Below are 57,671 nucleotides of genomic sequence, written 5' to 3' on the forward strand. Positions count from 1 at the left end.
CTATCCGCTCCCACGCCGCGTCTGTCACCTCGCCTCGAGCTGCCACAAGATTGATTATCGGACCGGCTATAAGGTCCTCCCTGTGGTGAATCATCAGGACGAGACCAGGGCGGCCTACGACGGAGTCGTTGAGCTGTACGCATCGCTGTTCGCAGACCGGCTGGAGACGCAGCCGTTCGCCCGGGCCATGATCAGCACTTTCGCCGAACTGGTGCGCGCGACGGGCAACCTGCGGGCAGCGGACGTTGGATGCGGGCCCGGACATCTGACGGCCATGCTGCACGAATTGGGCCTGGACGCCTTCGGACTCGACCTGTCCCACGGCATGGTCGACCACGCTCGACGGGCCAACCCGGCGCTGCGCTTCCAGGAGGCGCGGATGGAGTCCTTGCCGATCGAGGACGGCGTGCTCGGCGGCGTACTGGCCCACTACTCAATGATCCACACCCCACCGGACGAACTGCCAGAGCTGCTCGCCGAGCAGGTCCGCGTCCTGGCGCCGGGTGGCGTGCTCCTGGTCTCCTTCTTCGGGACCGACGGACCGGAACCGGTCCAGTTCGACCACAAGGTCGCACCTGCCTACAGCTGGCCGGCGGACCACCTCGCCGAACTGCTGACGGATGCCGGGCTCGTTCCTTTCGCTCGGCTGCTCCACGACCCGGCCTCCGAACGGGGCTTTCTCGACGCACACCTGCTGGCCCGCCGCCCATAGCTTCTGCCCGGCAAAAGGTGCGAGCTGGTCGGCGTGCCTCCGGACCGCCTACTCAATGGGCGCTCGCTGATTCGACAAGAATTGTCAGACAGGTCCTAGTGACCTGAGTCAGAGATTCGCTGGCAGTAGCTGGCGACCTTGTCGAGGATTTCGTCGGCGGTCTTGGTCCAGATGAAGGGCCGTGGGTGGTCGTTCCAGTCCGCGACCCAGGCCCGGATGTCGCGTTCCAGTGCTTGGACGGAACGATGGACGCCGCGTTTAAGCTTCTTCTGCGTGAGCTCGGCGAACCATCGTTCCACCAGGTTCAGCCAGGACGAACTGGTGGGTGTGAAGTGCAGGTGGAATCGAGGGTGGGACAGCAGCCACTTCTTGACCGCCGGTGTCTTGTGGGTCGCGTAGTTGTCGAGGATCAGGTGCACCTCGAGGCCGGCTGGCACTTCCTTGTCGACCTTGGCCAGGAACTTCTTGAACTCAGCTGCCCGATGGCGCCGGTGCAATGAGCCGATGACTTTGCCGGTCGCCACCTCCAGAGCCGCGAACAGGGTGGTGGTGCCGGCACGGATGTAGTCGTGGCTTCGGCGTTCCGGGACGCCCGGCATCATCGGGAGCACGGGCTGGGACCGGTCCAGGGCCTGGATCTGCGACTTCTCGTCCACGCAGAGGACCAGCGCTCTTTCCGGTGGATCCAGGTAGAGGCCCACCACGTCGCGGACCTTGTCGATGAAGAACGGGTCCGTGGACAGCTTGAAGGTCTCAGACCGGTGCGGCGCGAGTGCGAACGCCCGCCAGATTCGGGAGATCGCCGACTGCGACATGCCCGTGGCGGCAGCCATCGATCTGGTCGACCAATGGGTGGCGTTCTTCGGCCTCTCCTCGAGTGTCCTGACGATGACCCGCTCGACGTCGGCGTCACTGATCTTCCTCGGGGCACCGGGCCGCGGTTCGTCGGACAGGCCGTCCAGGCCACGTTCGATGAACCGCCGCCGCCAGGTGCGGACCGTGTCCGCGGCAACATTTAACCGGCGGGACACCTCCAGGATCGAATGCCCCTCGGCGCACTCTAGCACGATCCGCGAACGCTGAGCCAGAGCCTGGGCCGTCGAACGACGACGCACCCAACCCTCCAGCACAGCCCGCTGGGCATCAGTCACCGACAACGGCGGAATCTTCGGACCGGGACGACTCATGAACAACCAACGACGAACCTGCGACTCAGGTCACTAGGGCGGATGCGGCAAATGCCTGCTCGGAGTGCGGCGGCTGTCGCGCGGGAAGCCGGCGACGTCTTCCCCTGGACGCCGGCGCGAGAACGTGCTCACGGCGCATTCTGGTGAGCCCTCGCAGGACGTCGGCACGACGGGATTCCGAGTCTGAAACCGGCCGTGCCCAAGCCGACTGCCCTTCTACGGGTCTGGCCAGAATTCCCGGGTCACGCCTTGACGGCGCGCGCCCGGGGACTCCGGTGTGCCGGTTCCGGGTTACGGGCGGGGCCGGGTGGCGGTGTCGAGGTAGAACGCGTCGATGCTCTGGACGGCCTGCTCGAAGTCGTCCAGGTTGACGGGCTTGGTGACATAGGCGTTGGCGTGGCTGGTGTATGCGCCGGTGACATCGTCCGGGGCGTTGGACGTGGTGAGGACGACGACCGGGATGGCCTGCAGGTCCTCGTCGGTCTTCAGGATCTTCAGTAGGTCGTGGCCGTTCATTCGGGGCATGTTCAGGTCGAGGACGATGAGGTCGGGGCAGGCCTTTTCGGGGTCACGGAGGTGCTCCAGAGCGGCGACCCCGTCGGTGACCTGGACCAGGTTGCGGGTCCCGCGCTCGGAGAGAGCCTCTTCGATCAGCATGGCGTCGGCGATGTCGTCCTCGACGAGCAGGACGTCGAAGGGGCGTGCGGGGGTGGTCATCGTCGGTTGCTCCGTGGGTTTTTCGTTCGAGTGGTGGAAGAGGCCCGGCCAGCGGCGGCGGGCGCCTTGGCGGGTCATGGCGCAGGCGGCGCCGATCTGCGGGTAACCGGCCCCCGCGCGCGCGGCGTCCGTGGCCGCTTGTCGCTGAAGCCGCTCAGTGGCCTGCTGCAGCTGGTCCAGTACGTGGAGCAGGGTCAGCGGGTACGCCGGGTCGCCGGCTGTGAGCGGTGTCGAAGCTTCCTGCAGTTGGTGGGCAAGGTGCCGCGCGAGATCGCCGATTCTCGCGTCCGCGATGGCGGCTGTCTCCTCGGGGGTGGTCCGCATGGCGAAGTTCTTGCCTGGCATATCCGGCACTGTATGCCTCCGAACAGTCCTGCGACAACATGTGTTGTCGAGTGGGTCTAGAGTGTGCTGGTCGCATCCCACCGCAGGCGACTTGCACAGCGAGGAGTTCTCAGGATGACCGGCGATGAACAGCAGTCGCGTGCGCGGAGACTGTCCACATGGACGACCCGGCGCTGGCTTCGCGTGGGAGTGGCCGCGTCCCTGGTGATCCTGACCGTGCTCGGGGTGGCGGGAGCCTGGGTCCTGGGGCGGACCCAGTCGATCAGCAACAGCCTCACGGATGTGCGGTCTCCCTCACTGTCCACGGCGTTCCGTCTGGAAACGGCCCTGGTCAACCAGGAGACCGGCATCCGCGGATACGGCCTCACCGGCATACCCGAGTTCCTGGCTCCCTACCGGCAGGGGCTCGTAGAGCAGAAGGCGCACGGCAAGTCCCTGGAGGAGCTGCTCCGCGACGACGACGCCCGGCTGAATGACCTGAAGGCGGTGCAGGACGCTGCGGCCGGGTGGCAGGAAAGTGTCGCCGGCCCTGTCGCTGCCACGACGCCCGGCACGCCCTCCTCGGCGGCCACGGAACGGGTGGCGAACGGCAAAGCGGCCTTCGACGAAGTCCGCGTCGCCCTGGAGAGTCAGCAGGAGAGGCTGCGCGCGGACCGTGTTCAGGCCCGAGCGGACCTGCAGTCCACCGTGACCTTGCGGAACTGGGTGTTCAGCGCCATCGCGCTGGTCATGATCGCGCTGGCGGCTCTCGTCTTCGAGGGGCTGCGCCGTGGCATCAACACTCCCCTGGAACGCCTGGGAGCCGACGCCCGCATCATCGCCGCAGGTGACTTCGACCATCCCATCACGCCGACCGGCCCGGCCGACCTGCGGCGTCTGAGCGCTGAGATCGATTTCATGCGCCGGCGCCTCGTACGGGAACTGGCCTTCACCGAGGAGGCGCGGCTGCGTCTGGACGCGCAGGCCGCGGACCTCCAGCGCTCCAACGCCGAACTGGAACAGTTCGCGTACGTCGCCTCCCACGACCTCCAGGAACCGCTGCGCAAGGTATCCAGCTTCACCCAGCTCCTGCAGCGGCGCTACGGTGGCCGGCTCGACGAACGGGCAGACCAGTACATCGACTTCGCCGTCGACGGGGCAAACCGCATGCAGACCCTCATCAGTGATCTGCTCAACTTCTCCCGAGTGGGCAGGGTGCACAACGCCCACCAGAGCATCGATCTGGACACGGTGCTGCAAGAGACCCTGTCGGCGCTGAGTGTGGTCGTCGAAGAAGCCGGTGCGACGATCACTCATGATCGCCTGCCCAACCTGGTCGCCGACCCGAGCCAGATGGTCATGCTCTGGCAGAACCTGATCGGCAACGCCGTCAAGTTCCGCCGTCCGGGCGAGGCTCCGAGGATTCACATCACAGCGGCCCAGGAGGCGGGGCTGTGGCGGTTCACCGTCACCGACGACGGCATCGGTATCCCACCCGAGTACGCAGAGAAGATCTTCGTCATCTTCCAGCGGCTGCACACCAAGGACGTCTACAGCGGCAGCGGCATCGGCCTGGCGATGTGCAAGAAGATCGTCGAATTTCACGGCGGCACCATCGCCATCGACCCGGACTACCGCGACGGCACCCGCATCACCTTCACTCTGGCCCCCGAACCGCCGCAGATCCCCCGTCCCTCCGTCCTGCCGGAAGCCACGCGGAGGAACGTGGAACAGAGACGATGACAGCAGCCGTGGGACAAGCTCCACGCGCCCTCGGGCGGGCGGTGCCCGGGGGCAGGCTGTGAGCGGCCGGTCGAGGCTCGGGCAGACGCGGAGAAGCGTGTCCGCTCCGATGACGTTCAGTAGCCGTTCCGCTGCGCCGGAGGGGGCGACGTCACGCAGGTCGGCGTTGTGGTGTGCAGCCACGAGGAGTCGCCGGAAGGAGGCGGCGAAGACGCGGCCCGGCGTCCGGGCTCACGCTCTCGAGGACACCCACTGTTGTTTTCGGCCGCAGCAGTGGCGGATAATCGATGTGATCTTCGTGTGAGTGGAACGTGCGTGACCGGTGAAGGAGTGGGCGGCGTGGGTGGTGGAGTGGACTTCGTCGGCGGGCTGCGGGCCGACGGTCTGCCGGCGGCCCTGTCGGACCCCGTGCGGCTGGCGGCGGTGGCCGCGACGGGCCTGCTGGACACCGGTCCGGAGGAGGTCTTCGAGGACCTCGCGTCCCTGGCGGCGAGGGTGACCGGTGCGGGGCGGGCGTTCGTGACCCTGGTCGATGAGGAGCGTTCGTTCTGGAAGTCGTGTGTGGGTGTGGAGGCTCCGGCCCTCGAACAGCGGCAGAACCCGGTACGGGAAAGCTTCTGCTACTTCCTGGTGGGGCTGGCCGGGGATCCCTTCATCGTGGACGACGCCGCCGCTGACCCGCGTACGCGTGAGCATCCCTCGGTCGGGCCGATGAACATCGGAGCGTGGGCCGGCTACCCACTGATGAGCCCGGACGGGCAGGTGCTGGGGAGCTTCTGCGTCATCGACGACGCCCCGCGTACGTGGTCGCACAATGACCTGACCACGCTGGCCACGCTCGCCCGGTCGGTCGCGGCGGAAGTGCATCTGCGCCAGAGCCTGGCCGCCGCGCAGAAAGCCCAGCAAGTCTCCTTTGACCTGTCCCACTCTCTTCAGCAGGGGCTGCTGCCTCCGGCGCTCAGGCGGGTACCCGGCCTGGACGCGGCCGCCTCCTACCTGCCGGCTTCGGCCAGCGGCCACAGTGGTGTGGAAGTCGGCGGCGACTTCTACGACCTGTTCCACACCATCGGCGACACCTACGGGGCTGTGCTGGGTGACGTGTGCGGCAAGGGCGTGGAGGCGGCGAAGGTCACCGCGATGGCCCGGTACACGGTGCGCGCCGACGCCTGGCAGAGCGGCAACCCCGCTCTCCTGCTGGACCGGCTGAACAGCGCGATGCTCGCCCAGAGCTCCCCTCGCTTCCTCACCGCCGTCTACACCACCTTCCACACCACCCCGGGCGGCCTGTCCGGACAGATCGCCCTGGCCGGGCATCCACCGGCCCTCATCCGCAGAGCCGACGGGGCGGTGCGACAACTCGGCCGGCCCGGGACGCTCCTGGGGGTCCTGGAGCACATTCACCTCACTGACGTGGCCTACCAGTTGTTCCCCGGGGATCTGCTGTTGCTCTACAGCGACGGCGCATGCGAGGCACGGCCCCATCCCGGAACCGTCGGCGGGGACGCTCCCGGCGTGTTCGGGGAGGACGAACTGGTCGCCGCGCTGGCCGCCACCCACACGCTGGACGCCACGAGCACGATCAGGCGGCTCACCGACACCCTGGCGGCTCATCACGGTGGCTGGGCCAGCGACGACACCGCCCTGCTCGCCCTGCGTGTTCCCCCAGCCGTCTGACGGCACCCAGGACCTGTCCGGAATCGTCACGGCGATCGAACGGTTCGGGGTCTTCGTGGGTCTGGACGGGTACGTGAGGTGCGGTGCGCGTCAGCCGGGGTAGTCGCAGGCATAGGGCGCGCGGGTCTCCGTCGCGTCCCGGTGCAGTGGAAGGATCTTTATGTCGACAGTCCTCAAGGCCCCCGGCACAAGAAATGACATGACGGAAGCGCTTCCGCAGATCGCCGACCCGGGGAAGGTCTCTCCGAAGGACGCCCGTGCCCTGGGCAAGCTGTTCTTCGACCAGTTGCAGGTTCTCGAAGAGGGCACCCGTGAGTACCAGTACGCCCGTAACACGCTCATCGAGATGAACCTGTCGCTGGTCCAGTTCGCGGCGAAGCGGTTCCGTAACCGCGGCGACGGCCAGATGGAAGACATGATCCAGGTCGGCACCATTGGCCTGATCAAGGCGATCGACCGCTTCGAGCTGTCGCGCGAGGTCGAGTTCACGTCCTTCGCGATCCCCTACATCGTCGGCGAGATCAAAAGGTTCTTCCGCGACACCACATGGTCCGTCCACGTCCCCCGGCGCCTCCAGGAACTGCGGGTCACCCTCGCCAAGACCAAGGAAGAGCTCTCGACCAAACTCAGCCGGGACCCCACCGTCGCCGAACTCGCCGCGCACCTCGACATCACCGAGGAAGAGGTCATCGACGGCCTCATCGCCTCCAACGGCTACACCGCGGGCTCCATCGACCTCCCGCTCGGCGGAACCGAGCAGGGCCCCTCCGACAGCGGCACCAGCTACGCCGATATCACGGGCGACTGCGACCCGAGCATAGAACTGTTCGAGAACCTCCACGCCCTGGCCCCGCTCCTGGACTCTCTGGACGAGCGTGAACGCGGCATCGTCGAGATGCGCTTCGGCCAGGAAATGACCCAGGCCCAGATCGGCGAGCACCTCGGGGTTTCCCAAATGCACGTCTCACGGCTCCTCACCCGCCTCCTCACCAAGCTCCGCGAAGGCATGCTCACCCAGAACTGAGCCTCCGGCCCAGCCGAGCGGCCCCGCACACGCGGTCGAGACCTGCCCAAACACACCGCACTTCCTGCTCCGCCCGTCGGCATGGTCCGGCCGGGCGGGGTAGGCGGGGGACATGAGCCCTCAGGAACCAGATCCGACCGACCCCCACTCCGCCGACACATCCGATGACGGGCCGGGAGGGCAGACCTGTCGGCCGAACTCGGCGGCACACGCCCGCAGCGAAGTGGAATTCGCCCTCCACCCCTTGCTGTGCGCCCCCAACGCCCACTTCCGCGCGGCCCACCAAGGCGGAGTGGACGACGCCCTACTGGTCGCCTCGGAACTGATCACCGACGCCCTGACACACAGCGCACCCGAGGCGCCCTGCGAACTCACCTGCACCCTCGGCCAGTACGAGGTAACGATCAGCGTCACCGGGCCCTACGACACGGCCGCACGGCCCCACCTGCCATCGTCCCCTCTCGGACTGCCCACCGGAGCCGGGAGGCTGTATGGGCTGAGGCAGCGCATCGTGCACAAGATCGCTGACCATGTCCAGATCGCCCGGCGGCCAGGCGGAGGAAGGACCACCACCGCGATCATCCCGCTCACCGGGCCCTGAGAGACCTTGGTGCGTCAGCCAACTCTCCGGGAAGGAGAACGAGCTGATGGCGCGAAGGAGTGCCACGGTCGACCTACGCGCGCACTACCCCCGCTTGAGCCGCCGTGCGCCCCCGCAAGGCGATCCGCAAGGCGATGACGGTGGCAGGGGCTCGGTGCGCAGTGCGCAGTGCTATCCGGTCGGTCTGAGGTTGTCCTGACGGAGGTTGGCGGACCGCGAAGGCCGACCCGGACCGGCCTCGGGCGAAACGTTCGCGGATGCGGCGTGTCAGTTGGCGAGCGAGGCCCGCACGGCGTCATGAGCGGCCTGAAGCAGTTCCTGCTGCTCACTGTCCAGTCCGTGCGGCGACTTCTGGTGGCGGGTGACCGCGAAGAACGCGATCGGCCCCAAGACCACGTCCTGAGGTTCACCAAGCAGGTACATCATCTCGGCCCCGGTCCTGTTCCTGTTCTCCATGGTGGCCGGGATGAGCTCTCCGACGTACGCGTTGATGGCCGGCGTGCCTTCGATCATGATCCGGTCGACCAGCCCGCTGCCTGCTCGGGTGACGCTGTTCCGCATTTCGGAGGGCACGTCGTATGCGAAGGTGAGGGTGCCATCGGTCGAGAGGATGGCGTACCAGATCGGGCTCTCCGTCTCGGGCGGCAGATCGGCCCCGAGCCTGCTGACGGACTGCCCGAAGTCCCTCTGTTCCACAGCCCGATATGAAGCGAAGTCGGCTTCCATCTCGTCTGCCTGCCGACTGTTCACTCGCTGCTGCAGGGAGAAGAACTTTCGCATGGCTTCTGCCGAGACATTGCACCGCGCCTGCATACGAAGCGCAGTGGCGTACATGGCAGGGCGCGGAACCCAGTTCGGCAGCTCGTATTCCGGGGTGGGGCGGTCGCTGGCGTAGCCGATCCGGCGGACCAGGTTGGTGACTGCGGCAGCGGCGACCGAACCGGGCTTGAGGCCAGGGGTGCGCTGTCCCCATGCCACAGATCCTGCGGTGGCGCTCCAGGCGACGGCGACGAGTTGCTCCAGCGTGAACCCTGCGGCCAAGGCGTTCTTCACCGTCTCGTACGCGTCCGGCAGGCGGTGTTCCGGAATGGAGTCCTCGCGGTACTTCCGCTCGAGCAGGCCGTTGAGGTAGTCAACCACCATGTTGGCTTTGACGTCGACGAGTACCTTTTCGATGTCTTCCGGATGACGCTCGAGGTGCACTTCCATGGCAGCCTTGGCGTACTCGTTGTGCCCCTCCGCACTGCCCATCCATCGAGGCAGCGTCCAGGGAATCGACTTGATGTAGACCGCGCGCACAGAGTCGTCATCGTTGAACGACACAGCGTCGAGCGTGGCGGGCGGCGTGGGGACCAGCCAGTGTCCACGGTGCAATTCGAGGAGGGCTTCGGTGTCGCCGTCCGCTGTTCCGGTCAGCGTGTAGTCGAGCTTGTCGAACGGTCCGATCGCCTTCGTTTCGGCCTTCGCCATGATCTCCGTGATCGCGAGGAGGGCGAGTGCGGCGGGCGTGGAGGGAGGACCGGAAGCCGATGCGACTTCCTGTTCCTGCTCGAGCCATTCAATGGCGTTGGCTACCCGCCGGGCCTTACGTGCCTCCTCGTGCTCCTTCGCGGCTGCGGCTTCCTGCCGGCGGGCAGCGGTGGCCGCCGCGGAACAGTCAGAGCACACATAGCGCGCCGGAACAGGGTCGGTCGGCATGTCTGGCGTCCAGTGACCGGTCGCCGCCATCTCCGACCTGGAGTTCACCGTGGTCGGGGCGGTGCACTCCGGGCACAGCACGGTCAAGAGAGAGGCGTACGCAGCTCTTTGTACGGTCTTGTAGACCATGCTGGTCGACCCGAGCGAGGCGACAGGTCGGCTCCAGCTACCGGGCTGGAGAAACTCCCAGTAGCCCACGCAGAGAGCCCGCGTCTCCTCGTCCGCGTCCTCGGCGATGTGGATTTCGACGAGGGGGGTACCTGCGTCGGGGTACAAGAGCCGGGCCGGCTCCGTCCGCGCCGGCATGAGCTTGGCTGCGGCCGAGCCTTTCGCCTTCGCCCGTTCGCGCTTCCGACGTCTATCCCGCTTGCCCATGGTGTCCCCTCCACGATGAATCGTCAGCATATCGACGCCGTATGACGTGAAAGCCGCACTTGACACCAACACCTGTCCCACTCAAGTCCGTAACGGCGACGTGGAGATGGCATCGATGCCGCCCAGCCGGCACGGCTGCCACGGCCAGGGGGTGACAGGCCGGTGGAAGATCGGTGACCTGCCCGCCCTGGTCGTCGTCGATGCCGGCCATGACGTGACCCGTCTGGCTTTCCTGCTCGCGGACCTGCCCGTGGAGCTGCCGCACCGGATGCGTTCGGACCGCGTCCTGTACTTCCCGCCCGCACGGACGTGGCGGTCGCCCCCAGAGTTTGTCGCAGTAGGACGGGTGCCCCCACTCCGCGACCGTGAGGACGCTGCAAGAGCTTTTTTGCTGGTGTCTATGTATCGGTCCACCCAGCAGTGTTGGAATGCGACGCGTAGTTGTATCGGGTGTCGCGGTCCCATTCCTCACCGGTGAGGTGCCTGTAAGCGTTGTCGGGCACGTAGAGGAGGGCCTCGGCCCAGATGAGGTCGTTGGCGTACGGTGCGAACCTCTGTGGGTCGCGGAGCACGCTCTCGTACTCTTCACGGCCGGCTGCGACGACCGCCGCTCGGGTGTAGAGGAACTGGTCGCTCGACAGGTCATCGCCGTATTCCCTGCGGTCCAATCTGTACAGGGCCCAGGAGAGCTGCTCAGCGAAACCGATCACGTCGGATACCGGGCCGTTCGTCAGGTGGGCTGTCAAGGCGGCGGCGAGCTCATCCCCCTCGGGGTCGAGGTGCGAGTAGCTACACGCTGCGATGAGCTGCCAGAAGGCGTTCTCGTTCATGCCGGAGAGCATGGCGGATGGGTGTGACACACCAAGCCGTCAAACGCCCGCACCCGTTACTGGCACGTCCACCCGCTCACCGAGCGGGAACTGCGCGACCACGTCGCCCGGGGCGGGCTCTTCCCCGACGAGCGCGCCCGGGCCCTGCTCGACGCGATGACCGGGCCGACGGCCCGCGTTGGTGCCCGTGCCCGCTACCGCACCCGGCTGAGGCGGAAGAAGAGACCCCTGTGCGCCCAGCCCGTCCGGCGTAGTCCTGTCCAGACGCAGCCGGCGGCGATCCCGACCGCGAGGGCCGTCGCACCGACCGCGGACGGGAGCGCGGCCATCAGGGCGACGCCCATCGACACGACGACGAACCCGTCGAACTGCCAGGCAACGACACGCAGCCCGGAGAGGTCGCCGAACGGCGTGATGACGGGAAGGAGGAGTTCGAGTGGAAGATCCAGTTTCATCTCGCGCAGGAACCTGGCGCCCAGCGCCATGACCACGGACCCGGCGACAAGGAGGGCCGTGTCACCCAGATGCCCGCTGTGGTGGTCCCACCGGGCGACGACGGCGAAGCCACCTCCCAGGAGAGCACCGATCGTCCCCGCGACGACGGGCCAGGCCAGTGTGCGGGCAAGGGTTCCACCCCACCGTTCGCCGAACAGCGGAGCCAGGGTCAGCTCATCTCGCAGTCCGCGCCACGTCTCGCCCACCCACCCCGATCCCAGGTACACACACAGCGCCCCCAGCGCCCACAGCCACGGTGCCGGTCCGGTCCCCCGCCCGCCTGCCCCGTGCGTCAGCACGGAGGAGCCGAGCAGAAGGAGTGCCGCGCCCGCGCTCGCGCGCCCGGGTGTCCGCAGTGCTCGGATCGCACCCTGCGCGAGATATCCGCGCAGACGCCCGTCCGGACGGATCAGGGCCGAGGTGAGACCGGACGGCTCCGGCCGGTACAGATCCAGCGCGTGATGGAGCGTCCCGGTCCAGGCGTATGTTCGGGCCTGGGAGGCGCGGGCCGACTCGCGGGCGAGCCGGGCCAGGTCGACGGTGTGGATCGCCCGGAGGGCCGCCCGCCCCAAGGCCGCCGCGGTGGCCGCCAGCACTCCGGTGAGGAGCCACAGCCCCGTTCCGCTGTCCGGTGCCGTTCGGCTCACTCCGGCGACCACAACTGCCGCGCCCCCGACGGCGGAAGCCAGCAGGAGATTGTCGCGCATCGGCCGAACCTGGCCCCAGAGCCACGCGAACGCGGCGAGGGCGCTGAGCCCCACCCCGGACGCGAGGCCCTGCACCGCGGAATCGAGGTGATCGAAGAGGTCGGTCGCGAGGTACGACGCCGCGCAGGCCGACAGCAGCCCGATCGTACCGACGTACGTCAGTCTGCGCCGGGCGATCGTGCCGAGGTAGTGCGTCGGAGAGAGGTCCGTGGACATGAACACGTGCAGCAGGAACGGCTGGACCACCACCGGCCCCCAGAACCGCCCGGCGATCTGGGCCCCCCAGCACACCGCCACCGCGAGCGCGCAGACCCAGGGCGCCGCCTCCGTGAGAGAGCCCACGGAGACCGGTGCGGGCGAGGTGCTCCGGGCGTGGACCACCGGCACCAGGTAGAACGCGGCGAACAGGGCGACGAGGTAGAGGGTGTACGCGTGCCCCCGCACCGTGCCGCGGTCACCGCGGCGGGCGTAACGCTGCCGTACGGCACGGACGCGGTCCGCGGCACCGGGCTCGGTTGCCGCGGACGTGTCCACCGTCATCCCAGCTCCACGCGGCCGTCACGCGCCTCTACCAGGGCGGGCTCATGGGTGGCGACCAGGAAGGCCGTGCCCTCCTCCGCCCGCTCCGTGAGCAGGGTCGCCAGGAGTTCGACGCGGTCGCCGTCGAGGTGCCGCTCGGGCTCGTCGAGCAGTACCACGTCAGCGGGGCGCACCAACGTCAGCGCAAGGCTGAAGAGTTGAAGCTGGCCGGAGGAGACCTGATGGGGAAAGCGCTCGCCCAGCTGGGACAGTCCCCATCGCTCGATGACCTCTTCGGCGGCTTCGGCGGTCGTCGCGCTGTTGCCGTACCAGGAGGCTGCGACCAGGGTCACCTGCTCGCGCAGTGTCATGTCACGGGCGAACGGGATCGCGTCGACCAGGGAAGCCACGAGACGTCGGTGCCGCGGATTGGCCATGTCGGCGGGTTCGCCCCGCACCGAACACGAACCGGCCGTGAGACTCCGACTGCCCAGGAAGGCCCGCAGAAGCGTCGTCTTCCCCGACCCGTTACCACCGGTGAGGCACCAGACCTCGCCGGGCATCACGGCGAACGAGGTCGGCTCCAGCAGGGTGACGTCGCCCAGGGCGACCGTGGCGTCCTCGGCCGCGATGATGGGAACAGCGGTCACTTCGCCTCCTGAACCACAAGCACCTCTCGCGGACGTGCAGTTTATGCGTCGCCCGCGTACGACCCGTCGACGCCCGTCCCCACGATGGACTGGGCTGGATGGCGGCGTTCAGGGCCGATGTCGTTCGCGAACTGCTGGTGGTGCCCCGGGTGTTTGCCGGCCGTCACCCGAACCGGACACCGGCCGACTTTCCTCCTGGTGGCGTTCTGGTCCGCGATCCGGCCCTGTTCGCGTCGCCGCCCTGTCTGCCGTGCGCCCTCCGGCCGGCCGGCCGGCGTACGGTCTCGACGCCCCCCGTCACTACCGCCAGCGGGTTCCAGGCGCGCTGCCGTCCGAGAGGGCGGGAATCCACCGCTTCTCGTCGGACGTCGGCCGTAGGCTGTCGCGGGAAACAAGGGGAGACGATGATTGACTACCGCAAGGCAACCGTTCCGGTATGGACGCTCGCGACCGGTGAGACGAAGGCGCCCGCTTGGGCCGGGGACGGGCCGATGACGGCTGAGCGCCTGGGCGAACTGCGCGGCGTGCTGGCCGTTCTGGCCGACGAGCCGATCGCCACACTTGAGGTACATCCCCTGCCCGACAAGCTCGACCGCGGCCGAGGCATCCCGCTCGATGCCGTGAGTCCCCTGGCACAGCATCTGTCACAACTTGTCACGCAGACAGCGCGGAACTCCTCCGCGGCGGCCTCCGCGACCGCTGCGGGCGAGAACCTGTATCGCATGGTGGTTCCGGCGAAGGTCGCCGCCCAGTTCGGCCAGGGCCTCGTTTACTCGATGCGGGCGAAGGGAGTGGCCGGTGGCATCCACGGTCCCATCGTGAACTCGACGGGCATCGTGGCCAACGCGACGTTCGTTCCGGTCGGTGGAGCGGCGGCAGCGGGAGCCGTCGGTGGGGCCGGTGCGACAGCCGGTGTCGCGGCCACCGGCAGCGCGGCGCTCACCCTGGCCGCGCCACTGGTGCTCATGGCCGTAGCGGTGGGGGTGAGCGCGCATGCCGACCGCCAGCGCCGACAGGCCATCGAGCACATAACAGAGCTGCTGGAGCAACTGCACGAGGAGAAGCTCGACGACGAGCACAGCGAGCTCGACGGCTGTCGCGACGCCATCGATAAAGCCACCGCCATCCTCCTCGACCAGGGCAAGCTCGGGGCCTCACTGGGGCTGGACTCGGCTGTGCACGCCATCAACACCGCGTTGGGCGCCGCTGACCGCCGCCTCGACCGGTGGCGTAACGCACTCGACAAGCTGCCCGTCGGCGAGGCCGTCGAGATCGGCACGCTGACCAAGTCGTTCCCCGGCGTCGACGACCGGGGCGGGCGGTTCCGCGCGCACCTCGAACTCGCCGCCCTGGCCCTCGCGCTGAAGCGGCGGGTCATCGTCCTGCAAGCCGTCGAGCACGCCCAGGGCGACCCCGGAAACCTCTTCAAGAGCTTCACCCGCGCACTCAAGCGCGACCAACAGCGCCTCGACGAACTGGAGTCGGGTATCGCCGGTGTCCTCGTACGCCTGTCGGCGCTGGAGCTGGCCCGCCCGAACGGTTTGCGACCCGTGTTCACGCCCGGTGAAGTCGATCGCCTGATGCGCGCGACACACCGCATCCACCAGTTGGGCGACGGCGTCACGGTCGACCCCCGAACCACGGACGTCGCGATCGAGATCGCCCGCGACAGGGACGGCTCGGTGGTCGTGTTCCCGGCGCTGCCGACCTAAGCCCTGTCGTCCCGGGCTCTGCCGGTACGGTGATCGCCTGCCGCGTGGAAGGTCCATGCGTCCGGCCGCCCCGTGCGAGGGATGCCGGTGGCGAGCGATGGGACCGTGATGAGCGAACTGACGAAGCCCGGAGTCGAGGTTCCGGAGGGTGAAGCGCCCACCGAGCTGACGATCCGGGACCTCGTGGTGGGAGACGGGCCCGAGGCGCGGCCGGGCCGGGTCGTCCAGGTTCACTACGTAGGGGTCACGTTCGCTTCCGGAAGGGAGTTCGACTCCTCCTGGGAACAGGGCCGGCCGTTCAAGTTCGCCGTGGGCGGCGGCAGGGTCATCAAGGGCTGGGACCGGGGGGTCAGGGGGATGAAGGTCGGCGGCCGGCGCGAGATCATCGTTCCCCCGCGTCTCGGCTACGGCAAGCAGTCGCCCTCGGCGTCGATCCCGGCGGGCTCGACGCTGATCTTCGTCGTCGACCTGCTCACCGTCGTGGGCGGGCCCGCCGTGGCTGGGTCCGGCCCGACCGGCTCGGCCTGACAGGGTGCTCCCGAGGCGCCGCGTCCCGTTCTGCGACTGCCGGTGGGCTGGTGGCAAGGACCGGGCACCGGCCCTGTGGTCCCAGTCCGCCAGGCGGCCGACGCCTGATCCTTGCACGGGGACGCGCCCTGTCAGCGTGAACCACTACGCCGGACCGGACCGGACCCGCACGGGCGCTCCCGGCACCACCCGCATGCCCAGTCCACGCACCCGGTAGATGCACCTGTCGTCGCCCCACAGCGACGCGTCCGCCACGGCGTAGGGACCCCGTGCGTCCGTGCCGCTCTCCACGATGTCCATGTCCACCCGGATCAGCCGGTTGGCCGGGGTGATCTGGCCGCGGTACGTCCAGGTCGCCTCGCGGCCCGGCAGCACCGGTTCGAACCCGGGGGCGACGAGTCCGTCGGCCGCGCCCTGCTCCAATAGGTGGTACTGGAGCAGTTGGCACATGGCCTCGATCCCCAACGAGCCCGGCTGCACGGGGTCCTGGAAGAAGTGGGCCTGGAAGAACCAGGCGTCCGGGCGGACGTCCTTCTCCGACCGCAACCGGCCGAGCCCCTTGCTTCCGCCGTCCGGCCAGTAGCCCGTGATCCGGTCCAGCATCAGCAACATCTCGCCCGGCAGGCGCGGTTCGCCGGCGCAGTACCGGTCGGGGCGGGAGGTCAGATCGACGACGGGTCCGCAGGGCTCGTCGAGCCGGGCCCGGTCCCCGGCCGAAGTCGCCAGCCCCTGCTGGTCGTCGAAGGCGGACCGGGGGAAGTAGCCGAATACCGTGGAGAGTTCGAAGAGGGGTACGTCGTCGGCCGTGCACGTCACCCGGAAAGAATCGATGATCATGTCCTCGCTGCGCGAGACACGGGTCAGTTCGGCCCTGGTGCGGACCGTACGCGTCGCCGGGGTGACCTCGCGGGTGACCGTGCCCGACCCGTCGAGATTGCGGAACAGCAGGTCCGCCTCGCTGGTCGTCGCACTGCCGACGTACGAGGCGAGCCAACCGCAGGGCTGGAGCGCCGCCTCCATGAGGACGGCGAACGGCATGACGCGGCCGCCGTTCTGCTCGAAGTACCACGCCCGGTCCGGCACGTCGTACTCGGCGACGACGACGCTGCCCTCGCGCATCCCGCCCTGCGGACCGTCCACCGACACGATCCGGCTCATGAAGTGATAGGGCGGGCCAGGAAGCCGCGCCACCCTGCGGGTGCCGTCGAAGGGCTCGTACATGGCGCCGAACGCCTCGCTCGGCCTGCCCCACGCGCACGCCAGCAGCGAGGCGTGGTCAAAGGCGAAACCGTCGGCCGCCACCGCCACCGGCTTCTCCTCCCGATGTCCGGTCAGCCCGCCGAGACGGGGCAGGGGCACCGGGGCCCCGTCGGTCTGGACGGTGGGCGGGCCCGCGTGCCGCCAGTGCGACAGCGGCCAGTCGGGGACCAGGCGGAGGGCCATGTCGGTGCCCAGGAACGCCTTCCGTCCGTCCACCGAGCCGAGGACGTCGGCGTGGAGCGTCGGCACCGGCCCGGCCGAGACGCCCCGTACGAACACCTCGTAGACGACCCTCCGGTTCTCCGGGGTCGCCTGGCCCCGGCACATGGCCCTGGAAGGCTGCTCGTCGACCGTCTCGAAGCGCCAGCCGTCCCGGTCGACGGTGAAGCCCATGGCCGTCAGGTAGAACGCCATCGCCTGGAGGCCGCCCTGCAACATCAGGGTGCCCGGCATGCAGGGGTCGTTCTTGAAATGGCCGGTGAAGAACCAGTCGTCCGGGGACAAGGCGGTCTCGGCCCGCAGGTACCCGCGCCCCCACGACCCTCCGGCCGGGTCGAACGCGGTGACCTCGTCCAACAGGCGCAGCCGTTCCTCGTCGAGCCGGGGTGAACGGACGTGAGCCGCCGTCGCCTCCCAGCCGGGCCCGAAACAGTCCCCGGGCCGCCCCAGCGTCAGGGCTCGCACCCGGTCGGCGTCGAAGCGGGTCCGTTCGCAGCGCACGGCCGGCGGGTCGAGCGGCAGGTCGTCCCCCGGCACGCGGCCGGCGGGATCCCAGCGCACACCCCCGCTGCCGGCGAGCTCCGCGGGGGTGAAGAACCCCGCCTGCCCCTCGCGGACACTGAGTCGCAGCTCGCCGTCCACGTAGCAGTCGTAGTGGAAGAAGGCCAGCCGGACCCCGTCCGCCTCCGCGTGACCGTCCAGATGGATCTCGAAGCGCAGGGTGTCACCGGGGCGCGGTGGGCCGCCGTGGAACGTCACCTCGCAGCCGAGCAGCCGGTACGCGCGCTCTCCCCGGTTCAGCAGATCGATGCCCAGCCAGCTGAGCAGGAGCAGGTCGGCCTGGCCCGCCTCGATCAGCACGCCGGCCGGCACCCGCCCCGTCGCATCCAGGTACCAGCTGTCGGGCAGGACATCCGTCTCCGTCCAGATCCTCCCGTCCGTGCGGACCGGGCCCGGCAGGACCAGCGCTGCCGGCACCGCGTCGATGCCGGTGACCCGGTCGGCGAGCAGCATGGGCGGCCCGGGCATCCGGGTCTGTACCGCGTAGCCGTCCTGCTCGGCGAAGAGCGGACCGAACAGCGTGGAGATCTCGCGGGAGGCGAGGTGCTCCAGTTGGGCCCGGTCGAACGTCGGCCCGGGCCGACAAGCGTGCCCGGGCCGGGTCTGCTCCGGCTTCGGTTCCGGAGCCCGCACGGGCGCCGGAGCCGTGGAGGGCGGCGGAAGCGGAAGGGGACGTACGGGGGCGGGTACGGGCTGCCCGGGTCCCGCCGCGCCCGCTGCGGTCAGCGCCCGGACGGCGAGCGCCGACACGCGCAGGAACCGCCGGTGGGATTCGGCGTGCGCGGCCATGACCTCCTGGTGCAGCGCGGCGACCCGCAGACTCTGCCGGGCGACCACGCCCCCGGCCCCCGCCTCCCTCGGCTCACGGGCGTCGTCGGCGGGCAACCGGGGCCGCCGTACCGGTGCGGCGGGGGAGGGCACGGCGGCGGCCGGGGCGGGGAGGCGCCTGGTCTGCTCGTGCGCCGGGGCGGGGAGGTGCCCGGTCTCCTCGTCCGACGCGGCGACCACGTGGCTGGGGTCCCGGCCCGGCGAAGCGGGGGGACCGAGGGTGGTCTCCGGCACCGGGGCGAGTTCCGGGGCCCGGGGCAGAACGGTCACGGCGCGCTCCAGGGGCGGTAGGCACGGAGAGGGCGGTACGGGAACGGTGACGGTGGGGCCGGGCCGCGGAAGGCCGGTCGCGGCCCCGGCGAGCCGGGCGAGCAACGCGTCGGTCCGCACCGGCACCCCGGCCACGACGAGTTCGCCCACCGCGTGACACAGGTGCCGCAGGCTCGTGTCACCCGGAGTGTCCAGCGCGACGGCCACGTGCTCCCGGTCGCCGAGCACCCGTTTGATCCAGCCGGTGCACAGCCTCCGCGGGCCGTGCTCCACGAAGACCCGGACACCGTCCGCCCACGCCTGTTCGATCGTGGCCGCGAAGTCGATCGTGCCGAGCCCCTGCGCGGTGAGCGCCTCGGCGGCCCGCTCGGACGTCGGCCGGTACGCCCGGCCGGAGGCCCCGCTGTAGAAGCGAACACCGGGCACCTCGACCGTGGGGCGGCGGTGGGCCTCGTGCCACACCTCCCGGACCTCCGCCAACTCCGGTGCGTGGGCGGCCATGTCGTAGTCCAGCTCGATCGCCCGGTCGGCACCGATCCTGGCCACGACCGCCGCGCACGCCCCGGACTCGCCGCCGATGACGCAGACCCCGGGCGCGTTCACCGCCATCAGGTGGACCGCCCGCTCCCCGGCGAGCTCCGCGCGAACTGCCGCCAGGGGCGCGGCGATCAGATGGCTCGACCACCGGTCGCCAGGGATGCCCCGCTGCCGCCAGTAGCGCCGGACCGCCCGCAGCTCGCCCGCGAGTTCCGTGGTGAACAGCCCGCTGGCCCGGGTCGCCTCGTAGAGCCCCGAGGCGTCCGGCCAGGCCCCCAGCGCGACCAGCGCCGTCGACTCGCCCGAGGAGTAGCCGATCGCGGCGTCCGGCCGCAGTCCGAGCACCTCGCGGCTGAACACGGTGTGCAGCGCCGCCAGTTCGGCGACGGCCCAGATCTGGCCGAGGACCCCGGGCTCGGTCCCGGACCGCAGGCGCGCACCCACCGCCCCGTGTCGCTCACGGACCCGCTCGCCCAGCGACGGCAACGCCAGGGCCAGCTCATGGCCCATCCCCGGATACGCGGCCGAGCCGTTCGTGTACACGAAAGCGGTCTGCCCGACGACCGGCCCGTCCCGGTACGACACGTCCGCCGGGCGGGCCCCGCCCTCCGTCAGCCAGCGACGGGCCGCGTCACCGCGCTCCTGGCACGTGGCGTCGCCGTCGACCACGAAGGCCAGCCGGGCCGGGCCGGCCGAGGACTCCCTACCGGCCTCCAGCGCTGCCAGCACCGCCCGGCGGTCGGTCCCGGAGTAGACGTGCAGGCGCGGGGCGGGGCCCCGCAGCCACGGCCGGGCGTCCCCCGCGCGCAGCCGTACGCCTACGGCGGGCCCCTCCATCGGCGTGACCACGGCCCGCGCGGTGTGGGCGACGGCCGCTGTGTCCGCCGGTCCGCCCGGGCGGGGTACCGCGCGGTGCTGGAGCGAGAGTGCCGCGACCGCGACGGAGACCAGCCCGGACGCGGCATGGGCACGCCCGAAGGCGGCCGCCGGATCGAAGACCGCGTCGGGGCCGTCGCCGATGACCATGTCGGGTTCGCCGGTGGCCTCGTCGTCCAGCAGGGCCACGACGCTGTCGCCGTCCCCGCGCGCGGCGTCCAGGGACTTGAGGACCAGGACGACGGCCGCGTCCCCGGGCTCCTCGTCGCGGCCGAGATCCCGCAGGGCGGCCCGGTGGACCGCCTCGCAGGACAGGTCGGTGGCGCCGACGAGGGCGGCGTCGGCCTCCCCCGACCGAATGGCCCGAGCCGCGATCCCCAGTGCCACCAGCCCGGAGGCCTCCTCCGCCGAGACCGTGAATCCGGGTCCGGCCAGGTCGAGTTGAGTGCTGATGCGGTTGGCCGCGAGGTTCGGCATGCTGCCCACCACGCCCTCCGCCGTCATGGCCGGGGCGAACGCCTCCCGGGCGAGGTCCGCCGAGGCCGCGTCGACCGGCGTCCCCGACTGCTCCAGCCAGTGCGGGATCCGCCAGCGCGCACCCGCGCGCGCCACCTCCGGGTCCACCCCCGTACCGACGACCACCATGGTCCGCTCGCGGGGCAGGCTCACCGTCCGGGCGGCCTCCCGGGCGGCCTCCAGCACCAGGAGTTGGTGGCGTACGGTCCGCTCCAGGGCCAGCGGCGGGAAGCACAGGTCCGTCAGCTCCACGGCGATCTCCGCGACGGGGCCACGCCGTTCGCCGCCCAGCACCGCCCGGCGGAAGTCCTCCAGCGACGTCCCCTCGCCCACCCGGGCTCCGACGGCGACGATCGCCACCGTCGTACGGTCGCCCGGCGCGGCGGGTGCCGGAGCCGGGTCCGGGGCCTTCGCTGCCGGTCCGGGGGGCCGCGTGCCGCCCGTCGACCGGGGCACGGTGGGCGGGGGAGGGCAGTCCGGGGCGTCGACGATCAGATGGGCGTTGGTTCCGCCGAACCCGAAGGCGCTGACCGCCGCCCTGCGCGGCCCCACCCACTCCTCGGCCGCGGCCAGCACCCGCAAGGGCGTGCCCGCCAGTACGTCCAGCGGTCGTCCGGCGCCGAGCGTCGCCGGACGCACCCCCGCCCGCATCGCACCGAGCACCTTCAGCAGTCCCGCCACACCCGCGGAGGCCAGCAGATGCCCGATGTTCGATTTCGCCGAACCGATGGGAACGTCGTCGCCGGCCCCGAAGACCCGGGCCATGGAGCGCGCCTCCACCGCGTCCCCGACCGGCGTCCCCGTGGCGTGGCACTCGATGAGCGACACCGACCCGGGAGCGACGCCCGCCCTCTCGTACGCCAGGCGCACGGCCCGTACCTGGCCCTCCTCCGACGGGCTGATCAACCCGGAACCGCGCCCGTCGTTGGACAGCCCCACACTGCGGATCACACCGAGCACGGGCAGGCCGGCGGCGTGGGCGTCGGACAGCCGTGTCAGGGCGACGAACCCGGCGCCCTCGCCGTGCACCAGCCCGTCCGCGTCCCGGTGGAAGGGTCGGCTGCGCCCCGTGCGGCTGGTCGCGGACAGCGCGCAGAACCCCACGTGCAGGTAGAGGGGATCGGGGCGGCTGACCGCACCGGCCACCATGAGATCCGCCGTGCCGTCGTGCAGCCGGTCGCACGCCAGCTTGATCGCGTACAACGAGGACGCACAGGCGGCGTCGAGGGACCACGCCCCGGCCCCGAGCCCGAGGGCGCGGGCCGCGAGCCGGGCGGGCAGCCCGGAGGAGAAGCGGTTGCGGGCATCGGGCCGGGTCCGCCGCTCACCCGCCGACAGGGCGTCACGGAGCGAGGGGGGTTGCGCGGAAAGCCATACGTGTTCGGCGAAGGCCGCCCCGGCGGACGTGGGGTACGACAGGTTGCCCAGCACCAGACCTCCGCGCGGCAGCGGGCCCTCGTGCCCCGCCTCGGCGAGCGCCTGCCGCACCCCGTACAGGACCCAGTGGAAGAGCGGGTCCAGCGGTGCGATGCGCTCCGGGGCGAGGCGGAAACCGGCCGGGTCGAAGACGGACTCGAACCCGTGGACGTAACCGCCGACGTCCGTCCAGGTGCGGTCGAGGTGATCCTCCACCGAACCCATGGCCCACCGGCGCGGCAGCCGCCACCGGCCCTCCGGGGCTGCCGACAGGCTCGTGCGGCCGGCGGCGATGTTCTCCCAGAACGTGTCCGGGTCCAGCGCGCCGGGCAGCACACAGCCCCGGCCGACGACGGCGATCGGTTCGAAACGCATACGGGTCTCACTTCACGGCGGAGCGCGGCGGGCCGGGACCAGGAGGGGCGGGGCCGGGCGGCGCGAGGTGCGGAGGGGGTGGAGGGGTGAGGAGGGCCAGGGTGGGTCAGGAGGGGCGGACCACGAGCTCGACCCCGATCAGCTCCACGAGGACGGACCCGTCGGCGGCGATCAGGGCCGCGTCGCAGCGCGCCCCGGTGTCGTGCGCCGTTCGTCCCCGCACCACACAGCGCACGGCGCCGTCCACCGCGCCGCGCCGGTGCACCCTGCACTCGGCGACGGCCATCGGCAGCGTCGCAGCCCCGAGCACCTTCTCGCCCCAGAGCAGGGCGAGTTGCAGCGCGCCGTCCACGGCCGCCGGATCGAGCGGACCCTGCTCGTCGGCCCAACCCAGGGCCCGCAGGCCCGCGACGGTCGCCTCCGCCCCGTGCTCCGACAGGCCGCGCACCGTGCGCAGGGAGTGGAACCGGGGGCCGTGGAAGAGGACCTCCCCGTCATAGGGCGTGGCCCGGTCGAGAGGCTTCAGACCGTCCGGGGTGTCCCACGCGAACGTGCCGGGCTCCCCTGTCCCGGTGTCCCACGCGGTCGCGTCGGGTTCGCCTGTCCCGGTGTCCCACGCCTTCGCGTCGGGTTCGCCTGTCCCGGTGTCCCACGCGGTCACGTCGGGATTCCCGGCCCCGGTGTCCCACGCGGTCGTGCCGGGCTCCCCTGTCCCGGTGTCCAGCACAGCCCGGAAGTGTGCCAGGCCGTCCTCGCCCCGCAGCTCCGCGTCCAGACCCGACGGGGCACCGGGCGCGCCCCTGCTGCCGAGCACGGTGAGCCGGTGGCCCGGGCCGGACAGCTCCGGCAGGGCGTACTTCTGGTACACCCGCAGATCACGCAGGACGAGCCGCCCGGCAGACGGCAGCCAGGCCGTGGCCGCGCCCGCGAACCAGTTCAGGACCAGGGCCACGGGCAGCACCGGAACACCGGCGGGCGCGTGGTCGGCCAGCTGCGGCAGGGTGTCCGAGCGGACCAGCACCTGCGCGCGCCGCAGGTCGCCCGCCGGGGCCAGGGCGGCCGGATCATCTCCCGCCGCCAGGACCACACGGGCCTCGCCGGCGTCACCGTCCACCTCGGCCGTGAAGGCCGCGGCCCCCTGGGCCAGGGGGATGAGCGGAACCCCGGACCGGCCGAAGTGCGCGGCCAGGGCCGGGGTGACCATGCCGCCCTGCCAGGGCCCCCAGGCGACACACCGCACCAGGCAGCCGGGCCGACGGGCCTGCTCGGCCGACGCGACCTGGAGGAGGACCTCATTGGCCATCGCGTAGTCGCTCTGCCCCGCGTTGCCGAACACGGCGGCCACCGACGAGAACAGGAGCATCGTGTCCAGTGGATCGTCCGCCGTCGCCGCCAGCAGCGCCCGCAGACCGTCCACCTTCGTCGCCATGACCGGCTCGGCCCGCTCGTCGGTCCTGTCGACGATCCGTTTGTCGGCCAGCACCCCAGCACCGTGGACGATGCCGGTGACCGGCCCCCACGTCTCGCGCACGGTGCGCAGGGCAGCCGCGAGCGCGTCACCGTCGCGGACGTCCACCCGGACGTACCGGGCGGGTGATCCGGCGGCCTCCAACTCCGCCAGTGTCGCCCGCACTTCGCGCGCGGCCAGAATCGCCCGGGCCCGCTCCGCGACCCGGGCGGGCGAGGAGTCCGCCGCGTCCGGGGTCCGCTCCGCGAGCAGCCGGGTGAGCGCCGGTCCGTCGGTGGCCGACGTCAGTCCGGCCGGCTCGGCGGCCAACTCCGTCCTCCCGAGCAGCACGATCCGCGGACGGTGGGTCCTGGCGAGGTCGAGCAGGGCCGCCGCGGTCACCCCGCGGGCCCCTCCGGTGGCCACGATCACGGAAGCGCCGGAGATCCGTCGCGTGCCACTGGGCCTGACCGGCTCGGACGCCATCCGCAGGAGGGCGCGCGTGCCGTCCGCGCGGAGGCCCGTCTCCAGGTCGGCCCCGCCCTCGAGTAGCTCCCCGACGATCGCCTCGGCGACCTCCTCGTCGTCCCGGCCGCCCCGCTCGCAGTCGACGATCTTGACAGAGGAGTCCGGCCACTCCTTCGCAGCGGTCCTGGCCAGACCGGCGACCCCGCCCAGCCACGCGCGGCCGGGCGCGTGTCCTCCGAGCCCGAAGTCGCCCCCGGTGTCCTGGACGGTCACGAACAGCCCCCCGCCCCCGGCGGCCCGGGCGCCACCGCGCGTGCCGCGCGGAGCGCCGACCGGTGGACCTCCCGCGCCTCGTCGGGCGTACCGCCCGCGGTGAGTCCGCCGAGGTGGACGACGCCGCGGGCGTCCTTGGGCACGTCCGCCACCGCGGTGGCTGCCACGCCGCGCTCCGTCAGCTTCCGGGCCACCAGGCCGGCGATCGAGCACCCGTCCGGGCCCCCGCCCGTCACCGCGACGGGGCCGTCCAGCAGTCCCGCCGTGGTCAGCCCGGACGCGGGCGACTCCACGAGGCGCGGTACCAGCCGCGTCAGCGGCGTACGCTCACCCGCCCCGTCGTCGGGGGAGGACGGCGCGGACGGGGCGGACGCCTCGCGGACGACCGGGGTCCCGGCCGCCACGGAGTGCTGCCCGGCCGGGGCATCGGGCTCCGGGGGCCCGGGAGGCAGGGGGCCGTCGCTGAGCGCCTCGACGATCTCGCGGAGCGTACGGAGCCTGCCGAGCTGCCCGGGGTCCCCCGTCGCCACGTCGCTCACCTGTCGGCGCACCGCCGACAGGATCTCGACGCGCTTGATGGAGTCGACGCCCAGATCGGCCTCCAGCTCCATGTCCATGTTGAGCATGGCGGTGGGGTAGCCGGTGAGGCGGGCCACCACCGACAGGAGCAGCTCCTCCAGCTCCGACGGTGACAGGGACACGGTGTCGTCGACGGGAGCGTCGTCCACGGGGGCGGCAGCCGTCTCCGTGGCGGGGAAGGGCACCGCCGGGGCCGCCGCGGCTGCGGGAAGGGTGGGTGTGACAGGAGCGGGCGTGGGCGCCGAGGCCGGGACAAGGGTCTCGACCGGGGCCGGCGGCGTCATGGGCGGCGCCGGCACGTGTCGCGGTGACGAGGAGCGGGGGAGCGGCAGGGGAGTCGCGGGAGCCGAAACGTCCCCGTCCCCGGCCGGGTTCGGCGCGCCGAGCATCGCGGCCAGGGTCGTCTCCGTCATCCGGAGAAAGGCCAGATGGCTGTCTGTCAGGAGGCGCTGGCAGACCGCGTGGGTCTCCGCCGTCTGCCGTTGGATGCTCTCGACGGCGGCGAACCAGTCGCCGCCGAAGGTGGGCTTGTCTCCGGCGGTCCCAGCGGGCTCGGCCTCGTACGCCGAAGGCTGCGGGGCGTGGGACGGGGAGGGGTTGTACGCGGGCATGGGGACCGCCGGGGTGTCGGACGTGGACAGGGACGTGGGTACGGGCACGGGGGCGGGCAGCGCTCGGTGCCGGGGCTCGGGTGTCGGAGCGGGCGACAGCTCGGCGGGCCCGGGGCGGGTCGGCGGCGACTGACCGTGGTTCGCTCCGCTGATCTTCACCGTCATGCGGGGCTCGCGCTCCTTCGCCGGGGTTCCGGGCGGGGCGTACGGTGCCCAGAGCGGGGCGAGATCGAGGGGGACGCCGCGTACGGCCAGTTCGCCGAGCGCGGCGTGCAGGGTGTCGGCACCGGGCCGGGCCTGCCGGTCCAGCGGGACGGCCGCGTGCTCGCGGTCGCCGAGGGTCTGGTGGACCAGCCCGGTCAGCGTGGCGCCCGCGCCGATCTCGACGAAGGTGCGCACCCCCGCCGCGTACATCGCCTCGATCTGGTCCTGGAAGAGCACCGGGGAGGCGAGATGACCGGCGATCCGGCGGCGCACCTCATCGGGGGACGAGGGGTACGGCGCCGCGTCCGCGTTGCCGTAGACCTCGATCCGGGGCTCCGCGAGCGGCACCGTGCGCAGGTACGCGGCGAGCGGCTCGACGGCCGGGGCGACCAGCGGGCTGTGGAAGGCCGTCGACGCGGCCAGCCTACGGGTGCCGACCCCCTCGGCCGAGAACGCCTTCTCGGCGCGTGCGACCGCCTCCACCGATCCCGAGAGCACCACTTGGCACGGGGAGTTGTGGTTGGCCGGCCAGAGGTCGCCGAACCCGCCACCGGCCAGCACCCCGGCCACGTGCGTACGGTCCGCCGCCACCGCCAGCATCGCGCCCGGGGCGTCCGCCGCGTCCCGCATCAGCTCGCCGCGGTGACGGGCCAGCCCCACCAGGGACTCCGCGTCCAGCGCGCCCGCGCACGTCAGCGCCACCAGCTCGCCGAAGCTGTGGCCCGCCACGCAGTCCGGCCGCAGCCCCAGCCCTCGCACCACCTCCAGCAGGGCCAGCGCGTGCACCGCCAGTGCGGGCTGCGCCCACTCGGTGGCGTCCAGCAGGGTCCGCCGGGCGGCGCGTTCCCCGTCGGTGAAGGCGGGCGGTGGGAAAACGACCCGGTGCAGGGGCCGCCCGTCGAAGCGGGTGCCGCCCAGCCGGTCCCACACGGCCTGGGCGGCCGGCGCCAGCATCGCGAGACCGGCTCCCATCCCGACGTACTGGGACCCCTGTCCCGGGAAGAGGAAACCGATACGGCCGGGCGTGGGCTCCCCGTACGCGTACCGGACCCCGGTGGGCGTCGAGAACGCCGCGTCGGGGTGTCGCCGGATCCGTGCGAGCGCCTGCGCGTACTTCTCCCGCAGGTCCTCGGCGTCGGTGGCGACGACGGCCAGCCGCACCCGGGCGGAGGGGGAGAAGGCGGCCTGGCTCTCCCGTGCCAGCGCGTCCGGCGGACGGTCGTCGTCCGTCCGGGGCGCCATCAGGTCCGACGGGGAGTCGCCGCTGAACAGGACGAGTTCGCTCGGCGCCGTGCGGTGGCGCAGGGCAGGGCGCCCCGGGCCGCCCGAGGGCGCGTACTCCTCCAGCGTGACGTGGAAGTTGCTGCCGCCGAAACCGAAACTCGACACCGCCGCCCGTCGCGGATGGCCGGTCGGCCGGACCCACGGGCGGGTCTCGGTGTTGACGTAGAACGGGCCTTCCGGGGCGGCGGCTGCCGGGTTCGGCCGCTCCACCTTGACCGTCGGCGGCAGCACCTGGTGGTGCAGGGCCATGACCGCCTTGAGCAGGCCCGCCGCGCCCGCCGCGCACTTGGTGTGGCCGATCTGCGACTTGACCGAACCGATCGCGCACCACTGCCCGTCCGGGCGCCCCGACGCACCGAACACCGCACGCAGCGCCGTCAGTTCGGCGGCGTCCCCGGCTTTCGTGCCGGTTCCGTGCGCCTCGACCAGCTCCACGGTCTCCGGCCCGTAGCCGGCTCCCTCGTAGGCGCGTCGCAGGGCTCGTTCCTGGCCCTCGGGCAGCGGGGCGTAGATCGCCGTGCTCCTGCCGTCGGACGAGGTGCCGATACCCCGGATCACCGCGTGGATCCGGTCGCCGTCACGCTCCGCGTCGGACAACCGCTTCAGCGCGTACATGACGACCGCTTCGCCGAGCATGGTGCCGTCCGCCGCGGCCGAGAACGGCCGGCAGTCGCCGGTGGGGGACAGCGCGGGCGTCTTGGAGAAGCACAGGAACATGCCGATGTCGTTCCCGGTGTCCACGCCCCCGCTGATCACCAGGTCGGCCCGGCCCAGGGACAGTTCACCGACGGCCGTCGACAGTGCCGCGAGCGAGCTGGCACAGGCGGCGTCGGTGGTGTGGTTGATGCCGTGCAGATCGAACCGGTTGGCGATCCGGCCCGCGACGACGTTGCCGAGCAGCCCGGGGAAGGTCGATTCGCGCCACGGCTCGAAGCGGGCCGCGATGCGGTCGCACACGGCTTGCGCCTCGGTCTCGTCGAGTCCGCTCTCCCGCAGCCCCGCGAGCCACGCGGGGCGGTGGGCGCGCCCGTACATGTGCGGAAGGAGTTCGAGAGCCGCCGCGCCGAGGACGACGCCGGTCCGGTCCCGGTCCACCCCGGCCGGGCCGCCGGCGTCCGTCAGCACCTGGTCGGCGACCATCAGGGCGAGCAGTTGAGAGGTGTCCGTCGCCGACAGATTGGCGGGCGGCACCCCGTAGGCCATCGGATCGAAGTCCACCTCGGGAAGGAACGCGCCCCGGCGGGCGTACGTCTTGTCGGGGGCGGCCGGATCCGGGTCGTAGTGGTCCTCCACGCGCCAGCGGGTGGCGGGCACCTCGGTGATCAGGTCACGGCCACCGGTCACGATCCGCCAGTAGCCCGCCGCGTCCGTGGCGCCCGGCACCAGGGCACCCACGCCGACCACGGCGACGGGGAGTTGACGGGGTACGGGCTCGGACATGCTCTCTCCTCTGGGTCGTAGGGTCGGTACCGACGACCCGGTGGCGCCGAGGCCGCTCACGCCAGCTCGCACGGCGTGTAGGTGAACGCCTCGGCCGGCAAGGGGACGCCGTACGTGCGCAGTTGATGGGCGCGCGTGAGCACGGCGGCCCCCTCCAGCAGATTGAGTCCGATCCGCACCACGGACCGGTGCGCCGGATCGGCCAGGAACGAGCCGGCCACCCACCGGTTGAACGCGCCCATCGCCGGCCCGCACCAGATCTGGAAGTCGGCCCGCCGCGACTCCTCCCCGGTGATCGCCCACCGGCTGGAACTGCCCAGGTACCAGCGGAAGACCAGGGCCATACGGTGTTTCGGGTCGGCCTCCGCACGGGTGATCTCCGCGGGATCGCGCTGCTCCCAGAACGTGCGAGCGTGCCCCCAGATCTCGTCGAACGGGGCGCGCAGCACGTCGCGTTCGATGGTGGCGCGCAGCGCGGACGGGATCTCCTCCAGCGATCCGTGGGCCCGGTACGCCGCATGGAGCCGAGCCGCCCGCTGGGCGAACATCGTTCCCCGGGAGAGCACTTGGAGCTTCACCCCCAGCTCGAACATGTCGGCCGCCGGCGCCATGGCGACGTCGGATACGTCCGCGTCGCAGAGCATCGCCTTGGCCGCGTCGGACAGGCCCGCCTCGACGGCCGTCTGGTTCACCGATCCGACGACCACGTAGGAGGCGCCGAGGGCGAAGGCGGCGGCCACCGCGTCCGGTGTGCCGAGACCGCCGGCCGCGCCGAGCCGGACCGGCCGACGGTAACCGAACCGCCGGCACAGCGCGTCACGCAGCCCGGCGATCCTCGGCAGCAGGACCGACAACGGCCGGTTGTCGGTGTGTCCGCCGCTGTCCGCCTCCACGGTGATGTCCTCGGCCACCGGCACCAGGGCCGCCAGAGACGCCTCCTGGCGGGTCAGTTTTCCCCGGGCGACGAGGGAGTCCAGCAGCGCGGGTGGCGCGGGGGAGAGGAACCTCTCGGCCACCTCGGGCCGGGAGACCTTAGCCAGCAGGCGCGTACGCCGGACGACGGCGCCGTCCGGGCCCCGGCGCAGCCCGTGCGCCGAGCACAGGACGACCGCCGGGGTCAGTTCCATGAACGCCGAAGCCGAGATCCGGGGCACGCCGCGACGCAGCAGCAGCTCCGCGACGCGGAACTCCAGTGCGGGTTCGGCCGGTGAGTGGATGAGATTGACGCCCCAGTTCGAGCGGGACCCCAGCTCCCCCACCAGTGTGTGCACGGCCCGCTCCACGTCGGGGTAGGCCAGACCGCCCGCGCCGAAGAAGCCGATCATCTCCGCCCGGGCCATCGCGGAGACCATCCGGGTGGTCGCGATGCCGTTCGCCATCTCCCCTGCGACATAGGGGAAACGGACGCCGTGCGCCTCGCAGAAGGTACGGCCGCCGAGCCATTCGGGGTACAGCGGCGGCAGCGTGCCGAGTACCGGACCGGCGGGCGCGGCGCCGGTCGCGATCCCCAGCTCCCGGCCGTCCGGCCCGCTGACGATGTGCACGGGTTCCCGGATCTGACGGACACGCGCCGTGATCCCCTCGGGCGAGAAGACCGGCAAGGAGGCGGCAGGCGGGCCGAGAGCGGTGAGGACGGACACGGGAAGGCTCCAACGGGGTGGGTCGGCTGCTGGTCAGGCGTACCGGGCGGACGGGAGAGGGGCCGGGGGGACGCCCGGCGACCGGGGCAGGACCCCGCCCCGGGGGGCCAGCCCGGACCACAGGTAGTCGAGGCCCACCGGGGCGGAGGCCGCCGACGGCCCGAGCCGGGTCCTGACCCGGGTGTCGTCGAACCGTCGCCGATGGGCGAGGTAGGCCGTCATGCCCGGGTAGAAGTCGAGCAGCGCCTCCAACGCCGACGGGTCGTCCGGCTTGGCGGAGACCAGGTCGATCGAGAGCGGGACCAGCCGTTCCAGGAGCTTTACCACCGTGGGTACGGGCACATCGCGGTCGTGGACGACGTGGTACGTGTCGACCCCGCCCGACGGCGTCAACCCGGCCAGCCGCACCATGACGTCGGCGGCGTGCTCCACCTGCAGGAGGTTCAGCCGGCCGTGCGGATGCCCCACCGTCCGGACCCGGAGCCGGCCGTCCGACCCGGCGGCGCCCAGCGCGTCGCGCAGGATGCGCTCGACGACCTGCAACGGGTGCGAGGGCAGCTCGGGGTGCGGCGGCCGGTCGGTGACCAGGACGCCCGGCCGCAGGACCAGGGCCGGGCGGCCGTGCTCCCGGGACCAGCCGTGAACCAGCAGCTCCGCCTCGTACTTGGACTGCTCGTAGGCGTTCTCGAAGCCGTCGGGGGCGTCCAGCTCGTCCTCGTACGCCACTCCGGTGCGTCGGCCACCGGCCACGAACGCGGTGCTCACATGGCGGATCGCGGGTGCCCCGCGCCCGGCGGCCGCCAAGTCCAGTACGTGCCGGGTCCCTTCGACGTTGGTCCGTCGCAGCTCGGGAAGGTCGCCCTCCAGATTGATGCTGCCCGCGCTGTGCCAGATCTCGCCGAGGCCGTCGGCCAGCTTCTTAAACGTCCGTGCGGACAGGCCCAGCCGCGGCAGCGCCAGGTCGGTCTCCACCACCCGCAGCCGACCGGGGAGCCCGTCGAGGAAGGCCTCCGGCGAGCCTGTCAGTTCGAAGGACCGGGTGATGCGGTGCAGGGCGTTCCCCGACCCGGCATGGGCCAGGACGGTCACCGACCGGTGCGTGGCGAGCAGGCGACGCAGCAGACGCAGTCCGAGGAATCCGGTGGCGCCGGTGAGTGCGACGTGCACGAGCGTGGCTCCAAGGGCGGTGAGAGGGGCGGTCCCTGGCCGGGTGCGGAGGGGGGAGACGGGTGGCGCCGTTGCGGCGGCCGGTGAGGGGGCGGCGGGATGTCACCGGCCGTCCCGCATCGCGGATCGTGACGACGATGGCACCGCGCACGGTCGGCCGATCCGGTGCGGCCGGTGCTCGCCGGCTCTCCGGTGCCCCGTCCGACGGGGGGTTCTCGGGCCTCGCAGCCCGGTGATCTCCGGCGCACGGCACACAATGGCAGACGGCGAACGGCACAGGCGCCCCGATTCCTCCCGCTCACCCGAACGGAGTACGGAGCGGCGGGGCCGGTGCGCTTGCGCACGGCCCGGGGCGCGGAACACCGTCGGCGGAGCGGCTCCGGCCTGCACGGCGGCCGGACGCGGCCGGAGTTCCACGGTGGTGATCGGAGCCCCATCCCTCTTTCGAGGGAACCCGCCGCCGAGAACCCGGTTCGCCCTCACGACGGGTCGTCGTGCCGACCGCGACAGACGGTGCGCGGGGTCGTCGACCCGCCGGGGCACGGGCACCGGGAGCCGCGGGGGGCCCTGGACCGGGCGGGCCGGCGGCCGCGGGGCGGACAGGGATCAGGCCGCTGGGGCAGGAGCGGCGGGCGGACACCGCACGGACACGCCCCGGCCGGTGGTCATCCTGATGGGCGGTCGGTTCCGACGGCGTGCTGCGGCCGGTCCCGGCGGCTCGCTGCGGTCGGCCGGCTCGTGCTGCGGCCGGTCCGGGCGGCTCGCTGCGGTCGGCCGGCCCGGGCGGGCGGGCCGCCCGGGGGCCTCCTGCCATCGCCCGCTCGCTTCCCTCCGCCTCACCGTCCCCCCGCCCTGAGTCTCTCCCCCCCCCCGCCTCTCTCCCCCGCCTCTCTGCCCCCCTGTCATCAACGCGATGGCCCTGGCCCGAATTGGAGCACCGAAGTCCCATGCCTGATCCCGAGCAGCCCACCCTGCCCGCCCCGTCCGACCGTTCCGCCCGGCCGATTCCCTCGCCCCGCCACTCCACCCACGCGGTCGACCGCGCGTTCCTCAAGCTGGAGCGCCGTCGGCCCGACGTTCGCTGGGACGCGGGCGGCGTCGCGTATCTCAGTGGCCCGCCGCCGGCCCTGGCGGACTTTCGCGCGTACGTGGGACACCGCCTCGGCGAACTGCCCCTGCTCACGAGCCGGGTGGAGGGAGGCCGGCGGTCCCGGTGGCAGCCGGACGCGGACTTCGCCGTCGACCGGCATGTGCACGAGGTGGTCGCCGACGGACCCGGCGCCCGGGACTCCGCCCTGCACACCGCGCTCAACGCCCCGTTCGCCCCCGGCTGCTACTGGGGGGTCTGGCTGGTCCACGGCCACGACCCCGACGCGTACGCCGTCTGCTACCGCTTCCACCACGCCTGCCAGGACGGTTCGGCCGCCGCCATGACCTTCCGGGCCATGCTGGGTGAGGGGGAGCCGTCGGCGCGCCCGGTACCGGGCCGGAGCCGTCCGTCCGGGGTGCCCCGGCGGGTCGGCGCGGCCGTCGGGCTGGCCACGAGGTTCGCGGCCGGCTCCCTGGCCGTTCGCGGTCACCGCCCGGACGCGGCCTTCGCCCCCTCCGGGGAGCGGCGGCTGTGGCGGGGCCAGGCACCGGTGGACACCCTCCGCCGGATCGGCGCCGGGCGGGGCGGTTCGGCCCACGACGTGCATCTGGCGGCGCTCTCGGGGGCGTTGTCGGTCTGGTCGGCCCGTGCCGGGGTGCCGCTTCCCCGGGTGACGGCCGTACTGCCCGTCGACGCACGACGCGCCGACGAGGAACAGACGTGGGGGAACCGCTGCTTCGCCCTGCCCCTCGAACTGCCCGTGCGGACCGTCCCGGACCACCCGGACGGCTCACGGGACGGTGAGGAGCCCCTGCGCCGACTGGATCAGGTCATGGCGACGACCCGGAAGCTGCGGGGCGAGACCTGGCGGCAGGCCATCCAGGACCTGGTCCGCTTCATGCCGGACGGCCCCACCGCGTGGTACCTGCGCAGGGTGCTCTCGCCACGCGTCACCAACGTCATGGCCACCTCCATGCCGCTCGCCGACAAGGGAAGCCTGGGGGAGACGCAGGTGACGGGGACCGCCCTGCTGCCCCTGCTCGTGCCGGGTCATCTCTTCGCCGTGGGCCTGTCGTTCTTCGGCGACTGGGCGGAGGTGTCCTTCGTCGCCGACCGCGCCCTCCCACTGGGGGAGCTGCTGCCGGAGCTGTGGGAGCAGGCCGTGGGCGAGCTGGCGGAGAGCTCGACGCCCGTGTGAGCCCGGCGGGAGCTCTCCCGTACCGGACCGCACGCAGCGGGCCTGGGGATCACGCGGCGTCGGACACGGGCGTGGGAGAGCTCGCCCCGGGCCGGGGCGGAGCACACCGCGGGCCCGACGCCTGCCTGCCCGCAGTTCCCGCCGGAGGGCCCGCCGATAGGAGCGGATGTCGATCTCGATCCCGTGACGGTAGGTGGGCGCGTAGGCCTTGTCGTGCCGCCGGCGCGCTCGGGCGATCGCCCGTGTCATCTCCGCCGGCGCCGGCAGCCGCACCGCCCCCTCGATCAGGTCGGCGACCCATTCGGCCTGCGGTTCGAGCAACGGGAAAGCGGCGCCGGCGGGTTGGGCGAGCCCCATGAAGTAGAGACCGGGGAGCCGGGGCGGCACCGTGCGCAGATAGAGCTCCGTGCGGCCGCCCGGGGCGGCGAAGACGGAGGGGGCCAGAAAGGGGAAGGAGATGGCGTACCCGGTGGCGTACACCACGGCGTCCACGCTCTCGCGGCTGCCGTCCGCGAAGAACGCCGCGTCCCGGCCGAAGGAGCTGACGCCGGGCTTGGGGGTGACCGCGCCCCGGGCCAGCTGGACGAGGAGTTCGTCCGAAGTGGACGGGTGGGCGGCGAGGGGCCCACGGACCGGTTCGGGAAGCCCGTAATGAGCGGGGCGCCACGGGTCAGCCGCAGGAGAAGCGCCATGGCAGGCTCCTTGAGGAACCGCGGCAGACCGGCCAGCGGGCTTCCCGCCAAGTGGTCGGCCGGCCGCCCGAGCAGCATCTTGGGGAACACGTGCGCCGTGTCACGCGCGGAGAGGAACGTCCGCGCCGCCGTACGGGAGACCTCCGCCGCGATCTCGCACGCGGAGTTGCCCATGCCGATCACGAGCACCCGCCGGCCGGCGTACGGCTCGGGGGAGCGGTAGTCGTGCGAGTGGAGAGCGGGGCCCTCGAACCCCTCGGCTCCCGGTACGGCGGGGTCCGGCAACCGCGGGTCCCAGTGGTGCCCGTTGGCCACCACCACCTCGGTGTAGCGCTGTGTCCGCGCCTCCGTCCGGTCACGGTGCCGGCGGACGACCTCCCAGCCGCCGTCCTCCAGGGGCCGTACGGAGGTGACCTCCGTGCCGAACGCGATGTGCCGGTGCAGACCGAACGCGGCGGCGTACTGCTCCAGGTAGGCGAGGACCTTGCTGTGGTGCGGGAAGACCGGGTAGTTCTCCGGCATCGCCAGCGAGGAGAACGACATGCTCTCCTTGGAGATGTTCGCGTGCAGGGACGCGTACACCCTCGACATTCCGTTGTCGTTGCCGTAGCGCCAGAGCCCGCCGATGCCCGAACCCGCCTCGTAGCAGTCGAACGGAAGGCCGCGCGAGGCAAGGACCTTGCTCGCCGCCAGGCCGGACGGGCCCGCTCCGATCACGCACGTTCTCCGCATGGCCGACCGGCCTTTCCTCTTGGGTACGCGACGACGGCTCCAGGCCCGCGACACGGGCGCTCCGAGCCCGGTCACGCTATGGGTCGGCGCCGCGCCGGGAGCGGTTTCCGCGGTGGTCCCGTCGCACGCGTGACGGGTCGTGCACCGGGTTGACGCCGGGCGCACGTGCGCGTCCCCGGCGCCGTTTCCGCCGCGTGGCCGGCTCGTTGGGCACGCGCGGATCGGTTCCGCGAGCACGGGGAAGACCTGGTACGACGGAGCGAGACGATGGACGTCCACGATGTGCACCACTCCTACCGGCAGTACGCCGTTCTCCGGGGAGTCGACCTTCGGCTACGGCCCGGCACCCTCGCCGGGATCGTCGGGGAGAACGGCGCGGGCAAGACGACGCTGCTGAAGATCCTCTCCGGTGAGCTGGGGCCGGACCGCGGCTCGGTGCGGCACCACGGCAGGTTCGGCTACTGCCCGCAGTCCGTGGTGCTGGACGACTCCTTCACCGTCCGCCAGCATCTCGACCTCTTCAAGGCCGCGTTCGGCCTCGCCGACCTGCGGCGGGCCGAGGAGGTGATGGAGACCCTGGCCTTCACCGAGTACCTCGACCGGCGTGCGGGCCTGCTCAGCGGTGGCTCGCGACAGAAGCTGAACCTGACCCTGGCGCTCATGCACGACCCGGACGTGCTCCTGCTGGACGAGCCCTACCAGGGCTTCGACTGGGAGACGTACCTGCGCTTCTGGGAGCTGGCGACGAGGTTGCGCGACGCCGGGCGTTCGGTGCTGGTCGTCTCGCACCTGGCGTACGACATCGACCGGCTGGACGTGCTCTGGCGCCTGGAGAACGGGCGCCTCACCCGCCAGGAGCGGCCTGCGGGGGCGGCGGCATGAGGCGGCACTGGTTCCTGTTCGCCACGGCTTCCAGGTACGCGTTGACCGGGCACGCCCGCAACCGGTTCGCGATGCTGCTGGTGGTCGTGTACATCCCCGTGTGGATCGCCCTCGCCTACGTGACCATTCCCGATCAGCCGGCCCCGTTCCGGCTCCGGGCCACCGGCGAGATCCTGTCCCCGCCCGGCAACCACCTCACCCAGATCACCGGTGCGCTGAACGCGGTCACTTTGATCGCCGGGTTCATGATGTTCGCGGCCACCTTCACGGGAGGCGCTTTCGACCGCCGCCTGGCGATGGCGGGCTACCCTCGCTACCACCTCGTCCTGGCGAAACTGTCCGCGCTCACGCTGGTCTGTGTCGCCGTCGCCGCGTACGCCACGGTCGTCGTCGGACTGGCCTGGCCGCCGCGACAGCCCCTCCTCCTCGCCGCCGCCCTGTTCTGCGCGGCTCTGACCTACGGCGCGCTGGGCGTGGTCTTCGGATCGGTGCTCCGCCGAGAGGTCGAGGGCATGTTCGCCATCCTGATGATCAGCATCCTCGACGTCGCCCTGCAGAATCCCCTCTCCAGCTCCGGGTCCGACAGTGCCGTCGTGCGCTTCCTCCCGACGTACGGAGCCGTGCAGGCGAGCATGGCCGCGGCCTTCTCCGACGCGTCGGCCGTCCGGGGGCTCGTGATCCAGTGCCTCTGGCTCGCCGGCGCCGCGACGGCCGGCTTCCTGGTCTTCCGCCGACGGACCCGGAACGCGCTCTCACCGGGACGGGGAAATGGGTCCCGTCCCCTCGCGGCCGCGGCCGCGGGACGGCCCCTGACCCCCTCGTCGCACGGACGGCCGACGACCCTGTGTGCCACCGTCAGCCCCACCGAAACGCCCGTGACGTGCGCAGGCGGTGATCGTTCTGTAGCCGTCGGGCGCTGATGCGGCGCCCGGACCGTCACTCTCTCGTACGAGGAGCACTGCCCCCATGCCTCTTTCGCGTACCGTCCAGCGCACCGTCCTCACCGCGGCACTCCTGTCCGTCTCCGCGCTGGCAGCCCCCTCCACCGCCCAGGCGGCCCCGCTGCCTCCCGCGTGTCAGGAGGCGCTGCTCGAAACCCTCGACAAGTTCCCCGTCGTGGACTTCACGGTCCCCGACAAGGCCAAGGACACGATGCTGGGCGAGGTGCTGGGGCTGAGCGAGGCCGACCAGGCCGTGTTCACCGAAGCGGCGTGCGCGGCCTGGAACACCTGGGCGACCCAGAACGGCCAGGCTGTCGCGACGGACCTGGACACCCGCTACCGGAACGCCGCCGGACCCGTGTGCAACAAGTTCGCCAGGTCCTCGCTGGCGACGATCAAGAAGCACGCGCCGAACGTGCCCGCGGCGACCCGTGACATGGAGAAGGTGGCCAAGAAGGTCTGGAGCGGCTCCATGGAGAAGCTCGCCGCGGATGCCACCAACGCCGATTGCCGTACGGCCTACAACGCGGTCAAGGCCGGCTGGTAGCAGGGCAGCGGCCGGGCGCGTCGCCGGGCCGGGCGACGCCCCGACAGGACGGATCCGATGCCGGGAGAACACAGGTGGCGCAGGATCGTCTCAGCCGCCGTGGTCGGCGGGGTCGGGGCCGCCGAGGGGCGGCCCCGACCGCGCGGTCAGACCAGGTCGAAGCGGTCGAGGTCCATGACCTTGCTCCAGGCGGCGACGAAGTCCGTCACGAACTTCTGCCGCGCGTCGTCGCTCGCGTACACCTCGGCCAGGGCACGGAGTTCGGAGTTGGAGCCGAAGACCAGGTCCGCGCGGGTACCGGTCCACTTGACCCGGCCGGTCGCGTCGCGGGCCTCGAACTCGTCCTGCGCAGCCGACGTCGATTTCCAGGTGATATCCAGGTCGAGCAGGTTCACGAAGAAGTCGTTCGTCAGCGTGCCCGGGCGGTCGGTGAGGACACCGTGCTTCGAGCCTCCGGAATTGGCGCCCAGCACCCGCAGACCGCCGACCAGGACCGTGGTCTCCGGGGCGCTCAGCGTCAGCAGGTTGGCCCGGTCCAGGAGCAGATACTCGGCGGGCAGGCGGCTGCCCTTGCCCGCGTAGTTGCGGAAGCCGTCGTACACCGGCTCCAGGGCGGCGAAGGACTCGACGTCCGTCTGGTCCTGCGTGGCGTCGACCCGGCCCGCCGTGAACGGCACCTCCACCTCGACACCGGCGTCCTTGGCCGCCTGCTCGACGGCCGCGTTGCCCGCGAGGACGATCAGGTCGGCCAGCGAGACCTGCTTGCCGCCCTTGGCGTCGAAGGACTCCTGGATACCTTCCAGGGCCCGCAGGACCTGAGCCAGCTCGTCCGGGTCGTTCGCCTCCCAGCCGCGCTGCGGCTCCAGACGGACCCGCGCGCCGTTGGCGCCGCCACGCTTGTCGCTGCCGCGGAAGGACGCGGCCGACGCCCAGGCGGCCGAGACGAGCTGCGCCACCGTCAGGTCCGTGGCGAGCACCTGCTCCTTGAGTGCGGCGATGTCCTCGGCGTCCAGCGGCTCAGCGGTGCGCGCGGGCAGCGGGTCCTGCCACAGCAGCACCTCGGAAGGCACCTCCGCGCCCAGGTAGCACTGGATCGGGCCCATGTCACGGTGCGTCAGCTTGTACCAGGCGCGCGCGAAGGCGTCCGCGAACGCGTCCGGGTTCTCGTGGAAACGGCGCGAGATCTGCTCGTAGGCAGGGTCGAAACGCAGCGACAGGTCGGTGGTGAGCATCTGCGGCTTGTGCTTCTTCGACGCGTCGTGGGCGTCCGGGATGGTCGCCTCCGCGTCCTTGGCGACCCACTGCTTCGCACCGGCCGGGGACTCGGTCAGCTCGTAGTCGAAGGCGAAGAGGTTGTGGAAGAACTCGTTGCCCCACGTGGTCGGGGTGCTGGTCCAGGTCACCTCAAGACCACTGGTGATGGCGTCCCCGCCCTTGCCCGTCCCGTACGAGCTGCGCCAGCCCAGGCCCTGCTCCTCCATCGAGGCGCCCTCGGGGTCCGCGCCGACGCTCTCCGCAGGGCCCGCGCCGTGCGTCTTGCCGAAGGTGTGGCCACCGGCGATGAGGGCGACGGTCTCCTCGTCGTTCATCGCCATCCGGCGGAAGGTCTCGCGGATGTCGCGGGCGGCCGCCACCGGGTCCGGATTGCCGTTGGGGCCCTCGGGGTTGACGTAGATCAGGCCCATCTGGACCGCGCCGAGCGGGTTCTCCAGCTCACGGTCGCCGGTGTACCGCTCGTCGTCGAGCCAGGTGGTCTCCGGGCCCCAGTAGACGTCCTCCTCCGACTCCCAGACGTCCTCGCGGCCGCCGGCGAAGCCGAAGGTCTTCAGGCCCATGGTCTCCAGGGCGACGTTGCCGGTGAGGATCAGCAGGTCGGCCCAGGACAGCGCCTGGCCGTACTTCTTCTTGACCGGCCACAGCAGACGGCGGGCCTTGTCCAGGTTGCCGTTGTCCGGCCAGCTGTTCAGCGGGGCGAACCGCTGCTGACCGGCGCCCGCGCCACCGCGGCCGTCGCTGATGCGATACGTGCCGGCGCTGTGCCAGGCCATGCGGATCATCAGCGGCCCGTAGTTGCCGAAGTCGGCCGGCCACCAGTCCTGCGACGTGGTGAGCACCTCGGCGATGTCCCGCTTCACCGTGGGCAGGTCGAGCGACTGGAACGCGGACGCGTAGTCGAAGTCCGCACCGAGCGGGTTCGCCACGGCGGGGTTCTTGGCGAGGATCTTCAGATTGAGGCGGTCCGGCCACCACTGGCGGTTCCCGCCGCCCTGCGTGGGGTGCGGCGCGCGGCCGTGGGCCACGGGGCAGCCGCTCGCCTGTGCCTCGGGCACCTCGGGGACGGCCGTCTCGGGCGAATCCGGGGTGACGGGATCAAAGACATGCGACTCGTGGTTCTCGGTCATGGCAATCCTTCCGGACCCGGTGGGTCGTGGGGCGCTGAACGGGGGAGGAGGATTCGGTCCGCGCAGAAGGGGCACGAGGTATGCCGGGTACCGTCGCGCCCGCCCGAACGGACGTTCACGGACGGGACCGGGCGGTCCCGGCGGTGCGACGAGGACGGCGCTCGGTCGGCGCCGCGCGGTCGACCGACGGTGTCCCACCGCGTTTCTCTGCTGCCGTACCGGAGTCTTCCTGTCTCTTGGATGTCGCCGGGATCGATCCTACGATGGACTTCGTCCAAGTCAAGAAGTGCGCTAAAACGATAACGGCCGGGACGCGACGTCGTCGGATCAGTGGATCCGTCCGGGGTCGCGCGTCCCCCGCGAAGCGGAGCAGGTGACGAGATGAGCGACCTCCTTCGACGGCTACGAGGCCGTGGCTGGCGGTTGACCTCGCAGCGGCGTGTCGTCGCGGAGGTCCTCGACGGTGACCATGTGCACCTGACGGCCGACGAGGTACATCTGCGGGCCGCCGCGAGGCTGCCCGAGATCTCCCGCGCGACCGTCTACAACACGCTGGGGGAGCTCGTCACGCTCGGCGAGGTGCTGGAGGTCTCCACCGTGGGCCGGGCCAAGCGCTACGACCCGAACGCGCGCCGGGCCCATCAGCACCTGGTGTGCTCCGGCTGCGGCACGGTCCGCGACGTCCACCCGGGCGGGGACGCTCTCGGCGACCTGCCCGAGGCCGAGCGGTTCGGGTTCTCCGTCGGCTCGGTGGAGATCACCTACCGAGGCCTGTGCCCGGCCTGCTCCTGACCGCCCGGCGCGTCAGCCGGCCGGCTGCGGGGAGCGGAGCACGAGCAGGGTGATCTCGCTGGGGGCGAAGACGCGGAAGGGCGGTCCCCAGAAGCCGGTGCCGCGGCTGGTGTAGAGGAGGGTGCGAGCGCCGTGGCGGCTGAGGCCGGCGACGGCCGGCTGGTCGAGGCGGACCAGATAGTGGAAGGGCCAGATCTGGCCGCCGTGGGTGTGGCCGGAGAGCTGGAGGTCGATTCCGTGGGCTGCCGCGCGGTCGATGAACTTGGGCTGGTGGGCGAGGAGGAGCACGGGCAGGTCGGGGTCGGCGCCGTGGAGGGCTCCGGCGAGGTGGGCGCGGTGGCCGGCCAGTCCGGAGGACTCGGCGGTGACGTCGTCGACGCCGGCGACCACGAGCGTGTCACCGCCGCGTTCGAGCAGCAGATGGCGATTGCGCAGCGGCTCCCAGCCCAGCTCGTCCATCAGGTCGACCCAGCCCTGGGCCTCGCTGTAGTACTCGTGGTTGCCGGTGACATAGACGCGGGCCCGGGTCGCCCGCACGGTGCCCAGCGGAGCGGCCTGGGCGCGACGGCGTTCGGCCGTGCCGTCCGCGATGTCGCCGGTGTGGCAGACCAGGTCGGCCTCCAGGGTGTTCACCGTCTCGCAGACCCGCGCCGACCAGCGGGCCCGGTCGAGCGGACCGTAATGGGTGTCGGTGATCAGGGCGACCCGGGTTCCGTCCAAGCCGGCTCCCAGGCGCGGGAGCCGCACGTCGAGACGGCGCACCCGCGGCACGCGGCGGGCCTCGGCGTACCCCCAGGCGAGCAGCACGGCGGCGACGCCGAGGACGGCCCAGGTGACGATGCGCGCCCGGTCCTGTCCGTCGCCCACACCGGCCACGGTCAGGGCGAGCCGAAGTAGGACGCCGAGCAGTACGGACCAGGTGAACAGGACCCAGATCCCGCCCAGCAGCGTGTCACCGACGATCGCCGCCCGGTCCCGCTGGCGCCGACCGTGGCCGCGCACCATCGCGAGCGGCATACCGGCCAGGCCGAGGACGAACAGCGCGGTGCCGGTCAGGGTGACGGGCAGCGGCCAGCGCTGGCCGGTGTGCAGAAGGACCCAGCACGGCACGGCCCACAGCAGGACGGGGGCGATCAGAGGGACGTAGCGCATCAGACGCTGCAGTCGGCTCCGCCGCGCCTCCGGCGCTTCACTGGCGGCGGATCGGGTGTCGCTTGTCTCGGTCACGCTTCCCCTCCTGGGGTTCTGTCCGGCCTGAGGTTCTTCCGGCGGATCGAGCCGTATCGCAGCCCGGTGGCGGCCACCGCACGACGCGGTCGTCGTACGGGACGTCGGCCCGCGGCCCGACATGATCCGCCGCCCCCGCCCCGCTTCCGCTCCGGCGTCGACTGCCGGAGCCTCCGGGACAGCTCATTGTGCGCTGTCGCCGCAGCACCGGAGCCCTGAGGGGGCTGCGGGCGGCCTCCGTCGAGAATCGCCGGCCCCGTCGGGAACAGCCGGCCCGGTCGGCGCGGTTGCACCGTTCGAGGGACCGGCGCCGTGCGGCGGGGGACACGGAGGCCGCTGGGTCGTTCGCCCCGTCGGGATCCGAGCCCTGGGATCGCGGTAGCACGCCTACCGCCGGCCCGAACCACGACGTATCTCGACGCATCTCGACGTATCTCTGCGGGAGGACCCCTTCATGACCGACCGGCCCTTGACCCTCATGGCCGTGCACGCCCACCCCGACGACGAGGCGACCGGAACCGGAGGGGTCCTGGCGCGGTACGCGGCGGAAGGCATCCGCACGGTTCTCGTGACGTGTACCGACGGCGGCTGCGGTGACGGGCCGGGGGGTGTCAAGCCGGGCGACCCCGGACACGACCCGGCGGCCGTCGCCTCGATGCGCCGTCGGGAGCTGGAGGCGAGCTGTGAGGTCCTCGGGGTCAGCGATCTGGAGACGCTGGACTACGCCGACTCCGGAATGATCGGCTGGCCGAGCAACGAGGCCCCCGGATCCTTCTGGCAGACCCCGGTGGAGAAGGGCGCCGCCCGACTCGCGGAGCTTATGCGGCACTACCGCCCCGATGTCGTCGTCACCTACGACGAGAACGGCTTCTACGGCCACCCCGACCACATCCAGGCCCACCGCATCACGATGGCGGCGCTGGAGATGACCGAGCTGACGCCGAAGGTGTACTGGACGACGATGCCCCACTCGATGCTGCGGCGGTTCGGGGAGGCCATGCGCGAGTTCCAGGAGGACGTGCCGCAGCCGGACGCGGAGCCGGAGCGGCAGCCGGAGCCGGATCCGGCCGAGGCCGCGGCGATGACCGAGATCGGCCTCCCCGACGACGAGGTCACCACATGGGTGGACACCACCGCGTTCAGCGGCCGGAAGTTCGACGCCCTGGCCGCGCACGCCAGCCAGGGCGACAACATCTTCTTCCTCAAGATGGGCAAGGAGAGGTTCGGCGACCTGATGGGCACGGAGACCTTCGTACGCGTCCAGGACTCCACCGGCGCGGCCCTGCCCGAGAAGGACCTCTTCGCCGGACTCCGCTGATCCGTCCCCCCTCGGTGGCGTGGACGTGCCGCTATGGCGTGGACGTGCAGGCGCGCATGTCCGCGTCGTACGTCGTGCGGTAGTCCGGGACGACGATCCGGCTCGTCGGGGACTCCCGGTGGACCTGGGCGGCGAACCCGGTCAGGTCCATCACCGGGTCGCGGCGCGGAGGTTCGCTCAGCGGCTCCTCGAAGTTGTCCCAGTGGACGGGAACGACGACGCCCGGCCGGTCCAGGGCGTGCAGCAGCCGGGACGTGTAGCGGAACGTGGCGGTGCTCGACGGTACGGCGATCATCGCGAGGTCGGGGCTCAGCCCCCGTACGGCTTGTTCGGAGAAGTCGCTGGCGCCCATCAGGAACGCCGACGGGCCGTCGCTCCCCACCGTCACCTGGAAGGCCAGGGTGTCGCCCTCCGGCAGGTCGGAAATGGTCCTCGGCGCCGCCGCCGGGGGAGCGTTCAGCGTGCCCGGGGCGAAGTAGGAATGCCGCTTGTTGCGGCTGTGCAGGCTCGGCACGACCTGGACGGTGATGCCGTCGAAGTCCAGGATCTCGCCGCCCTTGACCACCGAGATCTGGCCGGGGTCGACGCCGAACGCGACCAGCAGATGGAACGTCGTCTCGGTGCCGACGATCCGCGCGCCGGTGGACTTGGCGATGTACGGCACGTCGGCGACGTGATCCCAGTGCGCGTGGCTGACCAGGACGATCTCGGGGCTGCCGACGTGCTCCCGCACCAGAGCGGGATCGGACCTCAACTTCGTGTCCGGCTCGAGCCCTCCGTCGAACAGGCCGGTCTTGAAGCGGGTGATGTAAGGGTCGAAGAGCACCGTCCGGCTGCCGACGTCGATGCGCCAGCCGGAGGTGCCCAGCCACCGGAAGGACGCCGAACCGGCCGCCGCGGCTCCGTGGTCCGCGGCGGCGGCGGTGGTGGTGGTGGCGGTGGTCGTGGCGGAGAGCAGCGGGGCCGCCGCGCCGATCGCGGCGCCGCGCAGCACCGCGCGTCGGCCGAATGCCTGGGTGCGCCGCCGCGGACGCTGTACGTCTGTGTCCTCGTTCATGGCGTCAGGAGATCAGGACGGGACCCTCTGCGTCCAAGATCAAAATTCGGGTGGGCGCATACGTGAACGCATATGAGTCCACGTCAGAATGGCTTGCCCCGGAGGGAGTCGACGGCAATCCGGGCCGTGGCGCCGATCGCCGCGTCCACCGCCGTGCGCGAGGCGGCCAGCTCGCGCGTACGGGCGAACACGGCGACCGCGTAGAGGCCGCCGTCGGGATACCGGACGACCCCCGCCTCCATGTGCAGGCCGGGCAGGGTCCCGGTCTTGGCCGCGATCGTCACCTCGTCGGGGAATCCCGAAACCAGCCGGTGCCGGAACGCTTGACGGCCCATCAGTTCCCGCACCCGGGCACACGCTTCCGGCGGACCTGCCTCGTCCCGCCAGACGAGGCGCAGCAGCCTGGTGATGTCTCTCGGCGTGCTCGCGTTGGTCCGCAGCGGATCCAGCACGCCCAGGCGCCGTTTGCGGTCGTCCGACAGGGCGGGGTACCGGAGGGCGAACTCCGCCTCGTCGCGCGCGCCGACCTCGGCGAGCATCGACTCCAGTACGTCACGGGGGCCACCCACGACGCGTGTCCTGTCGAGCCCGAGCTCCTCGGCGAGGAGCCGCACCGTGTCCAGGCCGACGCGTGCCAGCAGCAGATCGGCCGCCGAGTTGTCGCTCACCGAGAGGGCGAAGAACGCCAGATCGCGCAGCGACAGCTCCACGTCGTCCGCACAGCCCGCCGTGCCCCAGCCGCCGAGCCGGTCGGCCGCCGTCACCCGCACCCGCTCACGCGGGTCGAGCTGGCCGGCGGCCACCTGTCGGGCGAACTCCAGGACCAGCAGCACCTTGAAGACCGAGGCGATCACGACGGGCTCGTCGGCGCCGACGGTCACCTCCCCGTCGCCCGGTCCCGCCTCGACGGGGACCGCGTGCAACAACCCCTCGGCACCCGCCCCCGCGAAGATCTCGCGGATCCGTTTCTCGACCATCGGTTCGCCCCTCGCATAAGGTCACTGACTGTGGATCTCTTGCGCCACCTGCGTATCTTCGTCGCCGTCGCCGACGAGCTGCACTTCAGCCGGGCCGCCGACCGGCTCGGCATGGCCCAGCCACCCCTCAGCCAGGCGGTGCGCAGGCTGGAGAAGGACCTCGGAGCCGCCCTGTTCGACCGGTCGCAGCGTCAGGTCCGGCTCACCGCCGCCGGCCTGGTGCTGCTGGACGAGGCCCGCGAACTCCTGGCCCGCGAAAAGCGGTTACGGACCCTGGCCCGCCGCGCCGGCGACGGCGGTCTGGGCACCCTGCGCGCGGGCGTCCCACCCGACACCACGGTCTCCACGCTCTCCGCACTGCTCTCGGCCTGCGCGGGGCACTCCCCGGGACTGTCCGTCGATCTGCAGGAGATCACCACGGAGGAACAGCTGCGGCTGCTCGCTTCCGGCGGGCTCGACGTCGGCCTCGTCCACCAGCCCGTGGACGCCACCGAACTCAGTCTCGGCCCGGAGGTGCGCGCGGAGTTCGGCGTCGTGCTTCCCCGCACGTCGCCGCTGGCCCGGCTCCCCGAGGTGGCGCTCGCCGAACTGTCCGGCCACGATCTCGTGCTCTTCCCCCGCGCCCAGGCTCCCGGTTGGTACGACCGGATCCTCGACTCCTGCCGTGCCGAGGGCTTCGTGCCCGGCCGGGTCCGGCACGCGTCCAACCCCGAGTTCCTGCTGGCCCTCGTCCACGCGGGCCACGGCGTCGCCTTCGACCAGGGCCCGGTGGCACGCAAGGAGCCCCGCGTCCTCTGGCGCCCCCTGGCGGGCCGCCCGCTCACCCGGCGGACCACCGGCGCCTGGCCCGCCGGCCGTTCCGCCCACCCGGCCGCACCGCACTTCGCGGAGCTCGCGGCCGGTGTGCTGGCACGCGACCGGTCGGCGACGCCGCACCACGACGACGGCCCGCGCCCGCCGAGCGGGCCGCCCCGCCCCTGGTCGGTGGTGTACGACGAGCCGAGCTGACCGGCGGCCCCGACGCTGTACGGTCGGCAGCCTGATCGATGTCGTGTTCGCGTTCGCGTGCCGCGGCCGGCCGCAACGTACGGTAGCGGCCGAGTGCCCGCGGCTCCCCGAGGTGTTCGGCGGCCACCAGCAGCTTCACGGGGGTTCCGTCCGTGGGGCACACGGCCGGCGTCTACCGCCGGGGCTTGTCCGCGAAGACCCACCGGTTGCCCGCCAGCGCGTCGTTCGGCTCGGGCAGCGGGCCGCGTCCGTGCAGCCGGGTGAAGTCGAAGGGGGTGCGGACCGACGTGCGCCAGCTCATGCCCGTCAGCTTCCCCGCGGAGTCGGGCCGCGGGCTCCTGTCGAACAGGTCCAGCAGGTCGATGCCGATCTGCTGGCGCGTGGCCGTGTAGAGCGGGCTGTCGCGGTACTCCAGCAGATCCCTGTCGAGCTTGACCTCGAAGGCCAGCGCGCTTCCCCCCGCACTCAGCCGGTCCACCGTGTCGATGAGATACGTCTCGGCGGCGGGCGGCAGATAGAACAGCAGGCCCTCGACCAGCCAGACGCTCGGCGCGGCGGGGTCGAAGCCGGAGCCGGGCAGGGCGCCGGCCCAGTCGGCGCGCAGATCCATCGGGACCGGTACGCGTGCCGCCCTCGGGGTGGCCGAAAGACCTCCGAGCACCTGGTGCTTGAACGCCAGGACCTCCGCCCGGTCGATCTCGAAGACCACACAGCCGGGAGGCCAGGCGAGCCGGTACGCACGCGAGTCCAGCCCCGCCCCGAGAAGGACCACCTGGCGGACGTCCCCCGCGTGCACCGACCGGAGGAGGAAGTCGTCGAAGACCCGCGTCCGCAGCCCGAAGTACCGGGCGAACCGCCCCCACAGCGGGTTCCGGTCCCCGTCCGGGACCTCCCGAGGGTGGACCGGCCAGCCCTTGGACGCCGGGGCCCCGAGCACGAAGTGCTCCGCGAAGTCGTCCCGCGCCAGGCTGTCGGGGCGATGTGTCTCGATGGCCCGCGCCGCGGCCACCAGGAGAGCGGTCGCACCGACCCCTCCCGCCACACCCTCGACACCGTCGTTGCGGTGCGCCGTGTCGGCCATGTGCACTCCCTTGGGGTTGTCGGGGACGACGAACAGCGAGCAGAGCGAAGGAACAACCGGCGGGAAGTCACCGGGGGCGCGGGGGAGTCGGCTGGGCGGAGAACGCCCCGCACGCCGGGGCCCCGCCCCGCCGGAATCCCCGTGCGCCCGGAACGCGCGCCGCCCTACGGAATGAGGACCGGCTTCACCACACGGCCCGCGTCGCAGTCGCGTTCGGCCTCGTTGATGTCGGCCAGCGGGTACGTGCGGATCAGCTGGTCGAAGGGGAACAGCCCGGCCTGCCACAGCCCGGTCAGCCGGGGGATCAGCAGCGCCGGGACCGCGTCCCCCTCGCAGATGTGGGAGATCTTCCGGCCCCGGTCCAGGGCCCCCGGTTCGAGCGGCAGATGGGTGTGCAGCCGTGCCACCAGGCCCAGGTGGCCGGTCGGACGCAGCGACCGGAGCGCGTCGTTGATCAACCGGGCGGACCCCGTGGTGTCCAGGGCGTACTGAGCGCCGCCGTCGGTCAGCCGCTGGACACGGCCGGGAAGGCCGGCCGCAGCGGCGTCCAGCGGAACCGCGCGGAACCGCTCGGCCTGGGCCAGTCGTTCCGGGTGCCTGTCGACCGCCACGACGAGGGCCCCGGCGGCGGTGGCCGCCATGACCGCGGCCAGGCCCACCGCCCCGGCGCCGAAGACCACGACGGTGTCACCGGGGCCGACGCCGAAGGAGTTGATCACCGCCCCGGCGCCGGTGAGGAAACCGCAGCCGAGCGGGCCCAGCAGTTCGAGGGGGAGGGAGGCGTCGACAGGCACCGCGTTGCGAGCCGGGACCATCGCGTACTCGGCGAACGCGGACTGGCCGAACCACCGGGGCGCCAGCGCCTCCCCGGCCCCGTCGGTGAACCGGGCCGGGCTCTCGGCACGCCCCCCGAAGAGGTTGAGCGCGGCGAACCGGTCGCAGTAGGCGGGTGCCCCGCCCAGGCAGCTCCGGCACCGCCCGCAGGAGTCGAAGCTCAGCACCACATGGTCACCCGGGGTCAGACCGGTGTTCGGGCCGCCCGTCTCCACCACCACCCCGGCCCCCTCGTGCCCGAGCACCGCGGGCAGCGGCGAGCGGCCCGCCGAGCGGCGGACGGCGAGATCGGTCCGGCACAGTCCGCAGCCCGCGATCCGGACCAGGATCTCGCCGTCGGCCGGCCCCGCGCCCAGGATCACCTCCTCGACGGCGAACGGGGCCTCGTAACCGCGCAGTACCGCCGCGCCGAACCTCATCGTCAGGCCTCCCGGGGACGGTGGACGACGAACGGTCTGAGGTTCCCGTACAGTCCCCACGGCCCGCCCGCGACGCCGACGCCGCTCTCCTTGGCACCGGCGAAGGGCTGGGCGAGGGAGAGCTCGGCGTGGTGGTTGATCCACGCCGTCCCGCACTCCAACCGGTCGGCGACCGCCTCGGCCCGGTCCAGGTCGGTCCCCCAGACCGAGCCGCCGAGGCCGAAGCGGGTGGCGTTGGCCGCCTCCACGGCTTCGTCGAGGCTTCCGTACGGCAGTACCGGCAGGACCGGACCGAACTGTTCCTCCGTCACCACCGGGCTGTCGGACCGGACATCGGCCAGGACCGTCGGGGCGTGGAAGTAGCCCGGCCGGTCCAGCCGGTGGCCACCGGCCACGGCCCGGGCCCCGTCCGCCAGGGCCCTGGCCGTGTAGCGCTCCACCCGGGCCAGTTGGGCGGCGTTGTTGAGCGGCCCCAGCTCCGTGGCCCGGTCGAGACCGGCTCCGACGACCACGCTCTTCGCCCGTTCCGCGAGGGCCTCGACCACGCGCGAGTGGAGCCGGGCCGGGGCGTAGACGCGCTTGACCGCCATGCAGACCTGCCCGCAGTTGCGGAACGCCGCCCAGAACAGCCGGTCCGCGATCCGCTCCACGTCCACGTCGTCCAGCAGGATGGCGGCGTCGTTGCCGCCCAGCTCCAGGGTGACCCGGGCGAGGCCGGCCGCCGCCCCCGCCGCGACGGACCGCCCGGCGGCGACCGAACCGGTGAAGGTCACATGGCGGATCCCCGGGTGCGACGCGAGGCAGGCGCCGAGCGGTTCCCGCCCGGTGACGACCGTCAGCACGCCCTCGGGGAGGGCGGCGGACAGGACGGATCCCAGCAGCCGGGTGGCCAGCGGCGTGAACGGGGACGGCTTGAGCACCACCGTGTTGCCCGCCGCGAGCGCGGGCGCGAACTTCGCGGAGGCGAGCTGGAGCGGGAAGTTCCACGGGACGATGGCGGCGACGGGCCCCAGCGACCGCCAGCGGACCTCGCTGTGCACCGCCCGGCCGTCGGTGATCGTACGGGGCTCGGGGACGCACTCGGCGAACCAGCGCAGGCGAGCCGCCGTGCGGGCGACCTCCGCGTACGACTCGGCCAGTGGTTTGCCCTGCTCGCGGGTGAGCAGGGGAGCGAGGTCCGCCCCGGCCCCCTCCACGGCGTCGGCCGACGCGAGCAGGGCGGCGGTGCGGCCGGCCGGGTCGGCCCGCCAGCCCGGCCAGGCCTCCTGGGCGCGGCCGACCACCGCGTCCAGCTCCTTCGCCTGCTGGTCGGGAACCTCGCCGAAAGGCTCGCCCGTCGCCGGGTCGAGGACGGTGAAACGCTCACCGCGGGGTGCGGGACCGGGGCGGTGCGGCTGCGGCGCCACGCCGGCGGTCAGCTCGCGGCCGGGGTGGCCGCGAGCTCCCGGGCGTGCCGGTCCATCTCCGCCCGGAAGGCGGCCACCAACCGAGGCTGGATCCTCCCGGTGTCGCGGTCGCCCCCCTCGCAGACCGCCCCGCGCACGCCCACGATGTCCGTTCCGATACGGGTCAGCGTGGCGAGGTCCGCCGCCTTGACGCTGCCCGCGAGGGCGGCGAGCAGACCGGCCTCGTGGGCCAGCCGCACGAACTCCGCACAGGCCTCGGGCGGCACATGGTCGAACAGCCGGGTCCCGTCCTTGATCGCGGTGTCCAGCATGGCCGCGTCGGATCCTGAGCGGCGGGCGATGTCGGGCAGCGCGAGCGGGTTGACGCAGCCGATCCGGTGGGCGTCCGCGTACCCCGAGGCGACGACGAACGCGTCGGGCCGGAAGTCCTTCACGGCCCGGACGACTCCCCGCATGACGTCGATGGCCTGGTCGGGCGTCGTGCATCCGTAGAGGCCGACCTTGATGTAGGTCGCTCCGGAGACAGCCGCGCCGAGCGCCGCCTGGGCCACCGTGCCGGGCTTGTACGGCACGTCTCCGACGGTGGCGGACACCGGCTTGTCCGCGGGGACCACTCCGCGGATCTCCCTGATGACCCAGGGGAAGTTCGCGCCGAGCGACCCCTCGTCGGGCTTCTTGACATCGACGATGTCGAGATGCTCCGCCGCCTTCGCACACGCGAGAGCTTCCTCGACGCCGTCCGGGGAGATGAGAAGCAGCAACGTGAATTCCTTCCACCGCGTGTTCACCCGCCGAACGGCGCGTGCGCGGAGCAGCGGGGATCTGGTGCGGTCGGCTCATCCTCGCGGCACCGCCCGGGCCCCGGCAGGGCGTGAGGGATGGCGAAGGGGGCACTGCACAGGCCTGCTCGCGCCCCCCGTGGCGCGCCGTTCACCTCGGCCTCCGCCGACGGAGTCAGCCGGTGAACGACCGGGCGCTCCACGCCGCGCGACTCCGGCCGCTGCCGCGACACGCCTCAGTAGGCAGTGCTGAGTTCCCAGAACCGGAAGACGGTCGAGGTGTCCAGGCAGTTCCGGAGCCCTCGGGCGTTCTCGTGGGCGACCGCGTACTGCTTGCCCTGCCAGAGCGGCAGAAGCGGACGACTTCCCCGTGGAGCGGGCACGGCCGGGCTCCCCGATCGTCACCCGCTCGGCTCTGCCGTACCGGCCTGCGGCTAGTTTGGGTGCAGCAGAGGTGAGCGGGCCCGTGGTGGCAGAGAACGCACGGGGGACGGGAGGTCGGGAAGAGTGTCGCTGCGCGGAGGTGATCCGGTCGAGATCGGCGGTTATCCGCTGGAGGCGCGGCTCGGTTCGGGTGGCATGGGCACGGTCTTCCTGTCCCGTACGAGCTCGGGGCGGCCGGTCGCGATCAAGCTGATCCATCAGCAGTTCGCGGGGGACGACGAGTTCCGCATCCGGTTTCGGCAGGAGGTGGCGGCCGCGCGGCGGGTGAGCGGCGCGTTCACCGCCGCGGTGGTCGACGCCGCCCCCGAGGCCGAGCAGCCGTGGATGGCGACGACCTACATCGAGGGGCCCACGCTCACGCAGCGCATCGCCGAGGGGGGCCCGCTGGACGGAGCGGAGCTGAGGCGGCTCGCCATCGGTCTGGCGGAGGCGCTGCGCGACATCCACCGGGTGGGGGTCGTCCACCGCGACCTGAAACCCTCCAACGTCGTGCTCTCGCCCGAGGGCCCGCGCGTCATCGACTTCGGCATCTCGCGCGCGGTGGACCAGCAGACGCTGACGATGACCGGGCGGGTCATCGGTACGCCGCCCTTCATGTCGCCCGAGCAGCTGCAGGCGCCACGTGGTGTGGGCCCGCGGTCCGACGTCTTCTCCCTGGGGACCCTCCTGGTGTACGCGGCGACGGGCCATGGGCCCTTCGACGCGGACAGCCCCTATATGACGGCCTATCAGGTCGTGCATGAGGAACCGTCGTTGGACGCCGTTCCGGAGGCTCTGCGGGCGGTCGTCGAACCGTGCCTGGACAAGGAGCCCGAGGGGCGTCCCTCGGCGGACGAACTGCTCGTGCTGCTGCGGGACCTGCCCGCCGAACTCGGCGGGACCAGGACCGGCGGTCCGGGTGCGGGCCGCACTCGCGACATGAACACGCAAGCTCACCTCGCGACGGGGGACACCCCGGCGCGGACCGCCCCGACGGACCCCGGCACCGGAAGCACCGGCGCCCCGGCCGGCCGTCTGCGCAGCCGCCGGCGGCCCGTGCTCGCGGCGGTGGTCGCGGTGGCGGCGATCGGCGGCGGAGTCGCCGCGCTGACGACGGGCGGCTTCGCCGGAAGCGGAGGCGGCACGAGCCCCGGTGGCGCGGGCACGGGGCAGAGCACCGCGGTGCCGGCGGGCGCGCTTCCGGACGGCTTCGAGCCGTGGCGCGCCACCGTGCCGGGCGGCCGCGAGGACATCCCCGACGAACTGCGGTGCGTCGCGCGGGGCGACGCGCTGTTCTGCGGGGGCGGCGGCGTCGTCGCGACCCGTGTCAGGGCCCACGACGGGTCCCGGGTGTGGACCGCGAAGAGCCCGGGCGTCCCCGTCCAGGGCATGCACATGGTGGGCGCCACCGACGACACGGTGCTCGGCTACCGCTTCTCCGCCCAGGACGACCCCGAGGGTCCTCGCAGCGAGGTGGTGGCCCTCGACGCCGACAGCGGCCGGGAGTTGTGGTCCGCACCGTCCGGAGCCCAGTCGACGGCCGTCACGGGCCGGACCATGGACTCCGTCGTGGTCGGCTCCTCCGTGGTGACGGTCGACGCCTCCAACTCCCGCTTCGAGGCCCGGGACGCCCACAGCGGTGACGCCCTCTGGACGACATCGTTCCCCACCGGCACCCAGTGTGCCCCCGTCCCGCTCGGGCCGCGGCTCCTCGCGATGTGCGCGGCCGACACGGAGGTGGACGACCTCCAGGTGCGTCGTCCCACCTTGCGTACGCTCGACCTCCCCTCCGGGACTCCGGGCAGGCCCGTCACGGTCGACGGCTCCGTCGTGCCGGTGGGCGCGGCCCGCGGTGGGCTCGTCCTCCTCTCGAAGCGCTACGAGGGAACGGCGTCGGCGGGGTACGACGGAGTGGCGCGGTTCGACCCGGCCTCGCGGAAGGTCACGTACGCGCGGTTCGACAAGGTGTACGCCGGTACGGCCGGCATGGCGGACGGCACCGTCTACGTGAGCGGACAGGCCGGTCTCGTGACGGCGCTCGACTCCGCGACAGGGCGTAGGAAGTGGTCGCGCCAGACGGGCGTGGAGGGTGCGTCGGGCCCCGCGGCGGGAGCCGGCGCGCTGTACTTCAGCTCGGCCACCGGCCGGGTGGTCGCCCTGTCGCCGAAGGACGGCAAACCGCTGTGGACGACGGATCCCCGGGTCGACGGTCTGACGGGCGAGCAGGACGCGAGCCCCCGCGTGACCGTCGCGGGGCGCGCGGTGTTCGTGGCCGCGGCCACGAACACCCTCTTCGCCTTCGACGGGCAGAGGCCGCCGAGGTCGGGCTGACCCCGGCGGTCTCTGCCCGCCCGCCCCTCCCCTGTGGGGGCGGGCGTCAGGCCCGGCGCAGGACCGTGGCCTCCGTGCCCCAGCCGAGCGCGATCGTCCGGTCGACACTCCAGCCCGACCGCCGCGCGAGAGCGGCGATCGCGGCGGAGTCGCGCAGCGGGCTGCCGGTCGCGGTGTACGTGTGCAGGGCCGCCTCGGCCGCGTGCGGACTCAGGCCGTCGGGGCGGGAGGCCTCGACGAGGACCGCCGTCCCGGTCCATCCGGCCAGCCGCGTGAGGAGCTGGACGCCCTCCTCGTCGGTGCGGTGGGCGAGGGCCTTCGCGGCGACGGCGACATCGGCGGGGCCGGCCGTCCAGTCGATGCGGTCCGGTGCCGTGACGTGTCCGCGCAGCACCCCGGCCGGGGTGGCTTCCTCCGCGATCCGCAGCCGGGGCCGCCGCCCGGCGTCGTCGAGAGCGGCGACCACCGAGGCGCTGCCCGGCCCGGTCAGGAGACAGGTCCCGACGTCCTCCCAGAGGGGGTCGGCCGTCAGACCGCTCAGCAGGAAGACCAACTGCTCGCACTCCTCGACCAGTTCGCCGTAGCGGTCCGCGTCGTGGGTCACCGTCTCGTGCAGGGTGGCGCCCGAGGCGAGCCGCCAGGGGGACGTGCCGTCCCGGAGCGCGGGAGCCAGGTGCGCGAGGGCGAGCAGCAGCTCGGCCTCGTGGCCGGTGTACTCCTCGCGCTCGTGGTCGTCCAGGAGCTCCTCGCCCGCCGGGCCCAGACGGAGCCCGGCCCCGCTGTCCGCGCCGACGACCACGCCGTACGCGGCGAGCAGCGGAAGCAGTACGCCGATCCCCGGCGCGGGCACGCCCAGGCGGGTCGCGAGCGCTTCGGCGGAGAGCCCCGGCGCGTCGGCCACCGCGTCGACGACGCCGAGCCGCAACGCGGCCCGTGCCACCAGCCACGGCAGCGGCGACGGGATCCCGGCGGGGCCGTGCGCGGCGGCGGCGTCGGCCGGGCCCGGTGCCTCCGGTGCGGCGGGCTCCTCGCGGTGCCAGTAACCCGTGATGTTCACACGGTCCTTGGGGAGCTTCCGCTCCCGCTGGAGATACCGGCGTACCGGAAGCAGCGCCCGGCTCTCCGCGGCCGCCCAGGCGAATCCCTCGCCCGCCGGCGAAGGCAGTGCGCGGACGGCGGCGTCCAGCGCCGCCGCGTCGCCCGGCTCCGCGACCACCCATCTGATCGTGTCGCCGTCGCGCAGCGTCAGCTCCTGGCGCGCCGCGTCGTCCGAGACGGTGACCAGGATGTGCGCGGGTGCGTCGAGGGGACGTTCGTCGAGGAAGCGGCCGATCGCGGGCAGCGCCGTCTCGTCCCCGACGAGGAGGATCCAGTCCAGCCGTTCCGGCAGCCGGAGCGACGACTTGGGCCCGACGAACCACAGCTCGTCGCCCTCCCGCGCGGAAGCCGACCAGGCCTCCGCGGGTCCTTCGCCGTGCACCACGAAGTCGAGGTGGAGCTCTCCCGCCCGATGGTCCACCCGCCGGGGCGTGTAGTCGCGGGTCAGCCGGTGTTCGGCCGGCGTCCACTCGATGCCGTGCGGCAACTGGGCGGGGAGTGCGTCCCGGACATTTCCGTCCGCGGCCAGGATCAGCTTGATGTGGTCGTCGAACCCGGGTGCGGCGAAGGCCGGGTGGGCGGTCCCGTCGCGGGTGAACGCGCCGAGGTCCTCGCCGCCGAGGACCACCCGGCGCATCCGGGGGGTCACCTCGTGGACGCGGCGGACGCTGACCCGGCGCAGGACGAGGGGGTGCGTCGTGTACGCACGCTGGGCACCCATCAGGAGAACTGCTTCTCGATGAGGTCGAGGAGGGCCATCGACTCGTCGTAGTCGCCGCGCAGCACCCAGTGCGGCAGGTCATAGGCCTGGTTCGCCTTGAAGGCGGGCAGCGCGCCGTAGACGGGGTTCTTCTCGAGGGTGGCGACATCGGTGGTGTCGGCGTTGAAGCCCATCACGAACACGGACGGCTGGGTGATCGTCTGGCCCACCTTCTCGGTCGACAGCTCGAACATGTCACCGCCCTGCCCGTACACCTTGAAACCGCCCTCCGCGAAGACCGGCGCCGGCTCGATGCCGACCTTCTTCAGCTCGGGGGGCAGGCCCACGCTCTCCACCAGGCCGTAGGCGGTGCCGTCGCCGGTGAAGGCGAGGAAGGACACGGGTCCGGCCGGCGGCTTGATGGCCTTCTTCACCTCGCCGATCCGCTGGTCGTACGCGGCCAGGTGCTCGTCGTAGACATCGGCCTTGCCGAACACGTCACCCGCGAGGAAGGAGAACTGGCTCCGCCAGTCGCCGAGCTTCTTGCCCACGAGCACGGTGGGAGCGATGTCGGTGAGGTCGTCGTACACCTTCTCCGCCTGGAACAGGGGGAAGCCGATGCCGCCGCCGACGATGAGGTCGGGCTCCAGGGCGAGGATCGCCTCCAGGTCGAAGCCGTCGACGCTCCACGGCAGGAACGTCGTGCCGTCCGCCTTCGCCTCCTTCGCCCAGTTCGGGGAGAACTCGCCCTTGCCGTCGGCGTCCTCGGGGATCGTGGCCCGCACCGGCACGTCGAGGTCGTAGAGGTACCCGGCGAGGGCGTGGTTCAGCACGACCACCTTCTTGGGCTCGGCCGGCACCTTCACCTTGCCGTAGTCGGTCGTGACGGTTCGGGTCTTCGCGGCGGAGGCCTTGTCCCCGTCGCCCGACGGGTCGGCGGCCGAGCAGCCGGTGAGGGCCAGCGCGGCGACGGCCGCGACGGCGAGAAGGCGGGCAGGAGCAAACATGGGACCTCATGTGGCTGGGTAGGCTCGGATGTTCGAGCTGTTGGTAAGGTGAGGCTAACCTCGCTGGTTCCGCTGCGTCGATCCGAGTACGACATCGCCAGTGACGGACACGACGCGTCGCACAACGGGAGGCACGCTTGCCGACGACATCCCTCGGCACCGTGGTCGCCGAGAACGCCATCCGCTTTCTGGGGCACGACACGCATCGGCACGACGCGCCGCACCTCATCTACCTGGTGACGGGCCGCGCCCGCCTGTCCGCCGATGGCGAGGAGTGGCGGCTCGGTCGGCACGAGGCCCTCTGGCTCGCTCCGCGCGTGCCGCACGCGCTGCGGATCGAGCCGGGCGGCATGGCGCTCGGCCCCCTCCTCGACCCTGCTGACCAGCCACGATGCCGGGTACAGCCCCTCGGGGCAGTACCCGCGATCGTCGAGGTCATGACCACCACACTCGGCGCGGCGCCGACCACGCCGGAGCAGGTCGAGCCGTTCCGTCAGGAGCTGGGCCGCGTACTGAGAGGGATCTCCCGGCAGTACTTCCCGGTCGTGCTGCCCGTCCATCCCGCGGTGCGCGCACTCGCCCGCGAGGCCCTGCGCGCTCCCTCCCTGACCCTGGAACGGCTCGCCGAACGACACCGGATGAGCCCCCGCCAGGTGCAGCGCGTCTTCCTCGACGAGACCGGACTGCCCTTCACACGGTGGCGCAACCGGGCCAGGATGAACGCCGCCGTCGAACACCTCCGCGGCGGAGGCGAGCTGACGGCGGCGGCCAGGGCGGCCGGCTACGCGACCCGGGCCGGACTGGTGCGCGCGCTGAGCCGCGAGGCCGGGGTGCCGGTGAGCGCGCTCACCACGGACGCGGTGGGGGCGCTCGGCGGCCGCTGAACCGGGAGCCGGGCAGTTCCAGCAGTTCAGGTACGTCGATCACGCACGGCACTTCGACCCGTCCGGGTGGCGGGTCGCACAGGGAGAACAGATGGCACAGGCGCTCGCGCCGACGACCGCGCCACCACCGGGCAGGCCGTCGAGGTCGTCGCGTCGCAGGACCCGTCGGCTCCTCGGCCTGGGCGCCGCCGTCTCCACGCTCCTCGTGGCGGTGGTGCTCAGCGTCGCGATCGGCTCGGCGCTGCTCCCCCTCGACGTGGTGTGGCAGGCGCTGACCGCCCCCGACGGCTCCGCCTCGCACGCCACGATCAGCGGCGCCCGCGTGGACCGCACGCTGCTCGGCATCGTCGTCGGCGCGTCCCTGGGCGTGGCGGGGGCG

38 protein-coding genes and 4 pseudogenes (2 of these 42 only partly in view) are annotated in these 57,671 nt (G+C 72.2%); 18 read left to right on the plus strand and 24 right to left on the minus strand.

Annotation, left to right across the window (positions count from 1 at the left end):
• Positions 1 to 46 (minus strand): annotated as a pseudogene (locus AC3CH1_RS32850) (IS5 family transposase); it reaches 867 nt to the left of the window's first position.
• Between the two features lie 36 nt (positions 47 to 82).
• On the opposite strand from AC3CH1_RS32850, the gene AC3CH1_RS32855 reads away from it, so the two are divergent.
• A complete protein-coding gene (locus tag AC3CH1_RS32855) occupies positions 83 to 712 on the plus strand; it encodes a class I SAM-dependent methyltransferase (RefSeq protein ID WP_488466196.1) in 630 nt (209 codons plus the stop codon).
• A 95-nt stretch (positions 713 to 807) separates the two neighbouring features.
• Here AC3CH1_RS32855 and AC3CH1_RS32860 read toward each other — a convergent pair whose 3' ends face one another.
• Together AC3CH1_RS32860 and AC3CH1_RS32865 are read right to left on the minus strand one after the other, a co-directional pair.
• Positions 808 to 1,899, minus strand: a complete 1,092-nt coding sequence (locus AC3CH1_RS32860; protein ID WP_488466792.1) for an IS630 family transposase — start codon at positions 1,897 to 1,899, stop codon at positions 808 to 810.
• Positions 1,900 to 2,190: 291 nt separating this feature from the next.
• Positions 2,191 to 2,961 carry a response regulator gene (locus AC3CH1_RS32865; RefSeq protein ID WP_488466197.1) on the minus strand — a complete coding sequence of 257 codons (771 nt, stop codon included), beginning with the start codon at positions 2,959 to 2,961 and terminating at the stop codon, positions 2,191 to 2,193.
• Positions 2,962 to 3,075: 114 nt separating this feature from the next.
• Between AC3CH1_RS32865 and AC3CH1_RS32870 the strand changes: the two genes are divergently transcribed.
• From AC3CH1_RS32870 to AC3CH1_RS32885, 4 genes are all read left to right on the plus strand, one after another.
• A complete protein-coding gene (locus AC3CH1_RS32870) occupies positions 3,076 to 4,683 on the plus strand; it encodes a sensor histidine kinase (RefSeq protein ID WP_488466198.1) in 1,608 nt (535 codons plus the stop codon).
• Positions 4,684 to 5,022: 339 nt separating this feature from the next.
• On the plus strand, positions 5,023 to 6,357 hold the full coding sequence (locus tag AC3CH1_RS32875; protein WP_488466199.1) for a PP2C family protein-serine/threonine phosphatase: 1,335 nt from the start codon (positions 5,023 to 5,025) through the stop codon (positions 6,355 to 6,357).
• A gap of 199 nt (positions 6,358 to 6,556) precedes the next feature.
• Positions 6,557 to 7,381: a SigB/SigF/SigG family RNA polymerase sigma factor gene (locus AC3CH1_RS32880; RefSeq protein WP_488466200.1), complete on the plus strand. Its 825-nt coding sequence runs from the start codon at positions 6,557 to 6,559 to the stop codon at positions 7,379 to 7,381.
• 223 nt (positions 7,382 to 7,604) lie between these two features.
• Positions 7,605 to 7,982 (plus strand): ATP-binding protein, encoded by a 378-nt coding sequence (locus AC3CH1_RS32885; protein WP_488466201.1) that lies wholly within the window; start codon positions 7,605 to 7,607, stop codon positions 7,980 to 7,982.
• 267 nt (positions 7,983 to 8,249) lie between these two features.
• On the opposite strand, the gene AC3CH1_RS32890 is transcribed toward AC3CH1_RS32885, so the two are convergent.
• Positions 8,250 to 10,055: a hypothetical protein gene (locus AC3CH1_RS32890; protein ID WP_488466202.1), complete on the minus strand. Its 1,806-nt coding sequence runs from the start codon at positions 10,053 to 10,055 to the stop codon at positions 8,250 to 8,252.
• Positions 10,056 to 10,170: 115 nt separating this feature from the next.
• On the opposite strand from AC3CH1_RS32890, the gene AC3CH1_RS32895 reads away from it, so the two are divergent.
• Entirely contained in the window at positions 10,171 to 10,533 is a 363-nt protein-coding gene (locus tag AC3CH1_RS32895) for a transposase (RefSeq protein ID WP_488466793.1), read from the plus strand.
• Here the strand turns inward: AC3CH1_RS32895 and AC3CH1_RS32900 are convergent.
• From AC3CH1_RS32900 to AC3CH1_RS32910, 3 genes are all read right to left on the minus strand, one after another.
• Entirely contained in the window at positions 10,454 to 10,885 is a 432-nt protein-coding gene (locus tag AC3CH1_RS32900) for a DUF4240 domain-containing protein (RefSeq protein WP_488466203.1), read from the minus strand. The two genes, AC3CH1_RS32895 and AC3CH1_RS32900, sit on opposite strands and share 80 nt — an antisense overlap.
• 194 nt (positions 10,886 to 11,079) lie before the next feature.
• Positions 11,080 to 12,627, minus strand: coding sequence for a hypothetical protein (locus tag AC3CH1_RS32905; protein WP_488466204.1), 1,548 nt, complete (start codon positions 12,625 to 12,627; stop codon positions 11,080 to 11,082).
• Entirely contained in the window at positions 12,624 to 13,256 is a 633-nt protein-coding gene (locus AC3CH1_RS32910) for an ABC transporter ATP-binding protein (protein ID WP_488466205.1), read from the minus strand. The genes AC3CH1_RS32905 and AC3CH1_RS32910 overlap by 4 nt, the downstream gene beginning before the upstream one ends.
• Positions 13,257 to 13,660: 404 nt before the next feature.
• On the opposite strand from AC3CH1_RS32910, the gene AC3CH1_RS32915 reads away from it, so the two are divergent.
• Both AC3CH1_RS32915 and AC3CH1_RS32920 read left to right on the plus strand, forming a co-directional pair.
• On the plus strand, positions 13,661 to 14,968 hold the full coding sequence (locus AC3CH1_RS32915) for a hypothetical protein (protein ID WP_488466794.1): 1,308 nt from the start codon (positions 13,661 to 13,663) through the stop codon (positions 14,966 to 14,968).
• A 108-nt stretch (positions 14,969 to 15,076) separates the two neighbouring features.
• Complete coding sequence (locus AC3CH1_RS32920) at positions 15,077 to 15,496, plus strand: FKBP-type peptidyl-prolyl cis-trans isomerase (RefSeq protein ID WP_488466206.1); 420 nt, start codon at positions 15,077 to 15,079, stop codon at positions 15,494 to 15,496.
• Between the two features lie 144 nt (positions 15,497 to 15,640).
• Here the strand turns inward: AC3CH1_RS32920 and AC3CH1_RS32925 are convergent, their stop codons facing one another.
• From AC3CH1_RS32925 to AC3CH1_RS32940, 4 genes and pseudogenes are all read right to left on the minus strand, one after another.
• Positions 15,641 to 22,354, minus strand: coding sequence for a beta-ketoacyl synthase N-terminal-like domain-containing protein (locus AC3CH1_RS32925; RefSeq protein ID WP_488466207.1), 6,714 nt, complete (start codon positions 22,352 to 22,354; stop codon positions 15,641 to 15,643).
• A gap of 106 nt (positions 22,355 to 22,460) precedes the next feature.
• Positions 22,461 to 28,660 (minus strand): annotated as a pseudogene (locus AC3CH1_RS32930) (SDR family oxidoreductase).
• Positions 28,661 to 28,716: 56 nt separating this feature from the next.
• Positions 28,717 to 30,300 carry a PfaD family polyunsaturated fatty acid/polyketide biosynthesis protein gene (locus AC3CH1_RS32935; RefSeq protein WP_488466208.1) on the minus strand — a complete coding sequence of 528 codons (1,584 nt, stop codon included), beginning with the start codon at positions 30,298 to 30,300 and terminating at the stop codon, positions 28,717 to 28,719.
• A 33-nt stretch (positions 30,301 to 30,333) separates the two neighbouring features.
• Positions 30,334 to 31,467: an SDR family oxidoreductase gene (locus AC3CH1_RS32940; RefSeq protein ID WP_488466209.1), complete on the minus strand. Its 1,134-nt coding sequence runs from the start codon at positions 31,465 to 31,467 to the stop codon at positions 30,334 to 30,336.
• Positions 31,468 to 32,414: 947 nt separating this feature from the next.
• Between AC3CH1_RS32940 and AC3CH1_RS32945 the strand changes: the two genes are divergently transcribed.
• Positions 32,415 to 33,755 carry a wax ester/triacylglycerol synthase domain-containing protein gene (locus AC3CH1_RS32945; protein WP_488466210.1) on the plus strand — a complete coding sequence of 447 codons (1,341 nt, stop codon included), beginning with the start codon at positions 32,415 to 32,417 and terminating at the stop codon, positions 33,753 to 33,755.
• A gap of 216 nt (positions 33,756 to 33,971) precedes the next feature.
• Here the strand turns inward: AC3CH1_RS32945 and AC3CH1_RS32950 are convergent.
• Together AC3CH1_RS32950 and AC3CH1_RS32955 are read right to left on the minus strand one after the other, a co-directional pair.
• Positions 33,972 to 34,352: pseudogene (locus tag AC3CH1_RS32950) on the minus strand (NAD(P)-binding domain-containing protein); the annotation flags it as partial.
• A gap of 230 nt (positions 34,353 to 34,582) precedes the next feature.
• Positions 34,583 to 35,179 (minus strand): annotated as a pseudogene (locus AC3CH1_RS32955) (flavin-containing monooxygenase); the annotation flags it as partial.
• A gap of 267 nt (positions 35,180 to 35,446) precedes the next feature.
• Here AC3CH1_RS32955 and AC3CH1_RS32960 point away from each other — a divergent pair.
• Genes AC3CH1_RS32960 through AC3CH1_RS32970 form a run of 3 tightly spaced genes read left to right on the plus strand, consistent with a single transcriptional unit; the run spans position 35,447 to position 37,549 of the window.
• Entirely contained in the window at positions 35,447 to 36,061 is a 615-nt protein-coding gene (locus AC3CH1_RS32960) for an ABC transporter ATP-binding protein (protein WP_488466211.1), read from the plus strand.
• Entirely contained in the window at positions 36,058 to 36,981 is a 924-nt protein-coding gene (locus AC3CH1_RS32965; RefSeq protein ID WP_488466212.1) for an ABC transporter permease, read from the plus strand. Before AC3CH1_RS32960 ends, AC3CH1_RS32965 begins: the two co-directional genes overlap by 4 nt.
• 46 nt (positions 36,982 to 37,027) lie before the next feature.
• Positions 37,028 to 37,549 carry a hypothetical protein gene (locus AC3CH1_RS32970; RefSeq protein WP_488466213.1) on the plus strand — a complete coding sequence of 174 codons (522 nt, stop codon included), beginning with the start codon at positions 37,028 to 37,030 and terminating at the stop codon, positions 37,547 to 37,549.
• 146 nt (positions 37,550 to 37,695) lie between these two features.
• Here the strand turns inward: AC3CH1_RS32970 and katG are convergent, their stop codons facing one another.
• The gene (gene katG, locus AC3CH1_RS32975; RefSeq protein ID WP_488466214.1) at positions 37,696 to 39,951 is read right to left on the minus strand and encodes a catalase/peroxidase HPI; all 2,256 of its coding nucleotides are present in this window, start codon (positions 39,949 to 39,951) and stop codon (positions 37,696 to 37,698) included.
• Positions 39,952 to 40,332: 381 nt separating this feature from the next.
• Here katG and AC3CH1_RS32980 point away from each other — a divergent pair, with 381 nt between their 5' ends.
• Positions 40,333 to 40,743, plus strand: a complete 411-nt coding sequence (locus tag AC3CH1_RS32980) for a Fur family transcriptional regulator (protein ID WP_488466215.1) — start codon at positions 40,333 to 40,335, stop codon at positions 40,741 to 40,743.
• A 12-nt stretch (positions 40,744 to 40,755) separates the two neighbouring features.
• Here AC3CH1_RS32980 and AC3CH1_RS32985 read toward each other — a convergent pair whose 3' ends face one another.
• Positions 40,756 to 41,970 carry a metallophosphoesterase gene (locus tag AC3CH1_RS32985; RefSeq protein ID WP_488466216.1) on the minus strand — a complete coding sequence of 405 codons (1,215 nt, stop codon included), beginning with the start codon at positions 41,968 to 41,970 and terminating at the stop codon, positions 40,756 to 40,758.
• Positions 41,971 to 42,424: 454 nt separating this feature from the next.
• Here AC3CH1_RS32985 and AC3CH1_RS32990 point away from each other — a divergent pair, with 454 nt between their 5' ends.
• Entirely contained in the window at positions 42,425 to 43,288 is an 864-nt protein-coding gene (locus tag AC3CH1_RS32990; protein WP_488466217.1) for a PIG-L family deacetylase, read from the plus strand.
• Positions 43,289 to 43,319: 31 nt separating this feature from the next.
• Here AC3CH1_RS32990 and AC3CH1_RS32995 read toward each other — a convergent pair whose 3' ends face one another.
• The gene (locus AC3CH1_RS32995; RefSeq protein ID WP_488466218.1) at positions 43,320 to 44,345 is read right to left on the minus strand and encodes an MBL fold metallo-hydrolase; all 1,026 of its coding nucleotides are present in this window, start codon (positions 44,343 to 44,345) and stop codon (positions 43,320 to 43,322) included.
• Positions 44,346 to 44,428: 83 nt separating this feature from the next.
• A complete protein-coding gene (locus AC3CH1_RS33000; RefSeq protein WP_488466219.1) occupies positions 44,429 to 45,322 on the minus strand; it encodes a serine hydrolase in 894 nt (297 codons plus the stop codon).
• 39 nt (positions 45,323 to 45,361) lie between these two features.
• On the opposite strand from AC3CH1_RS33000, the gene AC3CH1_RS33005 reads away from it, so the two are divergent.
• The gene (locus tag AC3CH1_RS33005) at positions 45,362 to 46,330 is read left to right on the plus strand and encodes a LysR family transcriptional regulator (RefSeq protein WP_488466795.1); all 969 of its coding nucleotides are present in this window, start codon (positions 45,362 to 45,364) and stop codon (positions 46,328 to 46,330) included.
• Between the two features lie 172 nt (positions 46,331 to 46,502).
• Here AC3CH1_RS33005 and AC3CH1_RS33010 read toward each other — a convergent pair whose 3' ends face one another.
• The 5 genes from AC3CH1_RS33010 to AC3CH1_RS33030 form a co-directional block, all read right to left on the minus strand.
• Entirely contained in the window at positions 46,503 to 47,411 is a 909-nt protein-coding gene (locus AC3CH1_RS33010; RefSeq protein ID WP_488466220.1) for a class I SAM-dependent methyltransferase, read from the minus strand.
• A 164-nt stretch (positions 47,412 to 47,575) separates the two neighbouring features.
• Positions 47,576 to 48,664 carry an NAD(P)-dependent alcohol dehydrogenase gene (locus AC3CH1_RS33015; RefSeq protein ID WP_488466221.1) on the minus strand — a complete coding sequence of 363 codons (1,089 nt, stop codon included), beginning with the start codon at positions 48,662 to 48,664 and terminating at the stop codon, positions 47,576 to 47,578.
• 2 nt (positions 48,665 to 48,666) lie between these two features.
• Positions 48,667 to 50,070 carry an aldehyde dehydrogenase family protein gene (locus tag AC3CH1_RS33020; RefSeq protein WP_488466222.1) on the minus strand — a complete coding sequence of 468 codons (1,404 nt, stop codon included), beginning with the start codon at positions 50,068 to 50,070 and terminating at the stop codon, positions 48,667 to 48,669.
• Between the two features lie 8 nt (positions 50,071 to 50,078).
• Positions 50,079 to 50,831: a (5-formylfuran-3-yl)methyl phosphate synthase gene (locus AC3CH1_RS33025; protein ID WP_488466223.1), complete on the minus strand. Its 753-nt coding sequence runs from the start codon at positions 50,829 to 50,831 to the stop codon at positions 50,079 to 50,081.
• 254 nt (positions 50,832 to 51,085) lie between these two features.
• Complete coding sequence (locus AC3CH1_RS33030; protein WP_488466826.1) at positions 51,086 to 51,232, minus strand: hypothetical protein; 147 nt, start codon at positions 51,230 to 51,232, stop codon at positions 51,086 to 51,088.
• 124 nt (positions 51,233 to 51,356) lie between these two features.
• Here AC3CH1_RS33030 and AC3CH1_RS33035 point away from each other — a divergent pair, with 124 nt between their 5' ends.
• The gene (locus tag AC3CH1_RS33035; RefSeq protein WP_488466224.1) at positions 51,357 to 53,603 is read left to right on the plus strand and encodes a protein kinase domain-containing protein; all 2,247 of its coding nucleotides are present in this window, start codon (positions 51,357 to 51,359) and stop codon (positions 53,601 to 53,603) included.
• Positions 53,604 to 53,649: 46 nt separating this feature from the next.
• Here the strand turns inward: AC3CH1_RS33035 and AC3CH1_RS33040 are convergent, their stop codons facing one another.
• Positions 53,650 to 55,422, minus strand: a complete 1,773-nt coding sequence (locus AC3CH1_RS33040) for a siderophore-interacting protein (RefSeq protein WP_488466225.1) — start codon at positions 55,420 to 55,422, stop codon at positions 53,650 to 53,652.
• Positions 55,422 to 56,408, minus strand: a complete 987-nt coding sequence (locus AC3CH1_RS33045) for an ABC transporter substrate-binding protein (RefSeq protein ID WP_488466226.1) — start codon at positions 56,406 to 56,408, stop codon at positions 55,422 to 55,424. Before AC3CH1_RS33045 ends, AC3CH1_RS33040 begins: the two co-directional genes overlap by 1 nt.
• Positions 56,409 to 56,545: 137 nt before the next feature.
• On the opposite strand from AC3CH1_RS33045, the gene AC3CH1_RS33050 reads away from it, so the two are divergent.
• Both AC3CH1_RS33050 and AC3CH1_RS33055 read left to right on the plus strand, forming a co-directional pair.
• Positions 56,546 to 57,292 (plus strand): helix-turn-helix domain-containing protein, encoded by a 747-nt coding sequence (locus AC3CH1_RS33050; RefSeq protein ID WP_488466227.1) that lies wholly within the window; start codon positions 56,546 to 56,548, stop codon positions 57,290 to 57,292.
• A 91-nt stretch (positions 57,293 to 57,383) separates the two neighbouring features.
• Positions 57,384 to 57,671 carry the beginning of an iron chelate uptake ABC transporter family permease subunit gene (locus tag AC3CH1_RS33055; protein ID WP_488466228.1) on the plus strand. The gene runs 771 nt beyond the window's last position, so 288 of the gene's 1,059 nt are visible here — the first part of the coding sequence; the start codon lies at positions 57,384 to 57,386; the stop codon falls past the right edge of the window.

The organism is Streptomyces sp. MGP-P1, from assembly GCF_057766565.1.

Bases quoted from the DNA above. Each gene is read 5' to 3' on its own strand.
- AC3CH1_RS32870 (WP_488466198.1), top strand. From the start codon at position 3,076: ATGACCGGCGATGAACAGCAGTCGCGTGCGCGGAGACTGTCCACATGG.
- AC3CH1_RS32895 (WP_488466793.1), top strand. From the start codon at position 10,171: ATGCCGCCCAGCCGGCACGGCTGCCACGGCCAGGGGGTGACAGGCCGG.
- AC3CH1_RS32960 (WP_488466211.1), top strand. From the start codon at position 35,447: ATGGACGTCCACGATGTGCACCACTCCTACCGGCAGTACGCCGTTCTC.
- AC3CH1_RS33015 (WP_488466221.1), bottom strand. From the start codon at position 48,664: ATGAGGTTCGGCGCGGCGGTACTGCGCGGTTACGAGGCCCCGTTCGCC.
- AC3CH1_RS32920 (WP_488466206.1), top strand. From the start codon at position 15,077: ATGAGCGAACTGACGAAGCCCGGAGTCGAGGTTCCGGAGGGTGAAGCG.
- AC3CH1_RS32965 (WP_488466212.1), top strand. From the start codon at position 36,058: ATGAGGCGGCACTGGTTCCTGTTCGCCACGGCTTCCAGGTACGCGTTG.
- AC3CH1_RS32925 (WP_488466207.1), bottom strand. From the start codon at position 22,354: ATGCGTTTCGAACCGATCGCCGTCGTCGGCCGGGGCTGTGTGCTGCCC.
- katG (WP_488466214.1), bottom strand. From the start codon at position 39,951: ATGACCGAGAACCACGAGTCGCATGTCTTTGATCCCGTCACCCCGGAT.
- AC3CH1_RS33000 (WP_488466219.1), bottom strand. From the start codon at position 45,322: ATGGTCGAGAAACGGATCCGCGAGATCTTCGCGGGGGCGGGTGCCGAG.
- AC3CH1_RS32890 (WP_488466202.1), bottom strand. From the start codon at position 10,055: ATGGGCAAGCGGGATAGACGTCGGAAGCGCGAACGGGCGAAGGCGAAA.
- AC3CH1_RS32995 (WP_488466218.1), bottom strand. From the start codon at position 44,345: ATGAACGAGGACACAGACGTACAGCGTCCGCGGCGGCGCACCCAGGCA.
- AC3CH1_RS32945 (WP_488466210.1), top strand. From the start codon at position 32,415: ATGCCTGATCCCGAGCAGCCCACCCTGCCCGCCCCGTCCGACCGTTCC.
- AC3CH1_RS32915 (WP_488466794.1), top strand. From the start codon at position 13,661: ATGATTGACTACCGCAAGGCAACCGTTCCGGTATGGACGCTCGCGACC.
- AC3CH1_RS32970 (WP_488466213.1), top strand. From the start codon at position 37,028: ATGCCTCTTTCGCGTACCGTCCAGCGCACCGTCCTCACCGCGGCACTC.
- AC3CH1_RS32990 (WP_488466217.1), top strand. From the start codon at position 42,425: ATGACCGACCGGCCCTTGACCCTCATGGCCGTGCACGCCCACCCCGAC.
- AC3CH1_RS32980 (WP_488466215.1), top strand. From the start codon at position 40,333: ATGAGCGACCTCCTTCGACGGCTACGAGGCCGTGGCTGGCGGTTGACC.
- AC3CH1_RS32860 (WP_488466792.1), bottom strand. From the start codon at position 1,899: ATGAGTCGTCCCGGTCCGAAGATTCCGCCGTTGTCGGTGACTGATGCC.
- AC3CH1_RS33040 (WP_488466225.1), bottom strand. From the start codon at position 55,422: ATGGGTGCCCAGCGTGCGTACACGACGCACCCCCTCGTCCTGCGCCGG.
- AC3CH1_RS32905 (WP_488466204.1), bottom strand. From the start codon at position 12,627: ATGACGGTGGACACGTCCGCGGCAACCGAGCCCGGTGCCGCGGACCGC.
- AC3CH1_RS33010 (WP_488466220.1), bottom strand. From the start codon at position 47,411: ATGGCCGACACGGCGCACCGCAACGACGGTGTCGAGGGTGTGGCGGGA.
- AC3CH1_RS32880 (WP_488466200.1), top strand. From the start codon at position 6,557: ATGACGGAAGCGCTTCCGCAGATCGCCGACCCGGGGAAGGTCTCTCCG.
- AC3CH1_RS33045 (WP_488466226.1), bottom strand. From the start codon at position 56,408: ATGTTTGCTCCTGCCCGCCTTCTCGCCGTCGCGGCCGTCGCCGCGCTG.
- AC3CH1_RS32900 (WP_488466203.1), bottom strand. From the start codon at position 10,885: ATGAACGAGAACGCCTTCTGGCAGCTCATCGCAGCGTGTAGCTACTCG.
- AC3CH1_RS32865 (WP_488466197.1), bottom strand. From the start codon at position 2,961: ATGCCAGGCAAGAACTTCGCCATGCGGACCACCCCCGAGGAGACAGCC.